Origin of the sequence: Streptomyces sp. NPDC126503, assembly GCF_040302405.1 — a bacterium.
GTDB lineage: Bacteria > Actinomycetota > Actinomycetes > Streptomycetales > Streptomycetaceae > Streptomyces > Streptomyces gulbargensis.
Window position 1 is genome coordinate 109,820 of record NZ_JBEORS010000008.1, and the last position, 56,915, is coordinate 166,734.

The window sequence follows — 56,915 nt, forward strand, 5'->3', positions numbered from 1 at the left end:
GCGGTGTCGTCGGCATCGTCGCCGGCTCCGCCCGCTACCCCGGCGCCGCCGTCCTCGCCGTCTCCGGGGCGCTGCGGAGCGGGGCGGGCGCGGTGCGGTACGTGGGGCCCGCGGGCGACGCGGTGATCGCCGCGCACCCGGAGACGCTGGTGCACGCGGGGCCCCCGGAGAAGGCCGGCCGGGTACAGGCCTGGGTCGTCGGACCGGGGCTCGGTGACGGGCCCGGCGCGGGCGTCGCCGTCGCGGAGGTGCTCGGCTCCGGCGTGCCGGTGCTCGTGGACGCCGACGGGCTGCGCGGCCTGGACCCGGCCGCCGTACGGGCCCGCACGGCGCCGACCCTCCTCACCCCGCACGCCGGTGAGGCCGCCGCCCTGCTCGGCGTTCCGCGCGCGTCCGTGGAGGCGGGCCGGCTGGCGGCGGTACGGGAACTGGCGGAACGCTTCGGTGCGACGGTCCTGCTCAAGGGCTCGACGACGCTGGTGTGCGGGCCGGGCGCGGAGCCCGTAAGGGTGAACCCGACCGGTACCTCCTGGCTCGCCACCGCCGGCAGCGGCGACGTCCTCTCCGGCCTCGCCGGCTCCCTCCTGGCGGCGGGACTCCGGCCCCTGGACGCGGCCTCCTGCGCCGCCTACCTCCACGGCCTCGCCGCCCGCCACGCGACGGGCCCGGGCGCGCCGCTGACGGCGACGGACGTGGCGGCGGCCCTGCCGGCGGCGTGGCGGGACGTGACGGCGCCGTAAGGGCGTGGGCGGCCGGCCCGCCCGTCAGTGTCCCCGGGGTGCGTACATGATCACGGCCATGCCGGCGAGGCACACCAGCGCGCCGAGGACGTCGAAGCGGTCCGGGCGGTAGCCGTCGGCCACCATGCCCCAGGCGATCGACCCGGCGACGAACACCCCGCCGTACGCGGCCAGGATGCGGCCGAAGTCACCGTCGGACTGCAGGGTGGCGACGACCCCGTACAGACCGAGCGCGACGACGCCCGCGCCGATCCAGATCCAGCCCCTGTGCTCACGGACGCCCTGCCACACCAGCCAGGCCCCTCCGATCTCGAAGAGGGCGGCGACGGCGAACAGGGCGACGGAACGGGCGACGGTCACGGTGCGGGTCCTTCGGCAGGGCGGGGCGGGGCGGGGTCGGAAGGGAGGGGCGCGCACCCCGACCGTAGCCCTCAAGGCCGGTGCGGAGGCCGAGGGCGGAGGCGGGGGCCGGGGAGGGATCGCTCCGGGAGGGCGGCGGAGGTCACGTATCCCGCCGTCAACGTCCGTGATCGACAAGCCCGTTGGGGGACCAGGAGGGCCGAGGCGACCGTCGGTGATGCCCAGGTCCGCCGGGGTGCGGGGGCCGGACGCCGGGGACCGCGCGCGGGGGCGTGACCGGGGCGACAGACGGGGTACGCGGCCGGGGAGCCCGCACCTGAGAGACTGGGCGCGATGACTGAGACACCGCCGCCCCGCCGAGCCCGCGCCGAGATCGACCTCGGCGCGCTGCGTGCGAACGTCCGCACGCTGCGCGCCCGCGTCGCCCCCCACGTCCGGATCATGGGCGTGGTCAAGGCCGACGCGTACGGACACGGCGCCGTCCGCTGCGCCCGCGCCGCCCTGGACGCGGGCGCGGACTGGCTCGGGACGGCCACCCCGCACGAGGCCCTCGCGCTGCGGGCCGCCGGCATCACCGACGTGCCGGTCATGTGCTGGCTCTGGACGCCCGGCGACCCGTGGGACGAGGGGATCGAGGCCGGCCTGGACATGTCGGTCAGCGGCCTGTGGGCGCTGGAGGAGGTCCGGGCCGCCGCCCGCCGCACCGGCCGTCCGGCCAGGGTGCAGCTGAAGGCCGACACCGGCCTCGGCCGCAACGGCTGCCAGCCCGCCGACTGGCCCCAGCTCGTCGGCGAGGCCCTGCGCGCGCAGGAGGAGGGCCTGGTCCGGGTCACCGGCCTCTGGTCGCACTTCGCCTGCGCCGACGAGCCCGGGCATCCGTCGGTCGCCGGGCAGCTCGACACCTTCCGCTCGATGCTCGACCATGCCGAGAAGGCGGGGGTGGAGCCCGAGGTCCGGCACATCGCCAACTCGCCGGCCACCCTCACCCTCCCCGAGACCCACTTCGACCTGGTGCGGCCGGGCATCGCGATGTACGGCGTCTCGCCGAGTCCCGAGCTCGGCACCTCCGCCGAGCTGGGCCTGCGGCCCGTCATGTCGCTCAAGGCGAGCGTCGCCCTGGTGAAGCGGGTGCCCGCCGGGCACGGCGTGTCGTACGGGCACCACTACGTCACGGGCGGCGAGACCACGCTCGGCCTCATCCCGCTCGGGTACGCCGACGGCGTCCCCCGGCACGCCTCGGGCCGTGGCCCGGTCCTGGTCGGGGACCGGGTGCGTACGGTCGCCGGGCGGGTCGCCATGGACCAGTTCGTGGTCGACCTGGAGGGCGACACGCCCCCGCCGGGCGCGGAAGCGGTGTTGTTCGGGCCGGGCGACCGGGGGGAACCGACCGCCGAGGACTGGGCGGTGGCCGCCGACACCATCGCGTACGAGATCGTCACCCGGATCGGGGCGCGCGTGCCGCGCGTCTACGTGGGGGAGTAGGGGAGGGGCCGGCGTGGGCGAGGCAGGCAACTGGCGGCGTGCCGGGTTCGCCGGCGCCGCGATCGGTGTCATCGCGGCGGGCGCGGCGGCCGGGGTGGCCGTCGAGCGGCTCACCGTCGGCCGTTCCGTACGCCAGAAGGCGCGGCTCGCCCTCGACTCCACCGGCCCCTACGGGACGCTCCGGGGAACCCCGGGCCGGGCCCACGCCGACGACTCCACGGCGCTCTACTACGAGGTCGACGAAGCCGCCGCGCCCGGAGGTCCTGGTGAGGCCGGGGAGACCGCCGCCCGGCTCCGCCGCCTCTTCGGGCAGAAGCGGCCCGCCCCCGTGACCGTCGTCTTCAGCCACGGCTACTGCCTCAACCAGGACTCCTGGCACTTCCAGCGGGCGGCGCTGCGCGGCCTGGTCCGGGCCGTCTACTGGGACCAGCGCAGCCACGGCCGTTCGGAGCGCGGGGTCGACCAGACCGGTCCGGACGCCGTGCCCGTCTCCATCGACCGGCTCGGCCGGGACCTCAAGGCGGTCATCGACGCCGCCGCCCCGGAGGGCCCGCTGGTCCTCGTCGGTCACTCGATGGGCGGCATGACGGTGATGGCGCTCGCCGACCAGTACCCCGAGCTGATACGCGACCGGGTCGTGGGCGTCGCCCTGGTCGGCACGTCGGCGGGGAAGCTGGCCGAGGTGACGTACGGGCTGCCGCAGGCGGGCGTGCGGGCCGTGCGCCGGGTGCTGCCCGGGGTGCTGCGGGCGCTCGTCGCGCAGGCGGAGCTGGTGGAGCGGGGCCGCCGGGTCACCGCCGACCTCTTCGCCGGGGCGTTCAAGCGGTACTCGTTCGCGTCGAAGGACGTCGACCCGGCCGTGGCCCGCTTCGCGGAGCGCATGATCGAGTCGACCCCCATCGACGTGGTCGCGGAGTTCTACCCGGCCTTCACGGATCACGACAAGACGGGGGCGCTCGCCACCTTCCTGGACCTGCCGGTGCTGGCGCTCGCCGGGGACGACGACCTGGTGACGCCCGCCTCCCACACGGAGGCCATCGCCGCGCTGCTGCCCGACGCCGAGCTGGTGGTCGTGCCCGACGCCGGGCACCTGGTCATGCTGGAGCACCCCGAGGTGGTCAACGACCGGCTGGCGGACCTGCTGGTACGGGCCGGGTCCGCCGCCGGTCCGGTGACGGACCCGGTGGATCCGGTGAACCCCGCGGGTCCCGTGACGGGCGCCGGGAACCGGACCGGTCACGACGGCTGAGCCATGGCCCGGCCGTGAGGCCAGGCGCGGGGCTGGGCCGGGCACTGTGAACCGGCCGGTACGGCCGCACCTGGCTGACCCCGTTCGCCGTCGTGGCCGGCGTGATGATGGCCTTCGGCCGCAGCCGTTAAGTTGGCGGGTATGGAAGCAGCACACCCGCCCGTCTCCGGGGCCACCCTCGCCGTCGACTCTCCCGAGCGGATGCAGGAGCTGGGCCGCCGGCTCGCGAAACTCCTCCGCCCCGGCGACCTCGTCATGCTCACCGGCGAGCTCGGGGCCGGGAAGACCACGATGACCCGCGGCCTGGGCGAGGGCCTGGGCGTCCGGGGCGCCGTCACCTCGCCGACCTTCGTCATCGCCCGCGTCCACCCGTCCCTGGTCGGCGGGCCGGCCCTGGTGCACGTCGACGCCTACCGGCTCGGCGGCGGACTCGACGAGATGGAGGACCTGGACCTGGACGTCTCGCTCCCGGAGTCCGTGGTGGTCGTCGAATGGGGTGACGGCAAGGTCGAGGAGTTGACCGACGACCGGCTGCACGTCCTGATCCACCGCGTCACCGGCGACACCGACGACGACCGGCGGACCGTCGTGCTCCGGGGAATCGGGGACCGCTGGGCGGACCAGGACCTCGAACTCTTCTGACACTCTTCCCGGCCATGCCTTCCGTAGATTCCGACAACCTGTCGGGAAGATGTTGCGCCGGTCGTACGTGCCGTGGTGACATGGAGGTACGAGCTGGTTAGGTGTACCTAACCTACGGGAGGCATGCATGGCGACGCGAGCGCGCGTGGAACACACCCGGGACCACGTCTCGATGAGCGACCTGCTGGCGTCCTGCGCCGCCGCGAGCGCCCTGTCCACCCCGCCGGAGCGCCCCGCGCCGGCCGGGGACGGGGACGAGGGCGGCGCGCACGCGCACGGGCGGGAGCCGCTTCCGGGCGGCCAGGAGCACGCCGACGAGCACACCGAACACGGGCGCAGGCACCGGGTGCGCGGCACGGCCGCCTAGAAAGAAGGGACCGCGGCCGGAACCGTGGCCCGGAGCGGGCCTCGGACCTACGGGACCACGACGACCTTGGCGCCGATCACCGCGAAGGTCCACAGCGCGGCACCGTCCTCGCGCTTCATCCGGACACCGCCGGTCCGCCTCGTCGGGTCCGGTGACGGCGTCGAGCCGTCCACCGCCGCGCTGAAGCCGATCGACACGTCCTCCACGGTCGCGAACCGCACCACGTGCTCGATCTGCACCCCGTCGGAGCCCCGCACCGAACCGGAGCGCGAGGTCACCGCGTACGCCCCGGGCGGCGGGCTGACCGTGCTCGGCACCACCGAGAAGGTGCGCAGGGCCTTGTTCCCGGCGTCCACCAGCCACACCCGGCGCTCGCGGAGCGCGTACACCACGCGCTCGCCCGTGCCCGAGTTCGCCGGGACGGCCAGCGGGTTCCTGGCCGGCTGCTTCGGGCGGTCGGCCGCCGGGGCGGACGGGGCGGCGCTGCTCGCCGCCGGCGGCTTCACCGACAGGTCGGCGGGCACGTTCGCCGAGGCCTGGTAGGCGAGGAAGGCGACCGCGGCGACGGCAGCCGCGGTGAGCCCGGCCACGAATCCCGAGCTGCTCCTTGCCACCGTGCCCACCTCTCCGTACGTACGTTTCGAAGGGTGACGGTAGCAGCAGGGCGGCCGAGGGGCGGGGCGCCGTGCCCGGCGCCCGGGAGCCGTAGGCTGTTCGCGTGCTGTTGCTCGCCATGGATACCGCCACCCCCGCCGTCACCGTCGCCCTCCACGACGGCGCGACCGTCGTCGCGCAGTCGGGTCAGGTCGACGCCCGCCGCCACGGGGAGCTGCTGCTGCCCGCCGTCGACCGGGTCCTGGACGAGGCGGGACTGAAGCTCGACGCGGTCACCGGGATCGTGGTCGGCGTCGGCCCCGGCCCGTACACCGGACTGCGCGTCGGACTCGTCACCGCCGCCACCTTCTCCTCCGTGCTCGGGGTGCCCGTGCACGGCCTGTGCACCCTGGACGGCCTCGCGTACGCCTCCGGGATCGAGGAGCCCTTCGCCGTCGCCACGGACGCCCGCCGCAAGGAGGTGTACTGGGCGCGCTACGAGAACTTCCGCACCCGGGTCACCGACGCCTCCGTCGACCGGCCCGCCGACATCGCGGAGTCGCTCGCCGGGCTCCCCGTCGTCGGCGCGGGCGCCCGTCTCTACCCCGAGGCGTTCCCCGACGCGCGCGACCCCGAGCACCAGTCGGCCGCCGCGCTGGCCGCGCTCGCCGCGGAGAGGCTGGCCGCCGGCGGCGAGGGGTTCCTCGACCCGCTGCCGATGTACCTGCGCCGCCCCGACGCGCAGGTGCCGAAGAACTACAAGGTGGTCACCCCCAAGTGAGCGCCCCCACCCAGGCCGTGCTGCGCGAGATGCGCTGGTGGGACATCGAGCCGGTGCTGGCACTGGAAACCGAGCTGTTCCCCGAGGACGCCTGGTCGGAGGGGATGTTCTGGTCCGAGCTCGCGCACGCCCGCGGGCCCGGCGCCACCCGCCGGTACGTGGTCGCCGAGGACCCGGACGGCCGGATCGTCGGATACGCGGGGCTGGCCGCGGCCGGCGGCCTCGGGGACGTGCAGACGATCGCCGTCGCCCGCGACCAGTGGGGCACGGGACTCGGCGCCCGGCTCCTCACCGACCTGCTCCAGCACGCCACCGCCTTCGAGTGCGACGAGGTCCTCCTCGAGGTGCGCGTGGACAACAAAAGGGCCCAGAAGCTGTACGAGCGCTTCGGCTTCGAGCCCATCGGCTTCCGGCGCGGCTACTACCAGCCCGGAAACGTGGACGCGCTCGTGATGCGACTGACCGTTCAAGGAACAGAGACTGATTCTGATGGCTGCTGACGAACCGCTCGTACTCGGCATCGAGACCTCCTGCGACGAGACCGGTGTCGGCATCGTCCGCGGGACGACCCTCCTCGCCGACGCCGTCGCGTCGAGCGTCGACACCCACGCCCGCTTCGGCGGCGTCGTCCCCGAGATCGCCTCCCGCGCGCACCTGGAGGCGATGGTCCCGACGATCGAGCGCGCGCTGAAGACGGCGGGGATCTCCGCCCGGGACCTCGACGGCATCGCCGTCACCGCCGGCCCGGGCCTGGCGGGCGCGCTGCTCGTCGGCGTCTCCGCCGCCAAGGCGTACGCCTACGCCCTCGGCAAGCCGCTCTACGGCGTCAACCACCTGGCCTCGCACATCTGCGTCGACCAGCTGGAGCACGGCAAGCTGCCCGAGCCGACGATGGCCCTGCTGGTCTCCGGCGGGCACTCCTCGCTGCTGCTGTCCTCCGACATCACCTCCGACGTGCGGCCGATGGGCGCCACCATCGACGACGCCGCGGGCGAGGCCTTCGACAAGATCGCCCGCGTCCTCGACCTCGGCTTCCCCGGCGGTCCGGTCATCGACCGGCTCGCGAAGGAGGGCGACCCGGCGGCCATCGCGTTCCCGCGCGGTCTGACGGGCGCCAAGGACCCGGCGTACGACTTCTCCTTCTCCGGCCTGAAGACCGCCGTGGCCCGCTGGATCGAGGCCAAGCGGGCGGCCGGCGAGGAGGTGCCGGTCCGGGACGTGGCCGCGTCCTTCCAGGAGGCCGTGGTGGACGTGCTCACCCGCAAGGCCGTCCGGGCCTGCAAGGACGAGGGCGTCGACCACCTGATGATCGGCGGCGGCGTCGCCGCGAACTCGCGCCTGCGGGCCCTGGCCGAGGAGCGCTGCGAGCGCGCCGGCATCCGGCTCCGCGTGCCCCGGCCCGGCCTGTGCACCGACAACGGCGCCATGGTCGCCGCCCTCGGCGCGGAGATGGTCGCCCGCAACCGAGCCGCCTCCGACCTCGAACTGTCGGCGGACTCCTCGCTGCCGGTGACCGACCCGCACGTGCCGGGCCACGCGCACGGCCACGGTCACTCCCACGATCACGTGCACGAGGTCAGCAAGGAGAACCTCTACTCATGAGGGTCGCCCTGATGTGGGAGGCGCGGGCCGCCCAGGGCCGGGGCGCCGAGCTCCTGGAGTGGGCACGGTCGCAGGTCCTGGCGTACGACCCGGAGCGCCGGGAGACCTTCCGCGCTCCCCAGGACCGGGTCCTCGTCCTCACCTGGTGGGAGGCGGAGACGCTCGACGCCGAACTGCCGGAGCTGCCGGAACCGGACGCGGACCTCATCACCCGTCCGGTCCACCGGTGGCGCTTCGAAGCGGTCGAATAGGCGGACCGGAGCCCTTGCGCGCCGGCTCGTCGAAAAACTTCCGGCGGGGTGTCGATGCGGGCCGGGCCCGTTCGACGTAGGAGTGGACGGCGGGGAAAGGCCCCGCCACCGCACCACCCCGAGGAGTCGTCATGCCCCGCTTCCTGTCCCTCGTCCGCATCGAGGAGAACACCATCGACATGGAGAGCGCCGACCCCGGCTTCGAGCAGCGGATGGGCGCGCTGTTCGAGGAGATCACCAAGGCCGGCGTCATGCTGGACACGGCCGGGCTGCGGCCCACCGCCGAGTCCACCCGCCTCACCTGGTCGGACGGGAAGGTGTCGTACACCGACGGCCCGTTCACCGAGACCAAGGAGGTCATCGGCGGTTACGCGATGATGCAGTGCAAGGACATGGCCGAGGCGATCGAGTGGGGGAAGCGCTTCCTGGCGGTGCACCCGCCGCAGTGGAAGGTCGGCCTGGAGGTGCGCGAGGTGGAGGAGCAGCCCGAGGGCTGAACCGCCGGGGAGCCCCGGGAGCCCCGGTCCCGGCCGGTTGTCGGTGGGCCGTGCTGTCATGGAGGACGTGACGGAACACGCGGCGCGGCCCCCGGCCCGGCCCTCGGTGCGGGACACCCTCGACACGGTCTTCCGCCTGGAGTCGGCGCGGATCGTCGCCACGGCGGCCCGCGTCCTCGGGGACCTCGGCCTCGCCGAGGAGATCGCCCAGGACGTGTTCCTCGCCGCCCTGGAGCAGTGGCCCGCGACCGGCGTCCCGGACCGGCCGGGCGCCTGGCTGACCGCCGCCGCCAGGAACCGGGCGGTGGACCTGGTGCGGCGGCGCGAGACGTACGCGCGCAAGCTCGCCGAGGTGGGCCGGACGCTCGGCACGGAGACGTACGACCCCGAGCCGTCCGGCCCCGGCGACATCGACGACGACGTCCTGCGGCTCGTCTTCACCGCCTGCCACCCGGTGCTCTCCGCCGCCGCCCGCGCGGCGCTCACCCTCCGGCTCGTCGGCGGGCTCCGCACGGACGAGATCGCCCGCGCCTTCCTGGTGCCGGAGGCGACGGTCGCCCAGCGGATCGTGCGCGCGAAGCGGACCCTGGCGAAGGCGGGCGTACGGTTCGAGGTGCCGTACGGCGAGGAGCGAGCCGCGCGGCTCGGCTCGGTCCTGGAGGTCGTCTACCTGATCTTCAACGAGGGGTACGCGGCGACCGCGGGCGACGACCTGCTGCGGCCGGGCCTGTGCGAGGACGCGCTGCGGCTCGCCCGGGGCCTGGCCGCGCTCATGCCCGGCGAGAGCGAGGTCCACGGACTCGCCGCCCTGCTGGAGCTCCAGTCCTCCCGGGCACCGGCCAGGACCGGTCCGGGAGGCCGGCCCGTGCTCCTCGCCGACCAGGACCGGCGGCGCTGGAACCGGCTGCTGGTGCGGCGCGGCTTCGAGGCGCTCGCGCGGGCCGGCGACGGCCGCTCCTACGGTCCCTACGCCCTCCAGGCCGCCATCGCGGCCTGTCACGCGCGGGCGGCCGCGTACGAGGAGACGGACTGGCGGACGATCGCCGGCCTCTACGGGCGCCTCGCCGCCCTGGCGCCCTCGCCGGTCGTGGAACTCAACCGGGCGGTCGCCGTCTCGATGACCGAGGGCCCGGCCGCCGCCCTCGCGCTGGTCGACGCCCTCTCCGCCGAACCGGCCCTGGACGGCTACCACCTGCTGCCGAGCGTGCGCGGGGACCTGCTCGCCCGGCTGGGCCGGCACGCGGAGGCCCGCGAGGCGTTCGAGCGGGCCGCCGCCCTGACCCGCAACGAGAGCGAGCGCTCCCTGCTGCGCGCCCGGGCCGCCGCCCTCCCCGCCCCGGGGGCTCCGGGCGGCGAGCACTAAGGTTTTTGGCATGTCCCCGCGTCTTCCGCTGCCTCCGCCGCCACCGCCCGCAGAGATCCGGAGCTGGCCCGACCGGGACGCGCGGCTCGTCGACCGGGCGCTGGCCATGGACGAGCTGGGCCGGCGGCTGCTCGGCGGGGGGCGGCTCGCGCTGTTCCTGCTCTGGTTCGTGCTGCTCGAGTTCGGCTGGTCCCTCGTCGGGCTCCTGCTCATCGCCCTGGGCGGCGACCAGGACGCCCTCACGGTCATGATCATGCTGTTCGCCGCGGTCGTCGGCCTGGGCGTCCTCGCTCCGGCCGGGTGGATGACCGTGCGCGGCGTGCGCCAGGACCGGACCGTCCGGGTCCGCCTCGCCCAGTGGGCGGCCCTCGACCGCCACGGGCCCACCGACGCCCGGCTGCGCGCCCCGCTCCTGAGCCTCTCCTGGCTGCTGCTCTCCTGCGCGCTGTGCGCGGGCGGCCTGTGGGTGGCCTTCGCCGTCCCGGCCGGGGCCACCCGGGAGGACGGCGGTTACGGCCTGGTCGCCTACGGGATGGGCGCCTCCCTGATCCTGTGGGTCACCGGCCTCATCGGCCTGACGAAGATCGTGGGCCACTACCGCATGGCGAACCGCCTCACCGGTCCGAACCGCTTCACCGGGCCGGACCACGTGACCGCCCGCAGCCGTGTCACCGGCCGGGGCCGCCCGCAGGACGGCCGATCAGCATCGTCGGAGCCCCCGCGACCCGAGTGAGCAGCACGGTCGCCGCGTTCGGGCCCTTGGGCTTCACCTTCCGCCGGATCTCCTCCGGCTCGACCGCCGAGCCGCGCTTCTTCACGGTCAGCGTCCCCACCTCCCGCTCCCGCAGCAGGGCCTTCAGCTTCTTCAGGTTGAAGGGCAGTTCGTCGGTGATCTCGTACGCGGCGGCGTACGGGGTCGGTACGAGCGCGTCGGCCGTCACGTAGGCGATGGTCGGGTCGATCAGCCCGCCGTCCACCTCCGCCGCCACCTCGGCGACGAGGTGGGCGCGGATGACGGCGCCGTCGGGCTCGTACAGGTAGCGGCCGACGGGCCGGACCTCCGGGTCGGGCAGGCCCCGGCCGGTGAGGCTCGCCCCGGAGGGCAGCAGCGTGGCGCGGCGGGCGCCCGGCTCCGTACCGAACCAGAGCACGGCCTCCTTCACGTCCCCGCCGTCCGAGATCCACTCCGCCTCGGCCTCTTCGGGCACCGTCTCGTGCGGGATGCCCGGCGCGATCTTCAGGGCCGCGTGAGGGGCGCCGCGGGCCGCCCGGACCGCCCAGGACAGGGGCGGGGAGTACGCCTCGGGGTCGAAGATCCGGCCCCGGCCGCCGCGCCGTGCCGGGTCGACGAAGACCGCGTCGTACCCGGTGGTGTCGGTCTCGGTGACATCGGCGCAGCGCACCTCGATCAGGTCCGCGAGGCCCAGCGCCTCGGCGTTGGCGCGGGCGGCCGCGGCGGTGACGGGGTCGCGGTCGACGGCGAGGACGGAGATCCCGGCGCGGGCGAGGGCGATGGCGTCGCCGCCGATCCCGGAGCAGAGGTCGGCGACGCTGCGGACGCCGAGGGCCTCCATCCGGGCGGCGCGGTGGGCGCCGACGGAGGCACGGGTGGACTGCTCGACACCGTTGGCCGTGAAGTACATCCGGTACGCGTCGGCGGCGCCGAACTTCGCCACCGCCCGCTGCCGCAGCCGGGCCTGTCCGAGGGCCGCCGTGACGAGTTCGGCGGGGTGGTCGCGGCGCAGCCGGGAGGCGACGGCGAGTTCCCGGGCGGGGTCGTAGTCGCGCAGGGCGGCGAGGAGCGTCTGCCCTTCGGGGGTGAGCAGGGCGGTGAGGGCGGCGAGGTCGTTCACCCGCCCATTGTGGTGCCTCGCGTGTCGGGCGGCGGGTGTGGGCCGCCCGGGGGACCGTGGGGGAGGTACGGCGGTGTCGCGGCCGGGAGGGGCCCGCGCGCTGACAGGATGCGGCGCGATACCCCCCGTACGACAAAAGGAAAAAATGATGGCAAAGGGTGGGTCGTCCTCCCGTCGGGTCCTCGGGGCCGCGCTCCTCGTCGCCGCCCTCACCTCCACGGCCGCCTGCTCCGACTCCGGCTCCGGGGCCGGACCGGGGGCCGGCGGCGCGCCCGCTCCCGCCGCGGGACAGCAGGCGGGACGGGGGAACGGGCAGCAGGCCCGGCCCCTGACCGCCTCCGCCGCGCTCAACGAGCACCTCAGGAAGGTCCGCGAACAGCGCGCGGCCCGCGCCCTCGCCGCCCGGAAGTGGGGGCTGAAGCAGACCCCGCTCGAAGCCCCCGCCCCGCCCGCGAAGAAACCGGCGATCACCACCCGCAAGGGCTTCGAGACCGACGGCACCGGCCTGCCGCCCGTCTTCACCACCGTGCCCACGAAGGAGAAGGTCGTCTTCCTGACGATCGACGACGGCGCGGAGAAGGACCCCGAGCTGATCCGGATGATGACCGAGCTCGACATCCCCTACAGCGCCTTCCTCAGCGACTACGTCGTCAAGGACGACTACGGCTACTTCGCGAAGATGCAGCGCTCGCAGGCGCGCGGGGTCGCCCTGCACAACCACACCCTCAACCACCGCTACATGCCCGCCCTCTCCTACGAGCGCCAGAAGCGCGAGATCTGCGGCATGCAGGACGTCATCGAGAAGCGGTACGGCACGCGGCCCCCGCTGTTCCGCCCGCCGTACGGCAACTACAACGAGGACACCCTGCGCGCCGCCAAGGCCTGCGGGGTCAGGGCCGTGCCGCTCTGGGCCTCCGAGGCCTTCCCCGACCGCATGGAGTGGCGCGAGTGGGACCGCGACCTGCACCCCGGCGACATCGTGCTCACCCACTTCCGGGGGAAGGACGACTGGAAGGGCAGCATGCCGGACATGATCCGCAGGGTGATGAACGTGATCACCGCGAAGGGCTACGCGGTCGCCAAGCTGGAGGACTACGTATGACCGCGGTCCGCCGGTCCCTCACGGGCCCGGGCCTCACCGCGCTCCTCGCCGCCCTCCTCGCCGTCACCGGCTGCGCCCCGGCGGTGGACCCCATCGAGCGGCTGGGACGGAAGGCGGCGGAGCGCGTCGCGGCGGCGGAGCCGGTGGCCCGGTAGCGGGTGGCGCGGGTTTCGGACCCCCGCGCGATGCGCCACATGGCGTGGAATTGGCACTCCGCTTGACCGAGTGCTAATCGCGGTCATAGTCTCGCCTCTGGCACTCCCCACCGGAGAGTGCCAAAACAGCGACGGGCAGGTCCGGCACCCGCGACGACGGATCCACCTGGTCGCCACACTCAGACAGTTAACCCCGCGAGATCTCCGAAGGGGGAGGTCGGATCGTGACGACCGTCAGCTCCAAGGTTGCCATCAAGCCGCTCGAGGACCGCATCGTGGTCCAGCCGCTCGACGCCGAGCAGACCACGGCCTCTGGCCTGGTCATCCCGGACACCGCGAAGGAGAAGCCCCAGGAGGGCGCCGTCCTCGCCGTGGGCCCGGGCCGTTTCGAGAACGGCGAGCGCCTTCCGCTCGACGTGAAGGTCGGCGACGTCGTGCTCTACAGCAAGTACGGCGGCACCGAGGTCAAGTACAACGGCGACGAGTACCTCGTCCTCTCGGCCCGCGACGTGCTCGCGATCATCGAGAAGTAAGCCCAAGTACCTCCCGAGGCACCTGAAGAAGATGCTGTGAGCTGCGCCCCGAGGCCCCGTTCCGGGGCCCGGGGCGCCGCTCGTTCCACCCGATTTCCGAGAGGGCTGAATCGCTCCCATGGCGAAGATCCTGAAGTTCGACGAGGACGCCCGTCGCGCCCTTGAGCGCGGCGTCAACAAGCTTGCCGACACGGTGAAGGTGACGATCGGCCCGAAGGGTCGCAACGTCGTCATCGACAAGAAGTTCGGCGCCCCCACCATCACCAACGACGGTGTCACGATCGCCCGCGAGGTCGAGATCGAGGACCCGTACGAGAACCTCGGCGCCCAGCTGGTGAAGGAGGTGGCGACCAAGACCAACGACATCGCGGGTGACGGCACCACCACCGCCACCGTCCTCGCCCAGGCGCTCGTCCGCGAGGGTCTGCGCAACGTCGCCGCCGGCGCTTCCCCGGCCGCCCTGAAGAAGGGCATCGACGCCGCCGTCAAGGCCGTCTCCGACGAGCTCCTCGCGACCGCCCGTCCGATCGACGACAAGTCGGACATCGCCGCCGTCGCCGCGCTCTCCGCGCAGGACCAGCAGGTCGGCGAGCTCATCGCCGAGGCGATGGACAAGGTCGGCAAGGACGGTGTCATCACCGTCGAGGAGTCCAACACCTTCGGCCTGGAGCTCGACTTCACCGAGGGCATGGCCTTCGACAAGGGCTACCTGTCCCCGTACATGGTGACCGACCAGGAGCGCATGGAGGCCGTCCTCGACGACCCCTACATCCTGATCAACCAGGGCAAGATCTCGTCCATCCAGGACCTGCTGCCGCTCCTCGAGAAGGTCATCCAGGCCGGCAGCTCCAAGCCGCTGCTGATCATCGCCGAGGACGTCGAGGGCGAGGCGCTCTCCACCCTCGTCGTCAACAAGATCCGTGGCACCTTCAACGCCGTCGCCGTCAAGGCGCCCGGCTTCGGTGACCGCCGCAAGGCGATGCTCCAGGACATGGCCACCCTCACCGGTGCCACCGTCATCGCCGAGGAGGTCGGCCTCAAGCTCGACCAGGCCGGCCTGGACGTGCTCGGCTCCGCCCGCCGCGTGACCGTCACCAAGGACGACACCACCATCGTCGACGGTGGCGGCAACTCCGAGGACGTCGCGGGCCGCGTCGCCCAGATCAAGGCCGAGATCGAGACCACGGACTCCGACTGGGACCGCGAGAAGCTCCAGGAGCGCCTCGCGAAGCTGGCCGGCGGCGTGTGCGTGATCAAGGTCGGCGCCGCCACCGAGGTGGAGCTGAAGGAGAAGAAGCACCGTCTGGAGGACGCCATCTCCGCGACCCGCGCCGCGGTCGAGGAGGGCATCGTCTCCGGTGGTGGCTCCGCCCTGGTCCACGCCGTCAAGGTCCTCGAGGGCAACCTCGGCAAGGAGGGCGACGAGGCCACCGGTGTCGCCGTCGTCCGCCGCGCCGCCGTCGAGCCGCTGCGCTGGATCGCGGAGAACGCCGGCCTCGAGGGCTACGTCATCACCTCGAAGGTGTCGGAGCTCGACAAGGGCCAGGGCTTCAACGCCGCGACCGGCGAGTACGGCGACCTGATCAAGGCCGGCGTCATCGACCCGGTCAAGGTGACGCGCTCCGCCCTGGAGAACGCCGCCTCGATCGCCTCCCTGCTTCTCACCACCGAGACCCTCGTGGTGGAGAAGAAGGAGGAGGAGCCGGCGGACGCGGGCCACGGCCACGGTCACGGCCACTCCCACTGAGGCACCTGACGGATCACTGAGGCCCGGGGCCCCCGAGCGGGGGCACCGGGCCCCGGTGTTTCCGCGCCGGCCCGGGACCGTACGGGGCGGCTCAGGCCTCCACCGCGCCGATCCGGCCCATCAGGCCCAGCAGGTCGTACTGCCACCAGCCCTCCACGATCTTCCCGTCCTCCCGGAAGCGGTGGATCAGGGTCCCCGTCATGGACACCTCGATGCCGGTGGGCTGGAGCCCCATGAAGTCGCCCGTGTGGGTCCCCCGCCAGGTCCAGCGGGTGCAGACCCGGTCGCCCTCCGCGATCTGGTCCTCCACCGTGAAGGCGAAGTCGAAGCCCGCGCGCCACATCTCCACCTCGCGGCGGACCGCGTCCATCCCGAGGGCGTCCTGGGCGTTCGTCGGATCGTGGTCGTGATACCCCTCCGCGAGCACCTCGTCCAGGAGCGCCAGCTCCGGCTCCGTGGCGATCATCTCCAGGAGCCGGCGCGCGGCGGCCTTGTAGAGGGCCTCGTCCCGCACGACGTCCAGGTCGGTGAAGGTCGGCATCTCGTCGCAGAGCGCCACCATCTCGCGGAAGATCCGGTCCGTCTCGGGCAGCTGCGAGTTCCGCATCGCCACCTCGTACGAGGGGAACTCCACGATCTCCACGACGTGCGAGGCGTCGGACCGGTCCGTGCCGACGATGCTGTGGGTGGCGGTGCGTTTGCCCCGGGTCCGCTCGACCCAATGGTCCATGAGCCGGTTCAGATCCTCGACCCGGCTGGTCTTGCAGTCGATTATCTGTACGAATGTCATGACGCCTCCCGACCGGGGGTGCGGGTCTTCTCCAGTCTAGGACCGGAGGGTCCCGGGGACGCGCCCTACGCCGAGTGCCGCAGGTCCGAGGCCCGTACCTCCTCCGCGAACGGTTCGCCCCGTCCGTAGCGCGCCACCTCCTCCAGGGCCTGGTCGGCCATCCGGTGCAGTTCGTTGCCCAGTGAGCCCGCCACGTGGGGGGTGAGGAGGACGTTCGGGAGGGTGTGGAGCGGGGAGCCGGGCGGCGGCGGTTCCGGGTCGGTGACGTCGAGGACCGCGTCGAGGCGGCCCGCGACGAGGTGGGGGAGGAGCGCCGGTTCGTCGATGAGGGAGCCGCGCGAGGTGTTGATCAGCGTGGTGCCGTCGCGCATCGCGGCGAGTTGGGCCGCGCCGATCATCCGGTACGTGGACGGCAGTTGGGGCGCGTGGACCGAGACGACGCTGCTGCGGGCGCAGAGTTCGTCCAGGCCGGTGAGTTCCACCCCGGGCGGCGGGTCCTGCACGTACGGGTCGTGGAGCAGGATCTCGAAGTCGAAGGGGCGCAGCAGCTCGATGACGCGGCGGCCGATGCGGGAGGCGCCGACGATGCCGACCGTGCGGTGGTGGTTGCCCCAGTCGGCCGACTCGGCGAGCAGGCGCCGGCCGGCGCGGAGTTCGGCGTACCGCCGGGCGGAGCGCAGGACCCGCTTCCCGGCGAAGAGGATCGCGGCCAGGGTGTACTCGGCGACCGGCAGCGCGTTGGCGGCGGCGGCCGAGGTGACGCGCAGCCCCCGGTCCCAGCAGGCGCCGGTGACGTGGTGCTTGACGGAGCCGGCCGCGTGGACGACGGCCCGCAGACGCGGGGCGCGGGCGAGCACCTCGGCGGTGAGCGGGGTGGCGCCCCAGCAGGTGAGGAGGAGTTCCGCCTCGGCCAGGGCGGCGGCGACGCGCGCGTCCGGGGCGGTCAGGTCGTGGGCGACGAGGTGCGGGTCGGTGCGGGTGAGGGCCGCGAGGCGGGCGCGGTGGTCCTCGGTGAAGAGGCGGGCGTCGACGCCCGGCCCCATCGCGAGGAGCAGGGCGGGGCGGTTGTCGGTGGTCGGGTGCATGCTGGGACCTGTGCTCCTCACTTGACGCTGCCGGCGGTCAGACCCGCCTTCCAGTGGCGCTGGAGGGAGACGAAGGCGATGACGAGGGGGACCACGGCGAGCAGGGATCCGGTGACGACGAGGGGGTAGTAGCCGGGTTCGGCGTGGGCGTTGCTGTTCCACGCGTACAGGCCGAGGCTCAGCGGGAAGAGCTTCTGGTCCGAGAGCATCACCAGGGGGAGGAAGAAGTTGTTCCAGATGGCGGTGAACTGGAAGAGGAAGACCGTCACCAAGCCGGGCATGACCATGCGCAGACCGATGGACCAGAAGGCGCGCAGTTCGCCGGCCCCGTCGATACGGGCGGCCTCCAGGGCCTCGTCGGGGATGTAGCCGGCGCAGAAGACCCGGGAGAGGTAGACGCCGAACGGGTTGACGAGGACGGGGAGGAGCACCGCGGCGTAGGTGTTGACGATGCCGACCTCGCTGGCGAGCAGGTACATCGGCAGGGCGAGTGCGGTGGTGGGCACGAGCACGCCCATGAGGACGAGCCCGAACAGCTTCTCCTTGCCGCGGAAGTCGTGGACGTGGAAGGCGTACCCGGCGGCGACGCTGACGAGGGAGCAGGCGAGGGCGCCGAGGCCCGCGTACAGCAGGCTGTTGGCGTACCAGCGGAAGTAGATGCCGTCCTGGTGGGCGGCGAGGCGGGAGAGGTTGCCGCCGAGGTCGAAGCCCTCGAAGGAGAAGGCGTCTCCGGCGAGGAGTCCGCCGGCGTCCTTGGTGGCGGCGGTCACCAGCCAGACCAGGGGGAGCAATGTGTAGGCGACGGCAAGCAGGAGGGCGCCGTTGACGGCCGCCCGCGACAGCCAGACGGAGGGGGTACGGGGCGTGCTCATGCCGTCCGGCCCCCCTTCCGGCGCCCGGTCAGCCGCGTCACGGCGAAGGAGAGCAGCGCCGCCGTCAGGGCGAGGAGCACGGAGGCCGCCGCGGCGAGTCCGTAGTCGTTGCGGTCGAAGGCCGCGGTGTAGGCGTACATGTTCGGCGTCCAGGTGGAGGTGACGGCGGAGCCGGTGCCCTTGTTGAGGATCAGGGGCTCGGTGAACAGCTGGAGCGAGCCGATGACCGTGAAGAGGCCGACCATCGCGAGCGAGGCCTTGATGAGCGGGACCTTGATGGAGAGGGCGACGCGCCACGAGCCCGCCCCGTCGACGGTGGCCGCCTCGATGACGGACCGGTCGATGGCCTGGAGGGCCGCGTAGAAGATGACCATGTTGTAGCCGAGCCACTCCCACAGGGCGATGTTGACGACGGAGGGCAGGGCTCCTTCGGGCGAGAAGAAGTCGAAGCCGATCCCGCCGGCCTCCATCGCCTGCACGACCGGGCTGAGCCGGGGCGTGTAGAGGTAGACCCAGATCAGGGCGGCGATGATGCCGGGCACGGCGTGCGGCAGGAAGAGCGCGAGCTGGAAGAAGCGGCGGGCGCGGGCGAGCGCCGAGTCGAGGAGGAGCGCGAGGGCGAGGGCCCCGGCGAGGAGCAGGGGGATGTAGAGCAGGCAGTAGCCGATCAGGACGAGGAAGCCCTCGCGGAAGGCCCGGTCACCCAGCGCCGCGCGGTAGTTGCCGAGGCCGGTGAAGACGGTCTCTGCGCCGCCGAAGCCCAGCCCGGACTGCTTCTCGGTGAAGAGGCTGAGCCAGACCGCGTAGCCGATCGGCAGCACCATCACCGCGGTGAACAGGAGGAAGAAGGGGGCGAGCAGGATCGCGGCGGCGCGGGTGCGGGCCGTCATCCGGTCAGCCCTCGACCTTCAGGCCGCGCCTGGTGAGTTCGGCGACGGTGGCGTCGTGGCCGGCCTTGACGGCGTCGGCGAGGGTCGGGCCGCCGGGGGCGATCCGGCCGAAGACGTCCTTGATGGCGGTGTTGGTGGTGCCGGTGGCCGGGCCCCACGCCCAGTGCGGGTTGATGGAGGCGCCGGAGGCCTCGAAGAGGGCGTAGATGTCCTGGCCGCCGTAGAAGCCGGCGTCGAAGGCCTTCCTGGCGACCGGGCGCAGGGCCGTGGCGGCGGGGAAGGCGCTGGAGGTGCCGGAGGAGATGCGGGCCGTGACGCCCTCCTCGGTGGTGGACATCCACTCGGCGAAGGCGACCGCGGCCGCCTTGCGCTTGCTGTCCTTGGTCACGGCGAAGGTGGAGCCGCCGAGCATGCCGCTGGCGGGCCTGCCGTCCCAGCTGGGCAGGGGGGCGACGGCCCACTTGCCGCTCTGCTCGGGCAGGGTTCCCTTGAGGACGCCCGCGCCCCAGGACGCGCCGAGGTAGCCGAGGGTGGTGCCGTTCTTGAGGGAGCCGGTCCACTCGGGGCTGAAGGAGGCGTTCTTGTGGACGAGGCCGTCGTCGACGAGGCCCTGCCAGTAGGCGGTGACCCTGGTGGTCGCCGGGTCGGTGGTGTCGATCTTCCAGGTGTCGTTCTCGGCCTTGAACCACTGGGCGCCGGCCTGCCAGGCCATGGCCTCGAAGGTGGTCGGGTCGTCGGGGAAGAAGGTGGCGATCCTGGCCTCGGGGTCGGCCTTCCTGACCTGTTCGGCGGCCTCGCGGAACGCGTCCCAGGTGGTGGGGACGGCGATCTTGTACCGGTCGAAGAGGTCCTTGCGGTAGTAGAAGGCCTGGGGGGCGGCGTCGAAGGGGACCGCCCAGGTCCTGCCGCCGAGGGTGGTCAGTTCGACGGACTGCGGGAGCATGGCGGCGCGGTCGGCCTCGGTGAACTCGTCACCGATGTCCTGGAGGGCGCCGGAGCTCACGAACTCGGGGAGCGAGGGGTACTCGATGGAGACGAGGTCGGGGGCGTTGCCCGCCTTCACGGCGTTGGAGATCTTGGCGTAACCGCCGGCGGTGCCGGAGGGGATCTCCTCGAACGTCACCTGGATGTCGGTGTGGGAGGCGTTGAAGGCCGCCACCGCGTCCTTGGTGCCCTTGGCCCAGCCCCAGAAGGTGAGGGTGACGGGGCCGTTCGGCCTGTCCGCGGTGTCCGGGGTGTCCGCACCGCCACCGCCGCAGGCCGTGAGGACGGCCAGGGCGGTGGCGGCGCCTGCGGCGAGGCGGGTCGTTCTGCTCCAACTGAGGCTCACGGCACGGCTCCTGATCGGCGGCGTGGACGGGGTTGGCCGTGATCCTGGGACCGTTCCTGAACGAAGTCAAGAGCGAAAGATTGATTGATCGAAAAAAGATCAGACCGATCAGGTGCCGGTGCTCCCGCACGAGTCCCGCACCCGCAGCCTCGGCAGCAGGCTCAGATGGCGGCGCGCCGCGTCCGGGTCCCGGCCCCCGTCCGACGCCTCCGTGAGCCGCTCCACCAGCAGCTCGGCCGCGTGCCGGCCGACCTGCCGCTTGGGCGGGGCGACCGCCGTGAGCGGGGTGTCCGCGAGGGCCGCGACCTCGTCGTCGTACGCGATCAGGGCCAGGTCCCGGGGCACCCGCACCCCCAGCTCCCCGAGCCGCTGGACGATCTCGATGGCGTCCACGTCGTTGTGCACGAGCGCCGCGCTCGCCAGGCCCGAACCGACCGCCTCGTGCAGCGCCCGCACGGCCCGTTCGAAGCCCTCCGGATCCGCCTCCGCGGGTACGGAGTCGATGACCGGCCGCGGTTCCGCCAGGCCCAGCGTCCCGAGCGCCTCCGCGTACCCGGCCCGCACCGCGAGGGCCGTGGGCGAGTCACGGCGGGCCACCAGCAGGGGCGTGGAGTGGCCGAGCCCGAGCAGGTGCCGCAGCGCCAGCAGCACCCCGTGCGCGTGGTCCGAGGCGACCCGGTCCAGGCCGTCGAGCGGGCTCCCCGGCTCGGCCCGCCGCTCCAGGAGCACCGCCGGAACGGGCAGTTCGGCCAGCCAGTCCCCGTACGCGAGCCGGTCCTCCGGACCGCGCCAGCCGGGTGCCACGAGGACACCCGCGGCGCCCGCCGCGAGCAGGCCCTCGGTGCGCGCCCGGTCCTCCTCCGGCCGGTAGTCCGACACGCGCAGCACGAGCCGGGCGCCGGCCCGCGCCGCCGCCTCGTGGGCACCCCGGATCACCTCGGCGAAGTAGTACGTGGCGGAGGGCGCGAGCAGCCCCAGGACCAGGCCCTCGCCGCGCGGGCCGGCATCCGCGTCGGGCGCCGCGCCCGGCGCGGCGCGGGGCCAGGAGACCTGGCCGTGCACCCGGTCGAGCAGGCCCCGCGCGGCCAGCGCCTCGACGTCGCGGCGGGCGGTGACGGGGGAGACCCCGAGCCGGGCGGCCAGGTCGGAGACGCGGGCGGTGCCGCGTTCGCGCACCAGGGCCAGCAGTCGGTCGTGTCGTTCGGCGGCACTCTCGCGCACGTGCGGTTCCCCCTCGCGGTGGTGGTGGTGCCCCGACTGTAGAGCACGGTGATCGAACCGCAGGAATTTCGATCATTCGCTCCTCGTCTCTTGACGTTCGATCGGAGCGTCTTCAGGATCGGGCGACGCGGACGTCATCCGCAGGGAGCCTCAGGGAGCATCATGCCCAGCCCGCCCGAGAACCGTGAGCTGAGCCCGTACACCGGCTGGACCCGTGCCCACTGGGAGACCGCCGCCGACCGGCTGCTGCTCGCCGTCCGGCCGTACGCCTCACCCCGGAAGGCGCTCATCGCTCTGCCGGGTCCGCGCCCCAGCTGGTCCGGCACCCGCTCCGACGGCCTGGAGGGCTATGCCCGTACGTTCCTCCTCGCCGCGCTCCGCGTCGCCGGCGCCCGGGGGCACGACCCCCATGGCCACCTCGACCGGTACGCCGAGGGCCTCACCGCCGGGACCGCCGCACCCGGCGGGGACGGCCCCGACTCCTGGCCGCTCCCGGCCCGCACCCGCCAGGCCGTCGTGGAGTCCGCCTCCGTGGCCCTCGCCCTGCGCCTCACCCGCCCCTGGCTCTGGGACCGGCTCGACGACGCCACCCGCCACCGCACCGCCGACTGGCTGCTCCCCGCCCTCGGCCCGTCCCCCGTCGACAACAACTGGTGGCTGTTCGGCCTCACCGTCGCCGGCTTCCTCCAGGACGCGGGCATCGCCGCCGACCGGGCCGCCGCCACCGCCGGCCGTTCCCTGGCCCGCGTCGAGGACTGGTGGCGCGGCGACGGCTGGTACAGCGACGGCGACAACCGCGCCTTCGACCACTACAACGCCTGGGCCCTGCACTTCTACCCCGTCCTCCACGCGCACCTCGCCGGCGACCGGGCCCTCCTCGACCGGTACGGGCCCCGCCTGCGCGCCCACCTCGACGCCCACGTCCACCTCTTCGACGCCTCCGGTGCCCCCGTCCCGTACGGGCGCTCCCTGATCTACCGCTTCGCCGCGGTCGCCGCCCCCTGGCTCGGCACCCTCACCGGACACACCCCGCTCGGCCCCGGCGCCACCCGCCGGCTCGCCTCGGGCGCCCTGCGGTACTTCCACGAGCGCGGCGCCACCGACACACGCGGTCTGCTCACGCTCGGCTGGCACGGCCCGTACCCGCCGCTGGTCCAGGACTACTCGGGCCCCTGCTCCCCCTACTGGGCGGCCAAGGGCTTCCTCGGGCTGCTGCTTCCCCCGGACCACCCCGCCTGGACCGACCCCGAGGAACCCCTGCCCGCCGAACGGGCCGACACCGTCCGCCCCTTCGCCCCCGCGGGACTCCTCGTCCAGACCACCGCGGCCGACGGTCTCGTACGCCTCCACAACCACGGCAGCAACCACGTCCACGCCGTCCCGGGCGGCGAGGACGACCCCGGCTACGCCCGCCACGCCTACTCCACCCGTACGGGACCCACCACCGCGCCCGCCCCCGCCGACAACCACTTCGCGCTGCTCGCGGACGGGAAGGCGACCACCCGAGGCCCCGCCGCCCCCGCCGGTACGGGCCCCCGCTGGGCCGCCTCCTCGCACACCCCGCTGCCCGGCGTGACGGTCCGTTCCGTGACCCTCGCCCACGGCCGCGCCGAGGTCCGCGCCCACCTCGTCCTCGGCGCCCCGGAAGGGACACCCGTACGGCAGACCGGCTGGGCCACCACCCCCGGCGGCCCCCACGCCCAGCTCCACCCCGTCCACGGCTACCCCGCCGGCAGCACGGCCACCCCCCTCCCCACCGGGGAAACCCTTCAGGGCCCCGGCAGCCGCACCCTCGCCCTGCACGGCACCACGAGCGGCCCCGCGAGCCTCTTCGTCGCCCTCGCCTCCCTCACCGCCGCACCCGACCCGGCCCCCGCCGCGCGCCTCGCGCACATCCGCATCACCGGCCACACCCTGCGGGTGACCTGGCCCGACGGTCCCACCGACCGACTGGACCTGGACACCCTCGGTACGGCGGAGGCCCGTGGTGCCGCCGGGGCCCGGGGCTGCGCGCCGCCCGCCGACCCGGGCGGTTCCGGGAACGGCGCCCACGGGGACCAGGGCAACGGCTGACCCGCGCACGGCCGGGCGGTTCGGCGGGTGACGGGCCTACTTCGGCCCGTACTTGCGCCCCGCCCGGGAGGAGACACCGCCCAGCAGGCCGCGCGGTGCCAGCTTCACGACACCCATGAGGGCCTTGTAGCGCGGGTCGGGGATCGAGAGCGTCCTCCCGCGCTCCAGGTCGGTGAGCGCCGCCGCCACCAGCCGGTCGGCGTCCAGCCACATCCAGCCCGGGATGTTGTCGGTCCCCATCCCGGCCCGCTGGTGGAACTCCGTCCGCACGAAGCCGGGGCACAGCGCCATCAGCCGCACCCCGCTCCCCGCGAGGTCCCGGGCCGCGCCCTGGGTGAACTGCACCACCCACGCCTTGGACGCCCCGTACGTGCCGCGCGGCACGAAGGCGGCGACCGAGGCCACGTTCACCACCCCGCCCCTGCGGCGCTCCTTCATCGAGGCCGCGGCGGCCGAGGTGAGGCGCAGCACCGCCTCGCAGTGCACCCGCAGCATCTTCAGCTCGTCGGCCATGGACACTTCGAGGAAGCGGCCCTTGTTGCCGAAGCCCGCGTTGTTCACGAGCAGGTCGACCGGCTGCCTGCGGTCGGAGAGCCGGGCCTCGACGGCCGCGATCCCCTCCTCCTGCGACAGGTCCGCCGCCAGGACCTCGGCCTCGACGCCGTGCCGGTCGTGCAGTTCGGTCGCCTGCTCGCGCAGCCGCTTCACGTCCCGGGCCACGAGCACGACGTCATGGCCGTCCGCCGCGAGTCTCCGTGCGAAGGCGGCCCCGATGCCCGCGGTGGCGCCCGTAATCAGTGCAGTCGTCATGACCGAACCGTAGTGCCCGGCCCGCCCGTCAGGCGCCCTCGCCCTCGGTCCCCTCCCCGGCGGCCCCGGCCCCCTCGGACGCGTACTTCTCCGCGTACTGCCGGGCCAGGCCGAGGAGCCCCGACTCCATCCAGTCGGCGGCGGCCAGGGTGGCGGGCAGCAGACTCCGCTCGGCGGTCGCGGCCCGGTGCAGGAAGGCGACCGTCACCTCGTGGCCGGGCCGGTGCACCACCGCCACCGGGTCCCCGGCCCGGATCTCGCCCGGCTCGATCACCCGCAACAGCGCGCCGGGCCCCGCGTCCGACTGCGTGAACCGCTTCACCCAGCCCTTCTCCCCGAGGAAGCCGGCGAAGGTACGGCACGGGATGCGGCCCCCGGTGACCTCCAGGACCACCTGGTCACCGATCCGCCAGCGCTCCCCGACCAGGGCGCCGTTCACGTCGACGCCGCTCAGCGTGAGGTTCTCGCCGAAGGAGCCGTTGTCCAGCTCACGGCCGAGCTCCCGCTCCCACCGGTCCAGGTCCTCGCGGGCGAACGCGTACACCGCCCGGTCGGCGCCCCCGTGGAAGCGCAGGTCGCAGACGTCGTCACCGGCGACCCCGCTCGCGCCCGCCCCGCCCGGCCCCGGGGACTCGATCCGCACCGGCCCGTCGACGGGCCGCTTGTCGATGCCCGTCCTCCCCGAAGGGGCATCGGTGTAGTCGACGGCCTTCGCCCGGCCCGCGTTCACAGTCAGCAAGAACATGACAGCACCCTAAGGGGGCCCCTGCTCAAAGAACTTGCTGGAGTCCAGTCGATCACCCCAAGTCTCACTTATGCTTGAACCATGATCGAGGCCCGTCACCTCCGTGTCCTGCGCGCCGTCGCCGCCACCGGCTCCTTCTCCGCCGCCGCGCGTGAACTGGGGTGCACCCAGCCCGCCGTCAGCCAGCAGATGAAGGCCCTGGAGACCTCGGCCGGTACGCCGCTGCTGGTCCGCACCGGCCGGGAGATGCGCCTCACGCAGGCCGGCGAGGTCCTCGTCCGCCACGCCTCCGGCATCCTCGCGGGGCTGACCGCCGCCGAGGAGGAGGTCGCCGCCATCGCCGGTCTGCGGGCCGGCCGCGTCCGCCTGGTCTCCTTCCCCAGCGGCAGCTCCACCCTCGTCCCCACCGCACTCGCCGCCCTCCGCGCGGAACACCCCGGCACGCGCGTCTCGCTGGTCGAGGCCGAGCCGCCCCGCTCCGTCGAGATGCTGCGCGAGGGCGACTGCGACGTGGCCCTGGCCTTCCGCTACGGAGCCGGACCCTCCGAGTGGGACGACCTCGTGGTCCGCCCGCTCCTCACCGACCGGCTCGTGGGCCTGGTCCCCGAAGGGCACCGGCTCGCCGGCGCCGACGCGGTGGGCATCGACGAACTGGCCGAGGAGTCGTGGATCGCGGGCTGCCCGCGCTGCCGCCGCCAGCTCGTGGACGTCTGCGAGCGCGCCGGGTTCACCCCCCGGATCGACTTCGCCACCGACGACTACCCGGCCGTGGTCGGCCTGGTCGGCGCGGGACTGGGCGTCGCGGTCCTGCCGGAACTCGCCATCGAGTCCGTACGGCCCAAGGGGGCGCGGACCGTCACGGTCGAGCCTGCCGTGGAGCGGGAGATCGTGGCGCTGACCCTGCCCGACCTCGCCCAGGTCCCGGCGGTCGCGGCCACCCTCGAACAGCTCACCCGCGCCGCCACGCGCGCGTAGACGCCGCCACGCGCACGCGGACGCGTCCACGCGTGTGTGGACGTGGACGCGGGCGGACGGCGTGGGCACGTCCCGGCGGGGGCGCGGGGGCCGGACACGTGCCGGCGTGCCGGCGGCCCGGCGTGCGCGGGGGCCCGTCGGATGGCCTGGCCCGGGACGTAGGGGCGTCGGGACGGCGCGGGGCGCGTCGGCCCGTGCGCGTCGCCGGTGCGGTCCCGGAGTCTCGTGCGTTCCCTGGTGCGGTGCGGTGCGGTGCGGTGCGGGTGCGAGCGCGGTGCGGCGGCGGTCGGTTGCGGTCCGGTGCGGTCCGGCCCTGCCCGGGCCCGGCCAATTGCGGTTCCCTCGCCGGGCCGGTTCGTCTGCTGAAACGTTCCTTCAGTTGTGTCCGGCGGTCGGTCGGCCCATGGCCGACGAGGCCGTGCCGGACGCCGACGCCGACGCCGTGGTCGCGGAGCCCGCCGTCATCAGGCGGTTGCGCGCGCGTCCCATGAGCTCCTCGCGCTCGTCCTCGGTGAGGCCGCCCCACACGCCGTAGGGCTCCCGCACGGCGAGTGCGTGGGCCGCGCACTCCGCGCGCACCGGGCACCGCATGCAGACCTCTTTCGCCGAGTTCTCACGCGCACTCCGTGCCGCGCCGCGCTCTCCCTCGGGATGGAAGAACAAGGAGCTGTCGACCCCGCGGCAGGCCGCGAGGAGCTGCCAGTCCCACAGATCGGCGTTGGGTCCGGGAAGGCGGGAGAAATCTGCCATAGCGCTAGTCCCCTTGAAACCGTGTCGAACGGATAGACGGGCGGGTGAAGGCTGTGGAGGGGCTCCCCTCGGGCCCCGACGGGTCGGGCAACTACAACTACTGTCTAAGTAGATGTAAATATGACTCATTGCGAATCTAGCCACAGACACCGCGAAAAGGGAAGAAAACCCGCTAAATGGTGCAAAGGCTTGGGTGTCGGGGCGAAAGATTCGCGACACTCGCCTCCGCGTACGTGCCGCGCACGGCCCCTCACGTAGAGTGCCGAAGGCTGCTGTCCGACCCGTAACTCTTTCGAGTGACCGTCGTTGAGAGTGCGGAGGCGGTTGAAGGAAAAAGCGATCGGGCAGACGTCCGGGAGCGTCAACCGCACAGGTGACGATACGTACCAGCCCTGGAGGCTCAAGGTGACGCGCAACAGCTGCGAGAGCCGCGGAGGTCAGTCATGACGTCCGTTCTCGTCTGCGACGACTCCCCGCTTGCCCGAGAGGCGCTTCGCCGCGCGGTCGCGACCGTGCCCGGCGTCGAGCGCGTGACCACCGCGGCCAACGGCGAGGAAGTCCTCCGCCGCTGGGGCGCGGACCGCTCGGACCTCATCCTGATGGACGTGCGCATGCCCGGCCTCGGTGGTGTGGAAACCGTGCGCCGGCTGCTTTCCGCCGACCCCGGCGCCCGGATCATCATGCTCACCGTCGCGGAGGACCTCGACGGTGTCGCGCTCGCGGTGGCCGCGGGTGCCCGTGGCTACCTGCACAAGGACGCCTCGCGCGCCGAACTGCGGGCCACGGTGACGCAGGCCCTCGCCGACCCGACCTGGCGGCTCGCCCCGCGCCGTCTCCGCTCGGCCGAGATGGGCGCCGCGCCCACCCTCACCGCGCGCGAGATCCAGGTCCTCGAAGGCATGAGCCACGGCCGGTCCAACGCGGAGATCGGGCGCGAGCTCTTCCTCTCCGAGGACACGGTCAAGACCCACGCGCGCCGTCTCTTCAAGAAGCTGGGCGCCTCCGACCGGGCCCATGCCGTCGCGCTCGGCTTCCGCTGGGGTCTGGTCCGCTGAGCCGCAGGTCACCGACCGCCTTACCGTCCGTACCCCGTCCGTCGTGGGGCGGACGGGGCGGGCTTGTGTCACTTCCCGGCCGAATGCCGCATCCTTGAGGGTGTGGAGTTCCTCGGGGACGAGTCGATCGAGCGGAAGGGGAGGGCGCCAGAGATGACTTCCGGCGCACCTGCTCATAACGCTTCGGTGCACAACTACGGACGCGGTGCCGCGAACGACGAGGCGTCAAGGCACCATGGAGCGATGCGCGACGACGAGACCATGGGGTCCCCCATGCCTGCCGGGCAGGGGGAGATCGGTGCGCTCGTCTCGCGCGCGGTCGAGGGGGACGCGCAGGCCACCCACGACCTCCTCGCGCGGGTGCACCCGCTCGCGCTGCGCTACTGCCGCACCCGGCTGAACCGGCTGCCCGGTGACGCCCGCCACTTCGTGGAGGACCTCGCCCAGGAGGTCTGCGTCGCCGTGCTCATGGCGCTGCCGCGCTACAAGGACACGGGCAGGCCCTTCGAGGCCTTCGTCTTCGCCATCGCCGGACACAAGGTCGCGGACCTCCAGCGGGCCGCCATGCGGCACCCGGGCTCCACGGCCGTACCCTCCGACGAGATGCCCGAGCGGCCCGACGACTCGCTCGGGCCGGAGGAGCGCGCCCTGCTCAGCGACGACGCCGAGTGGGCCAAGAAACTGCTCGCCAACCTGCCCGAGAACCAGCGCGAGCTGCTGGTGCTCCGGGTGGCCGTCGGCCTGACCGCCGAGGAGACCGGGCAGATGCTCGGCATGTCCCCGGGAGCGGTACGGGTCGCCCAGCACCGCGCGCTCAGCCGGCTGCGGGCGCTGGCCGAGCAGTAACCGCCCGGAAGGCCGCGCCGGCCGACCGCCGCGGGTCGCCGTCGGGCCCGGCGTGGGGACGGTGGCCGGGCAGTAAGGGTCACGGGTCGCCGGTGTCCCTCACGTACACGTAGGAACGTCCAAAGCTTCCCGCGGATCTTGATCGTGGAATGAGACACGGTCGCGGCCCGTTAGCATGGACATCCGCACCGATCAAGGCCATTGGGGAAGGTGTCATGACCAACGTCGACGGAGTGCCCGAGAAATTCGCGACACTCGGGCTGACTTACGACGATGTACTGCTGCTGCCGGGTGCATCCGAGGTGCTCCCCAACGCGGTCGACACCTCGTCCCGCATCTCACGGAACGTCCGGGTCAACATCCCGCTGCTCTCCGCGGCGATGGACAAGGTGACCGAGTCCCGCATGGCGATCGCCATGGCCCGCCTGGGCGGCGTCGGCGTGCTGCACCGGAACCTCTCCGTCGAGGACCAGGTCAACCAGGTCGACCTGGTCAAGCGCTCCGAGTCCGGCATGGTCACCGATCCGATCACCGTGCACCCGGAGGCGACCCTCGCCGAGGCGGACGCGCTCTGCGCCAAGTTCCGCATCAGCGGTGTCCCCGTCACGGACCCGGCCGGCAAGCTGCTCGGCATCGTGACCAACCGCGACATGGCCTTCGAGAGCGACCGCAGCCGCCAGGTGCGCGAGGTCATGACCCCGATGCCGCTGGTCACCGGCAAGGTCGGCATCTCCGGCGTGGACGCCATGGAGCTGCTCCGCCGCCACAAGATCGAGAAGCTGCCCCTCGTCGACGACAAGGGCATCCTCAAGGGCCTCATCACCGTCAAGGACTTCGTCAAGGCGGAGAAGTACCCGAACGCCGCCAAGGACGCCGAGGGCCGCCTGCTCGTCGGCGCCGCCGTCGGCGCGAGCCCCGAGGCCCTGGAGCGCGCCCAGGCGCTCGCCGCGGCCGGCGCGGACTTCCTGATCGTCGACACCTCCCACGGGCACAACAGCAACGCCCTGAGCTGGATGGCGAAGATCAAGTCGAGCGTGAACGTCGACGTGATCGGCGGCAACGTCGCCACCCGCGACGGCGCGCAGGCGATGATCGACGCCGGTGTCGACGGCATCAAGGTGGGCGTCGGCCCCGGCTCCATCTGCACCACCCGTGTGGTCGCCGGCATCGGCGTCCCGCAGGTCACCGCCATCTACGAGGCGTCCCTCGCGGCCCGCGCCGCCGGTGTCCCGCTGATCGGCGACGGCGGCCTGCAGTACTCCGGTGACATCGGCAAGGCGCTGGCCGCCGGCGCCGACACGGTGATGCTCGGCAGCCTCCTGGCGGGCTGTGAGGAGTCCCCGGGCGAGCTCCTCTTCATCAACGGCAAGCAGTTCAAGTCGTACCGCGGCATGGGGTCGCTCGGCGCCATGCAGTCGCGCGGCCAGGGCCGTTCGTACTCGAAGGACCGCTACTTCCAGGCCGAGGTCTCCTCCGACGACAAGCTCGTGCCCGAGGGCGTCGAGGGCCAGGTGCCCTACCGCGGCCCCCTGGCCAACGTGCTGCACCAGCTCGTCGGCGGCCTGCGCCAGACCATGGGCTACGTCGGCGCGGCCACCATCGCCGAGATGGAGTCGAAGGGCCGCTTCGTCCGGATCACGTCCGCGGGCCTCAAGGAGAGCCACCCGCACGACATCCAGATGACGGTCGAGGCGCCGAACTACAGCAGGAAGTAACACTCCGCGACGCCCGGGGGGCGGTTCCGGCATGTGGCCGGAGCCGCCCCTTCCGCGCGCTTCGGCGATACTGGTAGGCGCAGACTCAGAGGGAAAGGCCACACAACGTGACTGAGATCGAGATCGGGCGCGGCAAGCGCGGCCGCAGGGCGTACGCGTTCGACGACATCGCCGTCGTACCGAGCCGGCGCACCCGGGACCCGAAGGAGGTCTCGATCGCCTGGCAGATCGACGCCTACCGCTTCGAGCTGCCCTTCCTGGCCGCCCCCATGGACTCGGTCGTCTCGCCGCAGACCGCCATCCGCATCGGCGAGCTCGGCGGCCTGGGCGTGCTGAACCTCGAGGGCCTGTGGACCCGGTACGAGGACCCGCAGCCGCTGCTCGACGAGATCGCGGAGCTGGACGAGGCCGCCGCGACCCGCCGTCTGCAGGAGATCTACGCCGCTCCGATCAAGGAGGAGCTGATCGGGCAGCGCATCAAGGAGGTGCGCGACTCCGGCGTCGTCACCGCCGCCGCGCTCTCCCCGCAGCGCACCGCGCAGTTCTCCAAGGCCGTCGTCGACGCCGGCGTGGACATCTTCGTCATCCGGGGCACGACCGTCTCCGCCGAGCACGTCTCCGGCGCCGCCGAGCCGCTGAACCTGAAGCAGTTCATCTACGAGCTCGACGTGCCGGTCATCGTCGGCGGCTGTGCCACCTACACGGCGGCCCTGCACCTGATGCGCACCGGCGCGGCGGGCGTCCTGGTCGGCTTCGGCGGCGGCGCCGCCCACACCACCCGCAACGTGCTCGGCATCCAGGTCCCGATGGCCACCGCCGTCGCCGACGTGGCCGCGGCCCGCCGGGACTACATGGACGAGTCCGGCGGCCGGTACGTGCACGTCATCGCGGACGGCGGCGTCGGCTGGTCCGGTGACCTGCCGAAGGCCATCGCCTGCGGCGCCGACGCGGTGATGATCGGCTCGCCCCTCGCCCGCGCCACGGACGCGCCCGGCAAGGGCCACCACTGGGGCATGGAGGCCGTCCACGAGGACGTGCCGCGCGGCAAGCTGGTCGACCTGGGCATCGTGGGCACCACCGAGGAGATCCTCGCGGGCCCGTCGCACACCCCGGACGGTTCGATGAACTTCTTCGGCGCCCTGCGCCGCGCGATGGCCACCACGGGCTACAGCGAGCTCAAGGAGTTCCAGCGCGTCGAGGTGACGGTCGCGGACGCCCAGCACAAGCGCTGACGTCCCGGCGTTCCCACCGGCCGAGAAGGGCCCCGCACCGGGTGGTGCGGGGCCCTTCCGCGTACGGGCCGCCTCGGGCCGCTTTCCGGGGGGCCCGGGCTCAGAGGCGGTGGGCGGCGCCGGCGGGCGTGGCGCCGCGGGTGTCGAGAAGCAGCTGGGCCTTCACGGACAGGCCCTGGAGGTCGTACGTGCGGTGGTGCTGGAGCAGGATCGTGAGGTCCGCGTGGGCGGCGGCCTCGTAGAGGGAGTCGGCGCGGGGGACCGGCAGGTCGCGGACGCGCCAGTGGGGGACGTGCGGGTCGTGGTAGCTGACGGCCGCCCCCAGGTCCATCAGACGGCGGGCGATCTCGTCGGCGGGGGAGCCCTGCCGGTCGGCGAGATCGGGTTTGTACGTGATCCCGAGCAGAAGGACCCGGGCGCCGCGGGCCGACTTGCCGTGCTCGTTCAGGAGGGTGGCGGCGCGCCGGACGACGTACTGCGGCATGCGCTCGTTGACCTCGCCGGCGAGTTCCACGAGGCGGAGGGGACGGTGGTCGCCGAGGCGTTCGACGGGGACGCCGTGGCCGCCGACGCCGGGACCCGGGCGGAAGGCCTGGAAGCCGAAGGGCTTCGTCTCGGCGCAGCGGATGACGTCCCAGAGGTCGACGCCGAGGTCGTGGCAGAGGACCGCCATCTCGTTGACGAGGGCGATGTTGACGTGCCGGAAGTTGGTCTCCAGCAGCTTGACCGTCTCCGCCTCGCGCGGGCCACGCGCGCGTACCACCTTGTCGGTGAGGCGCCCGTAGAAGGCGGCGGCGGACTCGGTGCAGGCCGGGGTGAGGCCGCCGATGACCTTCGGGGTGCCGGCGAATCCGTGCGTACGGCTGCCGGGGTCGAGCCGGCCCGGGGAGTACGCGAGGTGGAAGTCGCGGCCGGCGCGCAGCCCGGAGCCCGCTTCGAGGAGGTCGCGCAGCAGGCCTTCGGTGGTGCCCGGCGGGACGGGTGATTCGAGCAGGACGGTGGTGTGGGGGCGCAGCCGGGCGGCGAGGGCACGGGCGGCGTCCTCGACGGCGGTCAGGTCGAGGCCGCCGTCGGGGCCGGGGGGAGTGGGGGCGCAGAGCACGGCGGTGCGGACCCGGCCGAGTTCGGCGGGGTTGGTGGTGGGCCGGAAGCGCCCGGCGAGCATCCGGCGGATCTCGGGCGTGGAGAGGGAGCCGTCGACCGGGGGGCGGCCGGCGGCGAGTTCGGTGGCGGGGCGCGGGTCGGTGTCGTAGCCGATGGTGTCGATGCCTGCGGCGACGGCGGCCTGGGCGAGGGGGAGTCCGTGGTGGCCGAGGCCGATGACGGCGAGATCAGCGGGCATGGGGGGTGGGCCGTCCTTCCCTGTAGCCGGAGTGGACGCGGTCCGCAAGCCCGGTGGACAGAACGGGGCGAACGCACTGTCAGACTAGGCGTAAATATGACCGATATGCGGCATTGTGAGGCCGCAGGTCGCCGAGTGTTATCCACAGGTGGGGGGAGGGGCGGTGGCTGAAGTCACCGGGCCGGGCCAGAATCGAGCTGTGAGCCGGACCACACACGTCCGGTGATCCCGCCCGGCCGCGTGAGCACGCGGACGGCGGGTACGCGGGACCGACGGGGGACGACGGGAGGCAGCAGACGTGAGGACAGCGACACTGGGGCCCGCGCAGCGCGCCGAGGCGCTCGCGGCCATGGCCGAGCGCGAGCTGGACGTGCTGGTCGTCGGCGCCGGAGTGGTCGGCGCGGGGACGGCGCTGGACGCCGCCACCAGAGGCCTCTCCACCGGCCTCGTCGAGGCCCGCGACTGGGCCTCCGGCACCTCCAGCCGGTCCAGCAAGCTCATCCACGGCGGCCTGCGCTACCTGGAGATGCTGGACTTCGCCCTCGTGCGGGAAGCCCTCAAGGAGCGCGGGCTGCTCCTGGAGCGGCTCGCCCCGCACCTGGTGAAACCCGTGCCCTTCCTCTACCCGCTCCAGCACAAGGGCTGGGAGCGGCTCTACGCGGGCTCCGGCGTCGCCCTGTACGACGCGATGTCCGTCTCCTCGGGCCACGGACGCGGCCTGCCCGTCCACCGGCACCTCTCCCGGCGCCACGCCCTGCGGGTCGCCCCGTGTCTGCGGAAGGACGCCCTGGTCGGGGCCCTCCAGTACTACGACGCCCAGATGGACGACGCCCGCTTCGTCACCACCCTCGTCCGTACCGCCGCCTCCTACGGGGCCCGGGTCGCGAGCCGGGCCCGGGTCGTCGGCTTCCTCCGCGAGGGCGAGCGCGTCGTCGGCGCGCGCGTCCAGGACGTCGAGGCGGGCGGCGAGTACGAGATCCGGGCCAAGCAGATCGTCAACGCCACCGGCGTCTGGACCGACGACACCCAGGCCCTCATCGGCGAGCGGGGACAGTTCCACGTCCGCGCCTCCAAGGGCATCCACCTGGTCGTGCCCAAGGACCGCATCCATTCGACCACCGGCCTCATCCTCCGCACGGAGAAGTCCGTGCTGTTCGTGATCCCCTGGGGCCGGCACTGGATCGTCGGCACCACCGACACCGACTGGGACCTGGACAAGGCCCACCCGGCCGCCTCCAGTGCCGACATCGACTACCTCCTCGACCACGTCAACAGCGTGCTCGCCACCCCGCTCACCCGCGACGACGTCGAAGGCGTCTACGCGGGCCTGCGGCCGCTGCTCGCCGGTGAGTCCGACGCCACCAGCAAACTCTCCCGCGAACACACCGTCGCCCACCCGGTGCCCGGCCTCGTCGTGGTGGCCGGCGGCAAGTACACGACCTACCGGATCATGGCCAAGGACGCCGTGGACGAGGCGATCCACGGCCTCGACCAGCGCGTCGCCCCCTGCGTCACCGAGGACACCCCGCTGATCGGCGCCGAGGGCTACCGGGCCCTGTGGAACGCCCGGGCCCGGATCGCCGCCCGGCACGGCCTCCACGTCGTCCGGATCGAGCATCTCCTCAACCGCTACGGATCCCTGACGGAGGAACTGCTCGCCCTCGTCGACCGGGACCCGAGCCTCGGCGAACCCCTGGCGGGCGCCGAGGACTATCTGCGCGCCGAGATCGTCTACGCCGCCTCCCACGAGGGCGCCCGCCACCTGGACGACGTCCTCACCCGCAGGACCCGCATCTCGATCGAGACCTTCGACCGGGGCACGCGCAGCGCGCGCGAGTGCGCCGGCCTCATGGCGCCCGTCCTGGGCTGGGACGAGCGCCAGGTCGAGAAGGAGGTCGAGCACTACGAGAAGCGGGTGGAGGCCGAGCGCGAGTCGCAGCGGCAGCCCGACGACCAGACGGCGGACGCCGCCCGGCTGGGGGCGCCCGACATCGTGCCCATCTGACGGGGCGTACGGCAGGGGTGAGGACGGGGCGCGAGGACGGAGCGTGAGGAGGAGGTGCGGCCAGGGCCTGCGGGCGCCGGGGGGATTCGCGACGGAGGGGATCCCGGGGGAACCTGGGAGCCGTGCTCGGGCGTCGTCATCCCGGAGTACGGACCCGGGGACGTCACCCCTCCCGAGGTGAGGGACAATGGGCTCTCTTCCAGGGCGGGTTACCGCATCGCGCGGGAAGCGGCAGACGCGGCGGAGATCAGGGATCGCAGAGGGGACGCATGTCGGAGGCGGAGCAGTCGCGGGACACGGCGAAGGACCCCCGGCGGGACGCCGCCGCGGGGGCCGCGACCGACGGCGACCGGGGCACGGTGCCGGCCGCGCGCGAGGCGGAACGGGACGCGGGGTCCGGCCGGTCGGAGGGGGCCGCCGACACGGCGGAACCAGAGGGTCCGACCGGGTCCGACGGCGCGGCGACCCCGGGGAACGGAAAGCCGTCTGACGACCCGAAGGATGACGCGGCGTCCGCCGCCGGATCCGCGGCAGCCGGCGGCCCGGCCGCGGACCCGGACGAGGGGAAGAAGACCTCTCCCATCGGCCGGACCGGCAGCGACGGGCACACCACGGGAACGGGCGCGGTGACGCCGGAGACGGATGCGGAGGCGGCGGCCGGCGGCTCCGGTGCGGCGACTGCGGGTGCGGCCTCCGGGACCGGTGCGGCGACCGCCGTCACGGCGGCCGGGCGGCTGCGGGGGACCGAGCCGTCCACCGGCTCGGCCGGTTTCGGGGCCGGGGACGGCGACGGGACCCGGGCGGGCCTCGGCAGCGACCGGTTCCGCAAGACGCCCGCCTCCGGCAACGCGCCCACCGGCGAGGGCCGCCTGCTCGCGGGCCGCTACCGCCTCGGCGTCGTTCTCGGGCGCGGCGGCATGGGCACCGTGTGGCGCGCGGTGGACGAGACCCTCGGCCGCACGGTGGCCGTCAAGGAGCTCCGCTTCCCCAACAGCATCGACGAGGACGAGAAGCGACGCCTCATCACCCGGACCCTGCGCGAGGCGAAGGCCATCGCCCGGATCCGTAACAACGGCGCCGTGACCGTCTACGACGTCGTCGACGAGGACGACCGCCCCTGGATCGTCATGGAGCTCATCGAGGGCAAGTCCCTCGCCGACGCCGTGCGCGAGGACGGCACGCTCAGCCCCCGCCGCGCCGCCGAGGTCGGCCTCGCCATCCTCGACGTCCTGCGCTCCGCGCACCGCGAGGGCATCCTGCACCGCGACGTGAAGCCCTCCAACGTGCTGATCGCCGAGGACGGCCGGGTCGTCCTCACCGACTTCGGCATCGCCCAGGTCGAGGGCGACCCCTCGATCACCTCCACCGGCATGCTCGTCGGCGCCCCGTCGTACATCTCGCCCGAGCGCGCCCGGGGCCACAAGCCCGGCCCCGCCGCCGACCTGTGGTCGCTGGGCGGACTGCTGTACGCGGCGGTCGAGGGCAGCCCGCCGTACGACAAGGGTTCCGCCATCGCCACCCTCACCGCGGTGATGACCGAACCCGTCGACCCGCCCAAGAACGCCGGCCCGGAGCTGGAGAAGGTCATCTACGGCCTGCTCGCCAAGGACCCGGCGCAGCGGCTCGACGACGCCGGCGCCCGCGTCCTGCTGAAGGCCGTCCTCGACGCGCCCGCCGCGCCGGTGCCCGCGCCGGCACCGGACGTCACCATGGCCATCCCGGTGCTGCCGCGTCCCCAGCGGGCGCCCAAGGCCCCCGCGACCCCCCGGGAGAAGCCCGCCGACGCGGCCACCGACCGGGTGCGGGGCGCGCTGAAGTCCGTACGGAACGCGGCGGCCGCGACGAAGGCCGAGCCGGCCGCGACGCCCCGCCCCGACCACCTCCGCGGCGGTGGCAGGACGGCCCCGGCGCGCGCGCCGCTGACCGACGTCGTCCCGCGCCGCACCCTGGTGATCATCGCGGCGGTCGCCGTCCTCGCCGTCCTCGGCACGATCCTGGCCCTCACCTTCGGCGGCGGGGACAAGGAGCCGACGGGCCAGGGCTCGGCCGGAGGCACGGCGTCCGCCGGAGCCACGGCGGGCGGCGACGGCCAAGGCCAGGGCGCCGACGGCGGCAGCGGCCAGTCCTCGAGCGACCCCGGCCAGCAGGGCGGCGCCAAGCCCGGCGACACCGGCACCACGGGCTCGGCGGACGCGACCGGCTCCCCCGGCTCGGCGGGGCAGACCCAGGGACAGACCGGCGGCCGGACCGGGGTGACCCCCTCGGACAAGCCCGGCGGCGGCACCGGCACCACCCTGCCCGCCGGTTACACCCTGGTCACCAACGACCGCTTCCACTTCACCATGGCGATGCCCGCCTCCTTCCGCCTCCGGCCGATCAAGGGGTACAGCGACGGCGGGGTCTTCAGCGAGAGCGGCGGCTTCCCCCGCATCCAGGTCGACTACAACGCCAGCCCGAAGGACGACGCCAAGGCCGCCTGGGCGGCGGCCGTCACCGGCGTCGCGGCCAGCAGCAACGGCTACCGCCACCTCGGCATCGACACCGTCTCGTACAAGGGCTACCCGACCGTCGCGGACTGGGGGTTCGAGCGCACGCAGCAGGGTGTGCGCGTCCGCGTCCTCAACCGCGGCTTCAAGGTGGACGCCCGGCACGGCTACGCCCTCATGATCAGCTGCAAGGCCGACGAGTGGAACGGGCCGGAGTGCCGGACCCTGCGGGAGACGGCGTTCGCGACGTTCACCCCCAAGGACTGAGCGGGGCCCCGTATCGTGAGAGGCCGGATCCGGGGAGCGCGAGGGAACCGCGGGTTCACGGGGGACAGCGTGCGCGCGTGGGGAGGCGTCGTGGACGAGTACGCGGGAAGGGTGCTCGCGGACCGCTACCGCCTGCCCTCACCGGCCCGGGCGGCCGACGGCGCGGACACCGGCACCGATTCCTCCGGCCTGGCCGAGACCCGGGCCTTCGACACCTACAGCGGCCAGGAAGTGCTGATCCGTCAGGTGCCGCTGCCCGAGTTCGTCGACGCCGAGGTCCTCGACGGCGCGCCCGGCCCCGACACCGCCCTTGACGGGCGGCCCGGCCGGGCCACCCGCCGCCCCGCCGAGCCGGTCGTGCGCCGGGCGATCGAGGCCGCCCAGGCCGCCGCCCAGATCCCCGACCACCCGCTGCTCGACCAGGTCTTCGACGTGTTCGCGGAGGCCGGCTCGCTGTGGATAGTGAGCGAACGCGTGGGCGCCACCCCGCTGGCGGCGCTCCTCGCCGAGCGGCCCCTGAGCCCCTACCGCGCCGCCGAGATAGGCGCCGACGTCCTCACCGCCCTGCGCGCCCTCCACGCGCACGGCTGGGTCCACCGCAACATCACCCCCCGCACCGTCCTCGTCTGCGAGGACGGCCGCGTCGTCCTCACCGGCCTCGCCGTCGGCGCGGCGGAGGAGGCCCTCTGCGGGTACGCGCCCGTCCCGGAGCCCGACCACGGCACAGGCCCCGACGACTTCGCCGCGCCCCCCTCCTACCGCCCGGCCCCGGCCGACGCCGAGGAGGAGCCGTACGAGGCGGAGATCTACGAGGTCGCCGAGGACGGCGAGGGCCACGAGGCCGACGAGGACACGTACGCCGGGGATCACGGGGATCACGACGCCTACGGGGACGGGCAGCCTTACGACGGCTACGAGGGCGACGACGACCCGGCGGGCGGGTACGGCGAGGAGCGTGCCCACGACGCGTACGGCCTGCCGCCCGGCGGCACGGACGAGTCCGGAAGCACCGCCGCGTACCCGGGAGCGCGGGACCACGCCGCCTACGACGGCCCCGGGGCCCACAGCGGCTCCCCGGTGTCCGGGGAGCACCCCGCAGCCGAGGACGAAGGGCCGTACGCGGGGATGGACGAGCCCGGCGCCGAGGGGGAGGCGGGCCACCGTTCCGACCCGTACGGCAGTGCCCCCTACGGGGCCGACCCGTACGGGCGGGCGACACCCCCGCGCCCGGAGTCCCGGCCCACCCCGCCGCCCGCGCAGACGGCACCCGCGGCCGACGCCCGGGCCGCCCGCGCGGGAGCCATCGCCGCCTACCGGGCGGGTGCCCGCGCCGCCGCGCGGCTCGGCGGGACGGGAGCCCTGCCGGTCCAGCGCCCCGCCCCCGTGGAGCCGCCCGCCGCCCCCGAGCGCCCCGCGCTCCCCGCCCCGCCCGGTCCTCGCGTGCCGCCCCCGAGCGGACCGGCACCCCAGTGGTGGGCCGGCACGGCGGAGGACGACGCGGACGACGCCGATGACGACGAGGCCTACCAGGACTACGAGGACGAGGCCGGTACGGACGAGGGCCGCGGGCCCCAGGCCGGTCCGCCCCGCCTGATGCTGAAGGGCAACTGGAGCGACGGCCCGCACGCCGCACGGGACGGATCCGGCCCGATCCCCGCCGGTGGCGGCCGTGCGCCGGTGCCGCCCGGCTCGGGCCGTCCCGCCCTGCCCTCCCTCCCCTCCGGCTTCACCCCCGCCGCCCCGAACCCCGCCGCGGGCCGCGAAACCGGCTCCGTCCCGGCCCCGGCCGGCGCGCCGGACCCGGAGCTCTACCGGGGACCCACCACACGGCTCGCCGCCGAACGCGCCCGGCAGACCCGGATCGCCGTCGTCGGCGCCGTCACCGAGCGCTGGGCCCCCGAGCAGGCCGGGCCCGTGTACGACAACTGGCGCCTCGCCCCGCCCATCGGCCCCGCCACCGACCTCTGGGCCCTCGGCGCGCTGCTCTACCGGGCCGTCCAGGGGCACGCCCCCTACCCGGAGGACAACGCGGCCGAACTCGTCCAGATGGTCTGCTCCGAGCCGCCCGCCTTCGCCGAGGAGTCCGGGCCCCTGCGCCCGATCGTGGAGTCCCTGCTGCGCCAGGACCCCACCGAGCGCCCGGACGTCGAGGAACTGCGCGGCTGGCTGCGCTCCCTCGTCCGGTCGGCGCCGGAACCGGAGGCGGGCATCGGCGTCGTACCCCTGCCGTCCTTCGACGAGACCCGGCTACCGATCGTCCGCCGGCGCGGTGAGCTGGTGCGCCGGCGGTGGCGGGGCAGGGCGGGGGCGGGCCGGGCCCGTCACAAGCGCGGCCCCGACCGCGCCATGGGCGGTTCCGGCGAGCGGCCCACGGACCGGAGCGCGGCCCCGCGTCCGGCCGCGCGCGAGTACGTCGAGGTCCCGGCCCACGAACTCTTCACGGAGGAGCTGCCGCGGCGCGCCCCGCGCGGTGCCGGGGCGGCTCCCGGCGCGGACCGGGGGCGCTCCCCCCGCGCGCTCGGCCTGACGCTGCTCCTGCTCGTCCTGCTGCTGCTCGCCGGGGCCGTCGCGTACGCGGTCCTCGCCCTGCCCGAAAAGGGTGAGGCGCCCGCCGGGTCGGCCTCCCCCACGGGATCCCCGGCCCCTACAGGTCCGGAGACGAGCGGGCCGACCTCGGCCCCGCCCCCTGCGGGCACGTCGCCGTCCGGCCCCGGTCGTCCCTCCGCGAGTGCCGTTCCGCCGCCCGCCGACCCCTCGGCACCGGCCCTGGCCGCCGGATACGTGCTGCGGCAGGACCCGGAAGGGTTCCGGATCGGGGTGCCCCGGGACTGGCGGCGCAGCCCCGTCAACGACGCCGGCCAAGTCCGCTACACCGGCGGCGACTTCACGATGATCGTGGTTCCCGGCCGCGACTCCGTCCGCGACCACGGCCCGGACCCGCTGGAGTACCAGAACGCCAAGGAGCGGGAGCTGGAGCCGTGGCGGGCCTCCAGCTGGTCGGGCGCGGAACAGACCCGCCGTGTCGACATCGGCAGGACCGCGACGGCGACCGGCAGTTACTGGTGGCTGGACAGCACCGGCCGTGAGGTGTTCGTCCGCAACCTCGCCCTCGTCGACGCGGGCCGGTACTACGTCGTCCAGGTCATCGGCCCCTACGGGGAGCGGGACAAGGTCACCGAGATCCACGACGAGGCCGTGAAGGGCTTCCGCGCCGGCCGCTGACGCGGACCGCGCCGGTCCGGCTCCCCGGCCGCCGCCGGCCCGGAACCGGCGCTCCCTCAGGGAGCCCTGGTCACAGTGCTGTTCCTTTGCCAGCCCCGAGGTTCCGCCCCGTGTACCTCCCTCCGTAACCTGGCATCCGAAGGAACGGGCGGGGGCAAGTGGAACATTCTCAGAGCACAGAGGCGGGGCTGCTGCTCCACGGTCGGTACCGGCTGGCCGAGTCCATAGGGCGCGGCGGCATGGGCAAGGTCTGGCGCGCGCACGACGAGGTGCTGCACCGGGTCGTGGCGGTCAAGGAACTGACGGCCGGCCGGTTCGTGGCCGAGGCCGACCGGCTCGTCCTGCACGCGCGGACGCAGAAGGAGGCGCGGGCCGCCGCCCGCATCACCCACCCCGGCGTGGTGACCGTCCACGACGTGCTCGAACACGACGACCGGCCGTGGATCGTCATGCAGTACGTCGACGGCCCGTCCCTCGCCGACGCCACCAAGGAGTCCGGTGCGATCGAGCCCCGCGAGGCGGCCCGGATCGGACTCCACGTCCTCGGCGCCCTGCGCGCCGCGCACGCCGCGGGGGTGCTGCACCGGGACGTCAAGCCGGGCAACGTCCTGCTGGCCAGGGACGGGCGCGTCCTGATCACCGACTTCGGCATCGCGGCGATCGAGGGGGACTCCTCGATCACCCGCACCGGCGAACTCGTCGGCTCCATCGACTACCTGGCGCCCGAGCGGGTACGGGGCGGCGATCCCGGCCCGGCCTCCGACCTGTGGTCCCTGGGCGCCACCCTGTACGCCGCGGTGGAGGGCACCTCGCCCTTCCGCCGCACCTCGCCCATCAGCACCATGCAGGCCGTCGTGACGGAGGAACCGCCGCACCCGGAGAACGCCGGGCCGCTCGCCCCCGTCATCGTCGCCCTGCTCCGCAAGGACCCGGAGCAGCGCCCGCACGCCGACGAGGCCGAGCGGATGCTGCTCGACGCCATGGAGGGCCGGACGCCGCGGACGGCCCAGGCGTACGTGCCGACGCAGCGGGTGCGGCGCGGCGACCTCGCCTCGGTCACCGGTCCCGCCCCGTCGTCCACGGACCCGGACGGCGGCGCCCCGGGCCGCAGCGGGAGCGGTAGCGGAGCCGGGGCCGGCGCAGAGGGGCGTACGACCGCGTCGGCGGTCCCTCCGGCCACCGGGCCCTCCACCACCGCCCGCCTGCCGCACGTGCCGGGCACTTACGCGGGGGGAACCCACCCGTCCGGCAGCCGTCCGTCGGGCGGCCACGGCAGCGGTCCGCGCTCCACGGACGACGCCGACCCGTCCGTGGCCGGAATCCCTCGCACCGCCCGCACCGTTCGGGGCCCCGGCCTTCCGCGGCCCGGCGACTCCTCCCCGGCCCGTGGCCGGTGGCGTACCGCCGCCCTGGCCGCCCTGCTGGCGGGGCTCGTCGCGGGCGGTGCCGTCTTCGCCGCCATGGAGTACGCGGGCCGCGACCAGGGAGCGGGCCCCCGCCCCACCGCGACCGGTACGGCCCCGGCCACCGGTCCGGCGGGCGCCGTCCCGGACGGCTGGCACCGCGTCGACGACCCGGCCGGTTTCAGCCTCCTCGTACCGGACGGCTGGAAGCGGCAGAAGGACGGCGACAACATCGACTACACGCCCGACAACGGCCGCCACCGCATCCGGATCAGCATCGACCGCGAGCCCGACTTCGAGAACCCGTACATGCACGCCCTCGACCTGGAGGACACCGTGCGGACGCGGCTGCCGGGGTACGCGCGCGTGAAGCTGCACCAGAACACCTACCGCGACCAGGTCCACTCCGCCCTGTGGGAGTTCACCTGGACGGAGAAGAAGACCTTCCCCGGCCCCCGGCACGCGATCGACCAGATGTACTACGGCGACGACGGTACGGAGTACGCCCTGTACATGTCGTCGCCGGAGTCGAGCTGGGCCGCCACCCGCGAGCAGTTCGACATCGTGCTCCAGCACTGGCGCGCGCCGGGTTCCTGACGCGTTCCGGAAGCCGTCGCCGGAGTCGTGAAAATCTCCGCGCGTGGCCTTCGGCGGCCGTAAGCCCCTGATCAGGGCTTATGTGCCAGTGATCGCTGGCGCGATGTGCGCGTGGGGTGAAAACGCGTTACCGACGGGTACCCAAAGCCTCCGAGGCCGCTTACCCTCGCCCTCATGACGGACTCGCAGGCCCCCGCCGCCCTCCCGGTTCCCGCCGAAGACGCCGACGCCGCCGCCGAGGCGCGCCCGGCCCGCCCCGCGGCCCCCGCGGGCGCGACCAACCCGGTCGCCCCCGCGCCCGCCGGCGCCCGGACGGCCGCCGACGTCGTGACGCCCGAGGTGGTCGCCCGCCTCGTCCTCGGCGTCGTCGGCTCGGGCCGCACGGCCAACCACACCCCCTTCACCGGGGAGAAGCTGACGGACCTGCCCGAGTCCACCCCCGAGGACGTGGCCGAGGCCTTCCGCCGCGCCCGCGCCGCCCAGCCCGTCTGGGCCGCGACCCCGGTCCGCGCCCGCGCGGCCGTCCTCCTGCGCTTCCACGACCTCGTCCTGCAGCGGCAGGGCGAGATCCTCGACCTCATCCAGCTGGAGACCGGCAAGGCGCGCCTGCACGCCCACGAGGAGGTCCAGGCCGTCGCCGTCGCCGCCCGCCACTACGGCCGCAGGGCCTCCGCCTATCTGCGCCCCCGGCGTCACACCGGTGTCGTACCGACCCTCACCAAGGTCACCGAGCTGCGCCAGCCGCGCGGGGTCGTCGGCCAGATCGCGCCCTGGAACTACCCGCTGGAGCTCTCCGTCGGCGACGCGCTGCCCGCCTTCGTCTCCGGCAACGCCGTCGTCATGAAGCCCGACACCGAGACCGCGCTCACCGCCCTGTGGGCCCGCGACCTGCTGGTCGAGGCCGGTCTGCCCGCCGAGGTCTTCCAGGTCGTCCTCGGTGAGGGACCGGTCGTGGGCCCCGAGGTCGTCCGGCACGCCGACTACGTCTCCTTCACCGGCTCCACGCGCACCGGCCGCGAGGTCGCCCAGGGAGCCGCCGCCCGGCTCGTCGGCGTCTCCCTCGAACTCGGCGGCAAGAACGCCATGCTCGTCCTCGAGGACGCCGACATCGAGAAGGCCGCCGCCGGCGCCGTCCGCGCCTGCTTCTCCTCCGCCGGCCAGCTCTGCATCTCCATCGAGCGGCTGTACGTGCACGAGTCCGTCGCCGACGAGTTCGTGGCCCGCTTCGCCGCCCGTACGAAGGCGATGCGGCTCGGCAACTCCCTCGCCTACGGGGCCGACATGGGCTCCCTCGTCGGCGAGCGGCAGCTGGAGACGGTCAGCCGCCACGTCGAGGAGGCCGTCGCCAAGGGCGCCACGCTCGTCGCCGGCGGCGTCGCCCGCCCCGACATCGGCCCCCTCTTCTACGAGCCGACCATCCTCGACGGCGTCGAGGCGCCGATGGCCGTCTGCGCCGAGGAGACCTTCGGCCCGGTCGTCTCGATCTACCGCTTCACGGACGAGGACGAGGCCGTCGAGCTCGCCAACGCCACCCCCTACGGGCTCAACTCCTCGGTCTGGACGAAGGACTCGCGCCGCGGCCACGCCGTCGCCGCCCGCCTGCGCACCGGCACCGTCAACATCAACGAGGGGTACGCCCCCGCCTACGGCAGCGTGCAGTCCCCGATGGGCGGCATGAAGGACTCCGGCCTCGGCCGCCGCCACGGCTCGGAGGGCATCCTCAAGTACACCGAGGCCCAGACCGTCGCCCAGCAGCGACTGCTCCCGCTCGCGCCGTCCTTCGGGATGGACGACGAGAAGTACGCCGCGTTCATGACCGCGTCCCTGAAGGCGATGAAGGCCCTGCGTCTGCGCTGAGCCCGGCCCGCCCGCGCCTGGCCGCCCGGCCCGGGCGTTCCGGGACCCTGGCCGGTCGGGGCCCGGTCCGGTGGTCCGGCGCGGCCCCGGACCGGCCGGCTCGGGCGCGCTCGGCTCGTTCTGTCCCGTTCCGCACCTTTTCCGTACGAGGAGAGTCATGACCGCGGTTCCCCCTGCCCGAAATCAGGACGAGGACGGCTCGTACGACTACGACGTCATCGTCGTCGGCTCCGGCTTCGGCGGCTCGGTCACGGCCCTGCGGCTGACCGAGAAGGGCTACCGGGTCGGCGTGCTGGAAGCCGGCCGCCGCTTCGCGCGGCACGAGCTGCCGAAGAACTCCTGGGACCTGAAGAACTTCTTGTGGGCCCCCGCGCTCGGCCTCTACGGCATCCAGCGCATCCACCTGCTCGGCAAGGTGATGGTCCTCGCGGGCGCCGGGGTCGGCGGCGGTTCGCTCAACTACGCCAACACGCTCTACGAGCCGCTCGCGCCGTTCTTCGACGACCCGCAGTGGAAGGACATCACCGACTGGCGCTCCGAACTGGCCCCGTACTACGACCAGGCCAAGCGGATGCTGGGCGTCCGGCTCAACCCGACGACGACCCCCTCCGACGTGCACCTGAAGGCCGCCGCCCAGGCCATGGGCATCGGCGACACCTTCCACATGGCGCCGGTCGGCGTCTTCTTCGGGGACGGCAAGGACGCGGTGAGCGGGGACGGCACCGGTACGGCGACGGCGAAGCCGGGCGGGGAGGTGCCCGACCCGTTCTTCGGCGGCGCGGGCCCCTCGCGACGGGCCTGCATCGAATGCGGCGAGTGCATGACCGGCTGCCGCCACGGCGCCAAGAACACCCTCAACGAGAACTACCTCCACCTCGCCGAACGGGCCGGCGCCGAGGTCCACCCCATGACCTCCGTTGTCGCCGTCACCGAGGACTCGCGCGGCGGCTTCGCCGTCCGGACGCTGCCCACCGACAACCGGAAGAAGGGCCGGGGGCGCACCTTCACCGCCCGCCGGGTGGTCGTCGCGGCCGGTACGTACGGCACGCAGACCCTGCTGCACCGGATGAAGGACACCGGCCTGCTGCCCCACATCTCGGGCCGGCTCGGCGAGCTGACCCGTACCAACTCCGAGGGCCTGGTCGGCGCCCAGACCACGGACCGCCGCTACCGGAAGAAGCACGGCAAGGAGCGGGCCGACTTCACCCGGGGGGTCGCCATCACCTCCTCGGTCCACCCCGACGCCCACACCCACATCGAACCCGTGCGGTACGGCAAGGGCTCCAACTCCATGGGCAGCCTCACCGTCCTCCAGGTGCCCTTCGGGGCCCACCGGGTGCGGAACTGGTTCCTCAACCTGCTCAAGCACCCCACCCAGGCCGCCCGCTCCCTCTCCAACCGGCGCTGGTCGGAGCGGACCATCATCGGTCTCGTCATGCAGTCCCTGGACAACTCGCTGACGACCTACCGCAAGCCCGGCGGCATCGGGAAGGGGCTGCTCACCGCCCGTCAGGGGCACGGGGCGCCGAACCCGACCCAGATCCGGGCCGCGACCCAGGCCGCCACCCTCCTCGCCGAGGAGATCAACGGCTTCCCCGGCTCCAACATCGGCGAGCTCATGGGCACCCCGCTCACCGCGCACTTCCTGGGCGGCTGCCCGATCGGCGCCGACGCCGACTCCGGTGTCATCGATCCGTACCACCGGCTCTACGGCCACCCCGGCATCTCCGTGGTCGACGGGGCGGCCGTCTCCGCCAACCTGGGCGTCAACCCCTCGCTGACCATCACCGCGCAGGCCGAGCGGGCGATGTCCTTCTGGCCGAACAAGGGCGAGGAGGATCCGCGCCCGGCGCAGGGGCAGGGGTACGTGCGGCTGGCACCCGTCGAGCCGAAGTCCCCCGCCGTCCCGGCCGAGGCCTTCGGCGCCTTGCGGCTGCCGTTCCTCGGTATCCCGGCGGTTCCCCCGAAGAAGCCCTGAGGCGCGGGCCCGCCCGGCTCCGCGTGGCGGTCCCACGTGCCGGCTCCGTGCGCCCGGCTCTGCGCCCCGGCTCCCCCCCCCGGACGCGACGAAGGGGCGCTGCACCCCCCTCCGAGTGCAGCGCCCCTCCAGCTTTGGTGTTGCTGCATAGATGACCCGCGATCGGAGCGATTGGTTGTAGCGGTTGCACAGGATCTTCATGTGACGCGCGTCACGTTCGCCGGAGTGCCTGGTTCCGGGCACCGGCGAGGGCCCCGCGCCGCGATTCCGGTCGCGGTACGGGGCCCTCGGGATCGGCACCGGTGTCAGGGCAGCGGCGGTGCCGAGCAGGGCGGCGCCGGGGGCTGCGCCGCGGTGGGGGAGGCGCGGGAGGAGAGGTGGGGGAGATGCGGGAGGGGAACGGGGTGCGCGGTCGACGGACCGCGCCTTCCGTCGGGTGAGCGAGGTGCGAGTGGTGATGCCGGCCGTGGGGGCTGCGACCGGCGGATCCGGTTGCGGTCGGTCCCGGGCGTCCCCGGGACCGACCGCCCTTTCCGGGTGACCGGGCTGCTGTCCCCTGCCGTCCGGTCACGCGCGCTGGGGCGAGGTCCCACGACGTACCGGAGGTACGTCACACGCCCCAGCGAAGCCACGCGTGGTTTCTACGGGCCCGCCCCTGGCTGGCACGGACACCCGGACCAACGAAGCGGGTTCCGCGCCGGTCACGCGCCGTACGGGTGAGAGCGGGCCCGAACTCAGATCCGGGACCTCCCTCAGATGCGGCCACGGCACAGCTCCAGCATCGTCATGGCCAGCGCCGTGCCCGGCTTGCCCAGCGCGTCCCGGTAGTGACCGAGGACCTCCATCTCGCGCGCCAGGTTCACCCGGCGGCCGCCGGAGGAGATCCGGGCCTCCTGGATCACGGCCGAGACGGCCATCCGCTCCTGGATGAGGCCGATGATCCGGTCGTCGAGGGCGTCGATGCGTTCCCGGGAGTCGCCGATCAGCGCCGCCGCCTCGTCGGTGCGGGCGCCGGTCCTCTCGGTCGGCGTGACGGCGGTGGCGGGGGCGGCGGAGGTGGGGGTGGAGACGGCGGTCGCGGTCGCGGCGTTCATGGTGGGGCTCCTCACGGAATCGAACCGGGAGCCCCGGGGCGGCACGGCCCGGGAACGGCGAAGCGCCCCGGGCCTTGTCGGCCCGGGGCGCCTCGGAAGTCGCTTGTCAGTTGCTCAAGCAGCACGACCATGGCATCCGGACCGGCCGGTGCCATAGGTAAAGACGAAGGTCGAGAGCTCGCGCATGGGCCCAGTATGGACCGCCGCCCGGCCACCGGGCCAACCACGGTTCGGATGGTGAGACGAAAAGATTCACGGCCGCGCCGGTAGAATCGACAAATAGCCCCCTCTCGGGGAACCCCTCCTACCGCCGGAAGGCCGCCGTAGTGTCATCAGCGCCCCCCGCTGCCGCGCCCGACGTCACCAACCCGGACGTAGTCCTCGTTGTCGACTTCGGCGCCCAGTACGCCCAGCTCATCGCCCGCCGTGTCCGTGAGGCCCGGGTCTACAGCGAGATCGTCCCGTCCACCATGCCGGTGGCCGAGATGCTGGCCAAGAACCCGAAGGCGATCATCCTCTCCGGCGGCCCGTCCTCCGTGTACGCGGAGGGCGCCCCCCGCCTCGACCGCGCGATCTTCGAGGCGGGCGTCCCCGTCTTCGGCATGTGCTACGGCTTCCAGCTGATGGCGACCACCCTCGGTGGCACCGTCGACAACACCGGAGCCCGCGAGTACGGCCGTACCCCGCTGCACGTCACCAAGGCCGGCTCCACCCTCTTCGAGGGCACGCCGGTCGAGCAGTCCGTGTGGATGTCGCACGGCGACGCCTGTTCCGCCGCCCCCGAGGGCTTCGCCGTCACCGCCTCCACCGACGTGGTGCCGGTCGCGGCCTTCGAGAACGACGAGAAGAAGCTGTACGGCGTCCAGTACCACCCCGAGGTGCTGCACTCCACGCACGGCCAGCAGATCCTGGAGCACTTCCTCTACCGCGGCGCCGGCCTCCAGCCCACCTGGACGACCGGCAACGTCATCGAGGAGCAGGTCGCGGCCATCCGCGCCCAGGTCGGCACCAAGCGCGCCATCTGCGGTCTCTCCGGCGGCGTCGACTCCGCCGTGGCCGCGGCCCTGGTGCAGAAGGCCATCGGCTCCCAGCTGACCTGCGTGTACGTCGACCACGGTCTGATGCGCAAGGGCGAGACCGAGCAGGTCGAGAAGGACTTCGTGGCCGCCACCGGCGTCCAGCTGAAGGTCGTCGACGCCCAGGAGCGCTTCCTCACCGCCCTCGCCGGCGTCTCCGACCCGGAGACCAAGCGCAAGATCATCGGCCGTGAGTTCATCCGCGTCTTCGAGCAGGCGCAGGCCGAGATCGTCGCCGAGGGCGCCGCTGACGGCGAGGAGGTCGCCTTCCTCGTCCAGGGCACCCTCTACCCGGACATCGTCGAGTCCGGCGGCGGCACCGGCACGGCCAACATCAAGTCCCACCACAACGTGGGCGGCCTCCCCGAGGACCTGGAGTTCGAGCTCGTCGAGCCGCTGCGCCAGCTGTTCAAGGACGAGGTCCGCATGGTCGGCCAGGAGCTCGGCCTGCCCGAGGAGATCGTCCAGCGCCAGCCCTTCCCGGGCCCCGGCCTCGGCATCCGCATCGTCGGCGAGGTCACCAAGGAGCGCCTGGACCTGCTGCGCGAGGCCGACGCCATCGCCCGTGAGGAACTGACCGCGGCCGGTCTCGACCGGGAGATCTGGCAGTGCCCGGTCGTGCTGCTCGCCGACGTCCGCTCCGTGGGCGTCCAGGGCGACGGCCGCACCTACGGCCACCCGATCGTCCTGCGTCCCGTGTCTTCCGAGGACGCCATGACGGCCGACTGGTCGCGCCTGCCCTACGAGGTGCTCGCCCGGATCTCCACCCGGATCACCAACGAGGTCGCCGACGTCAACCGCGTCGTCCTCGACGTGACCAGCAAGCCCCCGGGCACCATCGAGTGGGAGTGACCCCTCCCGCCCGCCGCTGAAGCCGCCGTCCCCGCGCGCCCGCCGCCCGGGGACGGCGGCTTCTCCGCGTCCGGGCCGCTCGCCCGGGATCCGTGGCTCATGGCGTGGTCGGGGCGAGGATCACCCGCGCGGAAACCGAACTCCTGTCGTCACACCATCGCTTCACCTTTCTGTACGTCAATGGGATGGAGCGGCAATCACCCTCCGGTGGGGCGCACGCGGCAGCGCCGGGAGCCTTTGGTGCGGCACAATTCCGGGGAATGAGCGGCCGGTTGACCGATCGGGGCCACCTCGGACCCCCGGCACGTGCCGTGAGGTGAGCCCGGGCAGCGGGCTCGGGAAGTGAGCACCGTGGCGGTTCAAGAAGCGGGACAGTACGGCGCCCGGTCCGGCGAGCACCCGGCGGCCTGTGCCGGCTGCGCGCACTGCGGACGGGCCGGACACCGCGAGGCCGTGGCCGCCTTCCTCGCCCGCCGCGACCAACTCGCCGCCGGCCACGGCGTCCCCGCCGCCGTCGCCCACTCCCCGGTCGCCGCCCGCCAGTGGGTCTCCGACGAACTGGCCCAGTCCGCCCGGGCCGTCACCGACCGGGGCCGCGAGGCGGGCGCGGCCTGGCTCGCCCGCGTCCGCCTCGGCGGCCTCGCCAGCGTCTGGGGCACCGTGCTCGCCCTGCTCCTCGGCCAGGCCCTCACCGCCGCCGGAACCGGCTGGACCCCGGCCCGCACCGCCGCCCTCTGCACCGCCCTGGTCCTGGCCGCCCTGCTCAGCGGCGCCGCGCACCTCCACCGCGCCCGCGGCGGGCTCCTCGCCCCGCTCGTCGGCGAGGACAACCGGCTCTCCACCACCCGGGCCGTCGCCGCCGCCTGGCTCCTGTTCCTCGTCTACACCCTTCTCTTCCTGGCCCTCCGCTCACCCGGTGCCTCCGCCTTCGCCCCCGCCCGGGGCGCGGGACTGCTCGCGGTCTTCGCCCTCGTCGCGGCCGTCACCGTCACCTCCCGTCTCGTCGTCTCCGCCCGGATCACGGCGCGGCGCCTCCAGAAGGTGCGTGCCGACCGCCCGAGGGCCGCCGACCTCTTCTGTGACGACAGCGGCCGCGCCGACCTCGCCGACGTCCAGTACCTCCTCGTCTCCGCCGCCGTCCTGATCCTCGCGGGCACCCGCCTCACCGCGGCGCCGACCGGCCTCCCCGAACTGCCCTGGTCGCTCGTCCTCCTCCTCGCCGTCTCCGCCGCGTGGCGGCTCGCCGCGACCTGCACCGAGGGCGTCCGCCCCACCATCCACGCCGTCGTCCGGTCCCGGGAGGCCGGCGACCTGGACGCCCCCATCCGCACGGGCGACGACATCGAGATCCGTGGCTACGGCTTCGTCCCGCCGGGTGCCGGCACCCCGGAGCCCCTCACCCGGCTCGTCGTCCGCATCGGCACCGTCCACGCCCATGTCCCCCTGGTCCCGGTCCCGGGCGGCTTCGCCAACCCCACCGACACCGCCCTCACCGTCCCCCTCCCGGCCGACGTCGAGCCGGGACGGGTGGAGGTGTCGGTCGTGACGGCGGCGGGCATCGAGAGCAACCGGGTCACCATCGACGTCCTCGACTGAACCGTGCCGCCGGCGCACGACCTTCTGTCCGGGCGCCGTTCACGCGCCGTGTACCGCGGTGCGCGTGGGGGTGACCGGCCCCGGGGGGAGCGTGGGGCCTTCCGTGTGTCCTCCCGGCCCCGGTGCGGAGAGAATCGTTCCGCGAGGAGTCGTTCGGGGAGTGGAGAGGTGACCGGCGATGACAGGACAGGCCGACCGGCAGAACGACACAGCGGACGACAGGGAGTCGCCCAGGGCTCCGTCCACGGGCTCCGACGCGGCGGGTGGTCCCGCGTCCGGGCCGGCGGGTGGTCTCGCGTCCGGGCCGGCGGGTGGTCTCGCGTCCGGGCCGGCGGCTCGCCGGGGCGCACTCGCCCGGTGGAAGGCCACCGCCTCCCGCTACGCCCTCCTTCCCCTCCGGATCTTCCTCGGCGTCACCTTCGTGTACGCGGGTCTCGACAAGCTGACCGACACCTCCTTCCTCGCCGACACCGGCACCGGATCCATCGGCGAGACCATGCGGGGGGTCCGCGACAGCTCCGCAGTGCCCGCCCTGGTCGACCTCGCCCTCCACAGTCCCAGCGGCTTCGGATACGCCCTCGCCCTCGGCGAGCTCGCCGTCGGGATCGGAACCCTCCTCGGCCTCCTCGCCCGGGTGGCGGCGCTCGGCGGCGCGCTGATCTCGCTCAGCCTCTGGCTGACCGTGAGCTGGCAGGTGTCCCCCTACTACCTGGGCAACGACCTCGCCTATCTGATGGCCTGGCTGCCGTTGCTGCTCGCCGGCGCCCCGGTTCTTTCGCTCGACCGGCTCCTCGCCGCACGACGTCGTATGCGATAGGCCACCCATGTCACCAGGCCGGCCAGCCCCAGGCCGCCGCACAGCACCGGCACCACCCCGTACCAGGGCGTGGCCCAGGCCTCCACGGCGTCACCCCCGTAGACCACGGCGAGGGTGAGGGCCGTCAGACCGAGGACGAGCCTGCCCGGGCGGAATTCATGAAGCAGCACGGATGACCTCCACCTGTCCCAGTCCGACCTCCAGCGAGAGGTCCAGCGTGCCCGCCGGGGCGGTCCCGGCCGGCGGGGTGAGCGTCCGGGTCTCGTCCCGGTCCGGTGCGATGTCGATGTCGTCGGGCGGCTGCCCCGGCAGCTGCAGGTCCCCGAGCCCCATCTCGGCACGGAGCTTCACCACCGCGTCCTTCGGCACGATCACCTCGACCTTCCCGGCGCCGACGTTCACCCGGGTCCCGACGGTGGTGCCCGCCGGTACCGCGAGGCGCGAGAGGTCGAGCGTGCCGACCCCGGTACCCACCTCGTAGTCCGCGCGCACCGCGCCCACCGTGGCGGGCTGCCACGTCTCCCGCACCCACTCGGTCGTGATCCGCTGGGGCAGGGCCACTGCCACGGCGAGCAGCAGGGCCGTGGACACGGTCTGGAAGACGGTGCCGAAACCGGTCCGGCCGAGGAAGCTGCTGACGACGAGGCCCAGGCCGAACACCGCGAGGGCGGCGACCAGACCCGTCTGCAGGCTCCGTCCCAGCGGCTCGGTCTCCCAGGTCAGGGCCGTGCCCAGCACGGCGGCGAGGCAGGCGAACAGGTGGACCAGGCCGCTGATGGACCACGGCGTGCGGCGTATGGACGGGGCCGGCCGCTCGGCGGCGGATCCGTCCGGGCCCCACTGCTGTCCCGGCTTCGGTACCTCGCCGTTCACCCGGCCGTCCGCGTCCACGACGCCGTGCGGGCCCCAGAGGTAGCCGATGGCGATCTTGCCCGTCGAACCGTCTTTGACGATGGGGTCCTTCCACCAGGACGGGAACTCGACCAGCGGGGGCGCCTTCGTCTCCGGCGGGGCTTCGGCCACGGCTATGGCCGCCGCCACATCCCTCCGCAGCTCGTCCTCCCCGCTCGCCGTTCTGCGCCGCTGCGACCACACCGCCGCCCCGCACACCGCCAGGGTCGACGTGAGGGCGAAGCCCAGGATCGACCCGCTGCGCAGCATCGACAGGAAGACCCCGCAGCCCACCAGGGCCAGGAGCACCGCCGCCAGCGAGGCCCCGGACACACGGCCGGTCAGAAGTCTGCGGCCCTCGTTCTCCTCCTCTCCCGCGAGCGGGAGGAGCAGCCACGCGAAGCCGTAGAAGATCAACCCGACACCGCCGGTCACCGACAGCACGCCGACCACCACGCGGAAGATCACCGGGTCGAGGTCGAAGTGCCGGCCGAGACCACCGCAGACCCCGCCCACGACCTTGCTCGCACGCGAGCGCCGCAGCGGCGGCACGGACAGGGCCTCCGCCGTCGGCGGGGCCTCGGGAGGCGAAGGCGTCGAACTCGTCATGCGTCCATGGTGACCGCCCGTGACCTTCGGCGGCACCGGGGACGACCCTGGCGCGACCCTGATATTCCAGACCCCCGTTGCCCTGAGGCCGTACCAGGGACGAACTCAGGGCCGCCCCTGATGTCCGCGGGGGACCCCCCGTGTGACGATCGGGGCATGTCCGCAGCCGCTCGTGTCACCGAGACCGACGAACCGCCCGTGCGCAGGCTCTACAGGAGCGCCGACGGGCGATGGCTCGGCGGTGTCGCGCGCGGCCTCGCCGGGCATCTGGGGCTGCCCGTCGTGTGGGTTCGTGCCGTCTTCACGGTGCTGCTGCTCACCGACGGCCTCGGCGTCCTGCTGTACGCGGTCTTCTGGATCGTCGTCCCGCTGGGCGTCGGCGGCCGGGCAGCCCCCCGCCCCGTCTTCGAGACGATGCCCGACGGCAGACGCCGGCTCCGCAAACCGGACCGGGGGCAGGTCTTCGCCCTGGTCGCGCTGGCCATCGGCGCGGCCGTCTTCATCGGCAACATCAATCTCGACAAGGAGACCGGACGCTACGTCTGGCCGACGCTCCTCATCGGCGTCGGCGTGGTCCTCGTCTGGCGCCAGGCGGACAACGCCCGCCGTGCCAGCTGGACCGACCCCGACCGCCGCAGACGCGCCCTCCAGCTCGCCCGGGGCCTTGTCGGCGTGGCCCTGGTCGGCACGGGGCTCGCCGTGTTCGTCGTGGTGCGCGGTTCCGTCGCCCAGCTCGGCACCGCCCTGACCGCCGCGGTCGCCGTCCTCACCGGCATAGCCCTGCTGGCCGGCCCGTGGCTGGTCCGGATGTCCCAGGACCTCTCCGAGGAGCGCACCCTGCGCATCCGCGCCCAGGAGCGGGCCGAGGTCGCCGCCCACGTCCACGACTCCGTCCTCCACACCCTCACCCTGATCCAGCGCAACGCCGAGGATCCGGGAGAGGTCCGCCGTCTCGCCCGCGCCCAGGAGCGGGAGCTGCGGAACTGGCTCTACAGGCCGGAGGGCACGGGCAGGGACGAGGAGCCCGAGACCCTCGCCGAGGCGGTCAAGCGGGCCGCCGCAGAGGTCGAGGACAAGCACGGCGTCCCGCTGGAGGTCGTGGTCGTCGGCGACTGCCCGCTCGACGAGAAACTGACCGCACAGATGCAGGCCGCACGCGAGGCGATGGTCAACGCCGCCAAGTACGGTGGCGAGGGAGGCGCGGTCCAGGTCTATGCCGAGGTGGAGGGCCGTACGGTCTTCGTCTCCGTGAAGGACAGGGGGCCGGGCTTCGACCTCGACGCCGTTCCCGAGGACCGGATGGGCGTACGAGAATCGATCATCGGCCGGATGCAGCGCAACGGGGGCTCGGCCCGGCTCAGATCCGTGCCGGACGGGGGCACCGAAGTGGAGCTTGAGATGGAGAGGGCGGACGGATGAGCGACGGGACAGCGACCGGGACGGGGGCGGGGGGCGCGGACCGCCGGGTGCGGGTCGTCCTCGTCGACGACCACCGCATGTTCCGCACCGGGGTGCAGGCGGAGATCGGCCGGACCGAGATCACCGGCGTCGAGGTGGTCGGCGAGGCCGCCGATGTCGACCAGGCGGTCACCGTGATCACGGCGACCCGGCCCGAGGTCGTCCTGCTCGACGTCCACCTGCCGGGGGGCGGAGGCGTGGAGGTGCTGCGCCGCTGCGCCGGGCTGATGGCCGCGGCGGAGGACCCGGTGCGGTTCCTCGCCCTCTCGGTCTCGGACGCCGCCGAGGACGTGATCGGTGTGATCCGGGGCGGGGCACGGGGTTATGTCACCAAGACGATCACCGGTACCGACCTGGTCGATTCGATCTTCCGGGTCCAGGAGGGCGACGCGGTCTTCTCGCCGCGGCTCGCCGGCTTCGTCCTCGACGCCTTTGCCTCGACCGACGCGCCGCCCGTCGACGAGGACATGGACCGGCTCACCCAGCGCGAGCGGGAGGTGCTGCGCCTGATCGCCCGGGGCTATGCCTACAAGGAGATCGCCAAGCAGCTGTACATCTCGGTGAAGACGGTCGAGTCACACGTGTCGGCGGTGCTGCGCAAGCTCCAGCTCTCCAACCGGCACGAGCTCACCCGCTGGGCGACGGCCCGCCGCCTGGTCTGACTCCGCCCCTCGGTCCCGGTGCCGATCCCCGGCGCCGGGACCCGGGTCCCAGGCCTCCCCCCGCCCCTCCGCTCCCGTCCTTCGGCGCCCGCCCCGGGCCCCCGCTCCCCGGCGCCCGCCCCGGGGCCGCCGGCGCCAGGCCACCGGTCGCCGACCCTCACCCCGGCCCGCGCGCCCAGCGCCCTCCCACCCGCCTCGGCAGCCCGGTGGCTCAGCCGACGCGGGTGGCTCCCGCGAAGGGCATCTCGTCGATCGGGGCCACTCGGATCGGGGCGCCCGGGCGGGGTGCGTGGATCATCTGGCCGCCGCCGATGTAGAGCCCGACGTGGCTGATGCCCGAGTAGAAGAAGACCAGGTCACCGGGGGCGAGCTGGGAGCGGGGGACGCGCCGGCCGGCGTTGATCTGGGTGTAGGTGGTGCGGGGCAGGGCCACGCCGGCGGCGCGCCAGGCCGCCTGGGTCAGCCCCGAGCAGTCGTACCCGGAAGGGCCCGTCGCCCCCCATACGTACGGCTTGCCGAGCTGGGCGCGGGCGAAGGAGATGGCCTGTGCGGCCCGGTTGGTCGGTGCGGTCACGGGGACCCGCTCGCCCCCGGAGGAACGATCCGCCCGCTCCCGGGACGCGCTGTCGGACGCCGCCTCGGTCGAAGCGGCGGCCGGGCCACCCGGTCCGCCGCCTGCGGCGGCCGACCGGGACAGGGCCGAGCGGTCGCGGGCCGCCTCCGCGGCTTCGTACCGGGCGCGTTCCTCCGCGGTCAGGCGGGTGAGCAGGTTCCGGGCCTCCGTGAGCTTGTCCAGGACCGCCGCCTTCTGCCGCCGCAGGTCCTCCTCGTGCCCGCGCAGGGCCGAGAGCCGGTCCACCGACTCCGCCCGCAGCTGCCGGATCGCGCCCAGCTCACGCCGTACCGAGGCGATGGCGGCCGCCTGACGGGCGCCGGCCTTCTCCGCGAGGGCGGCCCGCTCCAGGTACTGCTCGGGATCGGAGGTGAGCGCGAGCT

49 protein-coding genes (2 of these 49 running past the window's edge) are annotated in these 56,915 nt (G+C 73.8%); 33 read left to right on the forward strand and 16 right to left on the reverse strand.

Going from position 1 to position 56,915, the window contains the following annotated elements; translation table 11 throughout:
• Positions 1–740, forward strand: partial view of an NAD(P)H-hydrate dehydratase gene (locus ABTY40_RS13385; RefSeq protein WP_352059619.1) — the end only. It extends 742 nt beyond the left edge of the window; only the last 740 of its 1,482 coding nucleotides appear in the window; the start codon falls outside the window, past its left edge; the stop codon is at positions 738–740.
• Between the two features lie 24 nt (positions 741–764).
• On the opposite strand, the gene ABTY40_RS13390 is transcribed toward ABTY40_RS13385, so the two are convergent.
• Positions 765–1,100 (reverse strand): YnfA family protein, encoded by a 336-nt coding sequence (locus ABTY40_RS13390; protein ID WP_345278527.1) that lies wholly within the window; start codon positions 1,098–1,100, stop codon positions 765–767.
• A 333-nt stretch (positions 1,101–1,433) separates the two neighbouring features.
• Here ABTY40_RS13390 and alr point away from each other — a divergent pair, with 333 nt between their 5' ends.
• The 4 genes from alr to ABTY40_RS13410 all read left to right on the forward strand — a co-directional run bounded on the left by alr (position 1,434) and on the right by ABTY40_RS13410 (position 4,840).
• A complete protein-coding gene (gene alr / locus ABTY40_RS13395; protein WP_352059620.1) occupies positions 1,434–2,582 on the forward strand; it encodes an alanine racemase in 1,149 nt (382 codons plus the stop codon).
• A gap of 13 nt (positions 2,583–2,595) precedes the next feature.
• Positions 2,596–3,831, forward strand: a complete 1,236-nt coding sequence (locus ABTY40_RS13400; RefSeq protein WP_352059621.1) for an alpha/beta fold hydrolase — start codon at positions 2,596–2,598, stop codon at positions 3,829–3,831.
• A gap of 141 nt (positions 3,832–3,972) precedes the next feature.
• Complete coding sequence (tsaE, locus tag ABTY40_RS13405; RefSeq protein WP_352059622.1) at positions 3,973–4,473, forward strand: tRNA (adenosine(37)-N6)-threonylcarbamoyltransferase complex ATPase subunit type 1 TsaE; 501 nt, start codon at positions 3,973–3,975, stop codon at positions 4,471–4,473.
• A gap of 127 nt (positions 4,474–4,600) precedes the next feature.
• A complete protein-coding gene (locus tag ABTY40_RS13410; RefSeq protein ID WP_352059623.1) occupies positions 4,601–4,840 on the forward strand; it encodes a hypothetical protein in 240 nt (79 codons plus the stop codon).
• A gap of 47 nt (positions 4,841–4,887) precedes the next feature.
• On the opposite strand, the gene ABTY40_RS13415 is transcribed toward ABTY40_RS13410, so the two are convergent.
• On the reverse strand, positions 4,888–5,430 hold the full coding sequence (locus ABTY40_RS13415; protein ID WP_352059752.1) for a L,D-transpeptidase: 543 nt from the start codon (positions 5,428–5,430) through the stop codon (positions 4,888–4,890).
• 128 nt (positions 5,431–5,558) lie between these two features.
• On the opposite strand from ABTY40_RS13415, the gene tsaB reads away from it, so the two are divergent.
• From tsaB to ABTY40_RS13450, 7 genes are all read left to right on the forward strand, one after another.
• Entirely contained in the window at positions 5,559–6,215 is a 657-nt protein-coding gene (gene tsaB / locus ABTY40_RS13420; RefSeq protein ID WP_352059624.1) for a tRNA (adenosine(37)-N6)-threonylcarbamoyltransferase complex dimerization subunit type 1 TsaB, read from the forward strand.
• A gap of 29 nt (positions 6,216–6,244) precedes the next feature.
• Complete coding sequence (rimI, locus tag ABTY40_RS13425; RefSeq protein ID WP_352059753.1) at positions 6,245–6,715, forward strand: ribosomal protein S18-alanine N-acetyltransferase; 471 nt, start codon at positions 6,245–6,247, stop codon at positions 6,713–6,715.
• The gene (gene tsaD, locus ABTY40_RS13430; protein ID WP_345278521.1) at positions 6,705–7,817 is read left to right on the forward strand and encodes a tRNA (adenosine(37)-N6)-threonylcarbamoyltransferase complex transferase subunit TsaD; all 1,113 of its coding nucleotides are present in this window, start codon (positions 6,705–6,707) and stop codon (positions 7,815–7,817) included. Before rimI ends, tsaD begins: the two co-directional genes overlap by 11 nt.
• Positions 7,814–8,068 (forward strand): hypothetical protein, encoded by a 255-nt coding sequence (locus tag ABTY40_RS13435; RefSeq protein ID WP_345278520.1) that lies wholly within the window; start codon positions 7,814–7,816, stop codon positions 8,066–8,068. Before tsaD ends, ABTY40_RS13435 begins: the two co-directional genes overlap by 4 nt.
• 131 nt (positions 8,069–8,199) lie before the next feature.
• Positions 8,200–8,565, forward strand: coding sequence for a YciI family protein (locus ABTY40_RS13440; RefSeq protein ID WP_345278519.1), 366 nt, complete (start codon positions 8,200–8,202; stop codon positions 8,563–8,565).
• Between the two features lie 58 nt (positions 8,566–8,623).
• Complete coding sequence (locus ABTY40_RS13445; protein ID WP_502990566.1) at positions 8,624–9,928, forward strand: RNA polymerase sigma factor; 1,305 nt, start codon at positions 8,624–8,626, stop codon at positions 9,926–9,928.
• A gap of 10 nt (positions 9,929–9,938) precedes the next feature.
• Positions 9,939–10,661, forward strand: a complete 723-nt coding sequence (locus ABTY40_RS13450; RefSeq protein WP_352059626.1) for a hypothetical protein — start codon at positions 9,939–9,941, stop codon at positions 10,659–10,661.
• Here ABTY40_RS13450 and ABTY40_RS13455 read toward each other — a convergent pair.
• The gene (locus tag ABTY40_RS13455) at positions 10,597–11,781 is read right to left on the reverse strand and encodes a THUMP-like domain-containing protein (protein ID WP_352059627.1); all 1,185 of its coding nucleotides are present in this window, start codon (positions 11,779–11,781) and stop codon (positions 10,597–10,599) included. The two genes, ABTY40_RS13450 and ABTY40_RS13455, sit on opposite strands and share 65 nt — an antisense overlap.
• A 148-nt stretch (positions 11,782–11,929) precedes the next feature.
• Between ABTY40_RS13455 and ABTY40_RS13460 the strand changes: the two genes are divergently transcribed.
• The 4 genes from ABTY40_RS13460 to groL all read left to right on the forward strand — a co-directional run bounded on the left by ABTY40_RS13460 (position 11,930) and on the right by groL (position 15,318).
• On the forward strand, positions 11,930–12,883 hold the full coding sequence (locus ABTY40_RS13460; RefSeq protein ID WP_352059628.1) for a polysaccharide deacetylase family protein: 954 nt from the start codon (positions 11,930–11,932) through the stop codon (positions 12,881–12,883).
• A complete protein-coding gene (locus ABTY40_RS13465; RefSeq protein ID WP_352059629.1) occupies positions 12,880–13,038 on the forward strand; it encodes a hypothetical protein in 159 nt (52 codons plus the stop codon). The genes ABTY40_RS13460 and ABTY40_RS13465 overlap by 4 nt, the downstream gene beginning before the upstream one ends.
• 224 nt (positions 13,039–13,262) lie before the next feature.
• Positions 13,263–13,571, forward strand: coding sequence for a co-chaperone GroES (gene groES / locus ABTY40_RS13470; RefSeq protein WP_309053476.1), 309 nt, complete (start codon positions 13,263–13,265; stop codon positions 13,569–13,571).
• A gap of 118 nt (positions 13,572–13,689) precedes the next feature.
• Entirely contained in the window at positions 13,690–15,318 is a 1,629-nt protein-coding gene (gene groL, locus ABTY40_RS13475) for a chaperonin GroEL (protein WP_352059630.1), read from the forward strand.
• A 91-nt stretch (positions 15,319–15,409) separates the two neighbouring features.
• On the opposite strand, the gene ABTY40_RS13480 is transcribed toward groL, so the two are convergent.
• From ABTY40_RS13480 to ABTY40_RS13505, 6 genes are all read right to left on the reverse strand, one after another.
• Positions 15,410–16,108: an ester cyclase gene (locus ABTY40_RS13480; RefSeq protein ID WP_352059631.1), complete on the reverse strand. Its 699-nt coding sequence runs from the start codon at positions 16,106–16,108 to the stop codon at positions 15,410–15,412.
• Positions 16,109–16,173: 65 nt separating this feature from the next.
• Positions 16,174–17,193 carry a hydroxyacid dehydrogenase gene (locus tag ABTY40_RS13485; RefSeq protein ID WP_352059632.1) on the reverse strand — a complete coding sequence of 340 codons (1,020 nt, stop codon included), beginning with the start codon at positions 17,191–17,193 and terminating at the stop codon, positions 16,174–16,176.
• A 17-nt stretch (positions 17,194–17,210) separates the two neighbouring features.
• A complete protein-coding gene (locus ABTY40_RS13490; protein ID WP_352059633.1) occupies positions 17,211–18,065 on the reverse strand; it encodes a carbohydrate ABC transporter permease in 855 nt (284 codons plus the stop codon).
• On the reverse strand, positions 18,062–18,955 hold the full coding sequence (locus tag ABTY40_RS13495) for a carbohydrate ABC transporter permease (RefSeq protein WP_352059634.1): 894 nt from the start codon (positions 18,953–18,955) through the stop codon (positions 18,062–18,064). The genes ABTY40_RS13490 and ABTY40_RS13495 overlap by 4 nt, the downstream gene beginning before the upstream one ends.
• Before the next feature lie 4 nt (positions 18,956–18,959).
• Positions 18,960–20,285: an ABC transporter substrate-binding protein gene (locus tag ABTY40_RS13500; protein ID WP_352059635.1), complete on the reverse strand. Its 1,326-nt coding sequence runs from the start codon at positions 20,283–20,285 to the stop codon at positions 18,960–18,962.
• Positions 20,286–20,393: 108 nt separating this feature from the next.
• The gene (locus ABTY40_RS13505) at positions 20,394–21,506 is read right to left on the reverse strand and encodes a substrate-binding domain-containing protein (protein WP_352059636.1); all 1,113 of its coding nucleotides are present in this window, start codon (positions 21,504–21,506) and stop codon (positions 20,394–20,396) included.
• A gap of 162 nt (positions 21,507–21,668) precedes the next feature.
• Here ABTY40_RS13505 and ABTY40_RS13510 point away from each other — a divergent pair, with 162 nt between their 5' ends.
• A complete protein-coding gene (locus tag ABTY40_RS13510) occupies positions 21,669–23,579 on the forward strand; it encodes a DUF2264 domain-containing protein (RefSeq protein ID WP_352059637.1) in 1,911 nt (636 codons plus the stop codon).
• A 36-nt stretch (positions 23,580–23,615) separates the two neighbouring features.
• Here ABTY40_RS13510 and ABTY40_RS13515 read toward each other — a convergent pair whose 3' ends face one another.
• On the reverse strand, positions 23,616–24,389 hold the full coding sequence (locus tag ABTY40_RS13515) for an SDR family NAD(P)-dependent oxidoreductase (RefSeq protein WP_352059638.1): 774 nt from the start codon (positions 24,387–24,389) through the stop codon (positions 23,616–23,618).
• 28 nt (positions 24,390–24,417) lie between these two features.
• Entirely contained in the window at positions 24,418–25,134 is a 717-nt protein-coding gene (locus ABTY40_RS13520; protein ID WP_352059639.1) for an MOSC domain-containing protein, read from the reverse strand.
• A gap of 81 nt (positions 25,135–25,215) precedes the next feature.
• On the opposite strand from ABTY40_RS13520, the gene ABTY40_RS13525 reads away from it, so the two are divergent.
• A complete protein-coding gene (locus tag ABTY40_RS13525) occupies positions 25,216–26,109 on the forward strand; it encodes a LysR family transcriptional regulator (protein WP_345278504.1) in 894 nt (297 codons plus the stop codon).
• Between the two features lie 375 nt (positions 26,110–26,484).
• On the opposite strand, the gene ABTY40_RS13530 is transcribed toward ABTY40_RS13525, so the two are convergent.
• A complete protein-coding gene (locus tag ABTY40_RS13530; RefSeq protein WP_352059640.1) occupies positions 26,485–26,859 on the reverse strand; it encodes a WhiB family transcriptional regulator in 375 nt (124 codons plus the stop codon).
• A 443-nt stretch (positions 26,860–27,302) separates the two neighbouring features.
• Here ABTY40_RS13530 and ABTY40_RS13535 point away from each other — a divergent pair, with 443 nt between their 5' ends.
• The 4 genes from ABTY40_RS13535 to ABTY40_RS13550 all read left to right on the forward strand — a co-directional run bounded on the left by ABTY40_RS13535 (position 27,303) and on the right by ABTY40_RS13550 (position 31,707).
• On the forward strand, positions 27,303–27,914 hold the full coding sequence (locus tag ABTY40_RS13535; RefSeq protein ID WP_003948568.1) for a response regulator transcription factor: 612 nt from the start codon (positions 27,303–27,305) through the stop codon (positions 27,912–27,914).
• Between the two features lie 243 nt (positions 27,915–28,157).
• Positions 28,158–28,760, forward strand: coding sequence for a sigma-70 family RNA polymerase sigma factor (locus ABTY40_RS13540; RefSeq protein WP_309056054.1), 603 nt, complete (start codon positions 28,158–28,160; stop codon positions 28,758–28,760).
• A 215-nt stretch (positions 28,761–28,975) separates the two neighbouring features.
• On the forward strand, positions 28,976–30,475 hold the full coding sequence (gene guaB, locus ABTY40_RS13545; RefSeq protein WP_345278502.1) for an IMP dehydrogenase: 1,500 nt from the start codon (positions 28,976–28,978) through the stop codon (positions 30,473–30,475).
• Positions 30,476–30,582: 107 nt separating this feature from the next.
• Positions 30,583–31,707, forward strand: coding sequence for a GuaB3 family IMP dehydrogenase-related protein (locus tag ABTY40_RS13550; RefSeq protein ID WP_345278501.1), 1,125 nt, complete (start codon positions 30,583–30,585; stop codon positions 31,705–31,707).
• Between the two features lie 100 nt (positions 31,708–31,807).
• Here the strand turns inward: ABTY40_RS13550 and ABTY40_RS13555 are convergent, their stop codons facing one another.
• Positions 31,808–33,049 (reverse strand): nucleotide sugar dehydrogenase, encoded by a 1,242-nt coding sequence (locus tag ABTY40_RS13555; RefSeq protein ID WP_352059641.1) that lies wholly within the window; start codon positions 33,047–33,049, stop codon positions 31,808–31,810.
• Between the two features lie 298 nt (positions 33,050–33,347).
• Between ABTY40_RS13555 and ABTY40_RS13560 the strand changes: the two genes are divergently transcribed.
• The 6 genes from ABTY40_RS13560 (at position 33,348) to ABTY40_RS13585 (ending at position 46,864) form a co-directional block, all read left to right on the forward strand.
• On the forward strand, positions 33,348–35,054 hold the full coding sequence (locus tag ABTY40_RS13560) for a glycerol-3-phosphate dehydrogenase/oxidase (RefSeq protein ID WP_352059642.1): 1,707 nt from the start codon (positions 33,348–33,350) through the stop codon (positions 35,052–35,054).
• Positions 35,055–35,323: 269 nt separating this feature from the next.
• A complete protein-coding gene (locus ABTY40_RS13565) occupies positions 35,324–37,807 on the forward strand; it encodes a serine/threonine-protein kinase (RefSeq protein WP_352059643.1) in 2,484 nt (827 codons plus the stop codon).
• A 90-nt stretch (positions 37,808–37,897) separates the two neighbouring features.
• Entirely contained in the window at positions 37,898–41,029 is a 3,132-nt protein-coding gene (locus ABTY40_RS13570; RefSeq protein ID WP_352059644.1) for a serine/threonine kinase C-terminal domain-containing protein, read from the forward strand.
• 158 nt (positions 41,030–41,187) lie between these two features.
• The gene (locus ABTY40_RS13575) at positions 41,188–43,029 is read left to right on the forward strand and encodes a serine/threonine-protein kinase (RefSeq protein WP_352059645.1); all 1,842 of its coding nucleotides are present in this window, start codon (positions 41,188–41,190) and stop codon (positions 43,027–43,029) included.
• A gap of 174 nt (positions 43,030–43,203) precedes the next feature.
• On the forward strand, positions 43,204–44,886 hold the full coding sequence (locus ABTY40_RS13580) for a succinic semialdehyde dehydrogenase (RefSeq protein ID WP_352059646.1): 1,683 nt from the start codon (positions 43,204–43,206) through the stop codon (positions 44,884–44,886).
• 157 nt (positions 44,887–45,043) lie between these two features.
• Positions 45,044–46,864: a GMC oxidoreductase gene (locus ABTY40_RS13585; protein WP_352059647.1), complete on the forward strand. Its 1,821-nt coding sequence runs from the start codon at positions 45,044–45,046 to the stop codon at positions 46,862–46,864.
• Positions 46,865–47,616: 752 nt separating this feature from the next.
• Here ABTY40_RS13585 and ABTY40_RS13590 read toward each other — a convergent pair.
• On the reverse strand, positions 47,617–47,958 hold the full coding sequence (locus ABTY40_RS13590) for a chorismate mutase (RefSeq protein ID WP_352059648.1): 342 nt from the start codon (positions 47,956–47,958) through the stop codon (positions 47,617–47,619).
• 326 nt (positions 47,959–48,284) lie between these two features.
• Here ABTY40_RS13590 and guaA point away from each other — a divergent pair, with 326 nt between their 5' ends.
• From guaA to ABTY40_RS13605, 3 genes are all read left to right on the forward strand, one after another.
• Positions 48,285–49,886 (forward strand): glutamine-hydrolyzing GMP synthase, encoded by a 1,602-nt coding sequence (guaA, locus tag ABTY40_RS13595; protein ID WP_352059649.1) that lies wholly within the window; start codon positions 48,285–48,287, stop codon positions 49,884–49,886.
• Positions 49,887–50,237: 351 nt separating this feature from the next.
• The gene (locus tag ABTY40_RS13600; RefSeq protein ID WP_502990568.1) at positions 50,238–51,482 is read left to right on the forward strand and encodes a hypothetical protein; all 1,245 of its coding nucleotides are present in this window, start codon (positions 50,238–50,240) and stop codon (positions 51,480–51,482) included.
• Positions 51,483–51,660: 178 nt separating this feature from the next.
• Positions 51,661–52,299: a DoxX family protein gene (locus ABTY40_RS13605; protein ID WP_352059651.1), complete on the forward strand. Its 639-nt coding sequence runs from the start codon at positions 51,661–51,663 to the stop codon at positions 52,297–52,299.
• Positions 52,300–52,455: 156 nt separating this feature from the next.
• On the opposite strand, the gene ABTY40_RS13610 is transcribed toward ABTY40_RS13605, so the two are convergent.
• On the reverse strand, positions 52,456–53,799 hold the full coding sequence (locus tag ABTY40_RS13610; protein ID WP_352059652.1) for a PspC domain-containing protein: 1,344 nt from the start codon (positions 53,797–53,799) through the stop codon (positions 52,456–52,458).
• A gap of 156 nt (positions 53,800–53,955) precedes the next feature.
• On the opposite strand from ABTY40_RS13610, the gene ABTY40_RS13615 reads away from it, so the two are divergent.
• Complete coding sequence (locus tag ABTY40_RS13615) at positions 53,956–55,218, forward strand: PspC domain-containing protein (protein ID WP_352059653.1); 1,263 nt, start codon at positions 53,956–53,958, stop codon at positions 55,216–55,218.
• Positions 55,215–55,919, forward strand: a complete 705-nt coding sequence (locus ABTY40_RS13620; protein ID WP_352059654.1) for a LuxR C-terminal-related transcriptional regulator — start codon at positions 55,215–55,217, stop codon at positions 55,917–55,919. The genes ABTY40_RS13615 and ABTY40_RS13620 overlap by 4 nt, the downstream gene beginning before the upstream one ends.
• A 211-nt stretch (positions 55,920–56,130) precedes the next feature.
• On the opposite strand, the gene ABTY40_RS13625 is transcribed toward ABTY40_RS13620, so the two are convergent.
• On the reverse strand, positions 56,131–56,915 hold the 3' portion of the coding sequence (locus tag ABTY40_RS13625) for a C40 family peptidase (RefSeq protein ID WP_352059655.1). 358 nt of this gene lie beyond the right edge of the window; only the last 785 of its 1,143 coding nucleotides appear in the window; its start codon lies off the right edge, out of view; the stop codon is at positions 56,131–56,133.

Bases quoted from the DNA above. Each gene is read 5' to 3' on its own strand.
- ABTY40_RS13605 (WP_352059651.1), top strand. From the start codon at position 51,661: ATGACAGGACAGGCCGACCGGCAGAACGACACAGCGGACGACAGGGAG.
- ABTY40_RS13440 (WP_345278519.1), top strand. From the start codon at position 8,200: ATGCCCCGCTTCCTGTCCCTCGTCCGCATCGAGGAGAACACCATCGAC.
- tsaD (WP_345278521.1), top strand. From the start codon at position 6,705: ATGGCTGCTGACGAACCGCTCGTACTCGGCATCGAGACCTCCTGCGAC.
- ABTY40_RS13410 (WP_352059623.1), top strand. From the start codon at position 4,601: ATGGCGACGCGAGCGCGCGTGGAACACACCCGGGACCACGTCTCGATG.
- alr (WP_352059620.1), top strand. From the start codon at position 1,434: ATGACTGAGACACCGCCGCCCCGCCGAGCCCGCGCCGAGATCGACCTC.
- ABTY40_RS13565 (WP_352059643.1), top strand. From the start codon at position 35,324: ATGTCGGAGGCGGAGCAGTCGCGGGACACGGCGAAGGACCCCCGGCGG.
- ABTY40_RS13450 (WP_352059626.1), top strand. From the start codon at position 9,939: ATGTCCCCGCGTCTTCCGCTGCCTCCGCCGCCACCGCCCGCAGAGATC.
- ABTY40_RS13460 (WP_352059628.1), top strand. From the start codon at position 11,930: ATGGCAAAGGGTGGGTCGTCCTCCCGTCGGGTCCTCGGGGCCGCGCTC.
- groL (WP_352059630.1), top strand. From the start codon at position 13,690: ATGGCGAAGATCCTGAAGTTCGACGAGGACGCCCGTCGCGCCCTTGAG.
- ABTY40_RS13465 (WP_352059629.1), top strand. From the start codon at position 12,880: ATGACCGCGGTCCGCCGGTCCCTCACGGGCCCGGGCCTCACCGCGCTC.
- ABTY40_RS13495 (WP_352059634.1), bottom strand. From the start codon at position 18,955: ATGACGGCCCGCACCCGCGCCGCCGCGATCCTGCTCGCCCCCTTCTTC.
- ABTY40_RS13585 (WP_352059647.1), top strand. From the start codon at position 45,044: ATGACCGCGGTTCCCCCTGCCCGAAATCAGGACGAGGACGGCTCGTAC.
- ABTY40_RS13435 (WP_345278520.1), top strand. From the start codon at position 7,814: ATGAGGGTCGCCCTGATGTGGGAGGCGCGGGCCGCCCAGGGCCGGGGC.
- guaB (WP_345278502.1), top strand. From the start codon at position 28,976: ATGACCAACGTCGACGGAGTGCCCGAGAAATTCGCGACACTCGGGCTG.
- ABTY40_RS13555 (WP_352059641.1), bottom strand. From the start codon at position 33,049: ATGCCCGCTGATCTCGCCGTCATCGGCCTCGGCCACCACGGACTCCCC.
- ABTY40_RS13540 (WP_309056054.1), top strand. From the start codon at position 28,158: ATGCGCGACGACGAGACCATGGGGTCCCCCATGCCTGCCGGGCAGGGG.
- ABTY40_RS13610 (WP_352059652.1), bottom strand. From the start codon at position 53,799: ATGACGAGTTCGACGCCTTCGCCTCCCGAGGCCCCGCCGACGGCGGAG.
- ABTY40_RS13515 (WP_352059638.1), bottom strand. From the start codon at position 24,389: ATGACGACTGCACTGATTACGGGCGCCACCGCGGGCATCGGGGCCGCC.
- ABTY40_RS13445 (WP_502990566.1), top strand. From the start codon at position 8,624: ATGGAGGACGTGACGGAACACGCGGCGCGGCCCCCGGCCCGGCCCTCG.
- ABTY40_RS13480 (WP_352059631.1), bottom strand. From the start codon at position 16,108: ATGACATTCGTACAGATAATCGACTGCAAGACCAGCCGGGTCGAGGAT.
- ABTY40_RS13580 (WP_352059646.1), top strand. From the start codon at position 43,204: ATGACGGACTCGCAGGCCCCCGCCGCCCTCCCGGTTCCCGCCGAAGAC.
- ABTY40_RS13490 (WP_352059633.1), bottom strand. From the start codon at position 18,065: ATGAGCACGCCCCGTACCCCCTCCGTCTGGCTGTCGCGGGCGGCCGTC.
- ABTY40_RS13510 (WP_352059637.1), top strand. From the start codon at position 21,669: ATGCCCAGCCCGCCCGAGAACCGTGAGCTGAGCCCGTACACCGGCTGG.
- rimI (WP_352059753.1), top strand. From the start codon at position 6,245: ATGCGCTGGTGGGACATCGAGCCGGTGCTGGCACTGGAAACCGAGCTG.
- ABTY40_RS13485 (WP_352059632.1), bottom strand. From the start codon at position 17,193: ATGCACCCGACCACCGACAACCGCCCCGCCCTGCTCCTCGCGATGGGG.
- ABTY40_RS13525 (WP_345278504.1), top strand. From the start codon at position 25,216: ATGATCGAGGCCCGTCACCTCCGTGTCCTGCGCGCCGTCGCCGCCACC.
- ABTY40_RS13520 (WP_352059639.1), bottom strand. From the start codon at position 25,134: ATGTTCTTGCTGACTGTGAACGCGGGCCGGGCGAAGGCCGTCGACTAC.
- ABTY40_RS13530 (WP_352059640.1), bottom strand. From the start codon at position 26,859: ATGGCAGATTTCTCCCGCCTTCCCGGACCCAACGCCGATCTGTGGGAC.
- ABTY40_RS13590 (WP_352059648.1), bottom strand. From the start codon at position 47,958: ATGAACGCCGCGACCGCGACCGCCGTCTCCACCCCCACCTCCGCCGCC.
- ABTY40_RS13615 (WP_352059653.1), top strand. From the start codon at position 53,956: ATGTCCGCAGCCGCTCGTGTCACCGAGACCGACGAACCGCCCGTGCGC.
- tsaE (WP_352059622.1), top strand. From the start codon at position 3,973: ATGGAAGCAGCACACCCGCCCGTCTCCGGGGCCACCCTCGCCGTCGAC.
- ABTY40_RS13535 (WP_003948568.1), top strand. From the start codon at position 27,303: ATGACGTCCGTTCTCGTCTGCGACGACTCCCCGCTTGCCCGAGAGGCG.
- ABTY40_RS13620 (WP_352059654.1), top strand. From the start codon at position 55,215: ATGAGCGACGGGACAGCGACCGGGACGGGGGCGGGGGGCGCGGACCGC.